Source organism: Methylobacterium sp. BTF04 (genome assembly GCF_010692745.1).
Classification (GTDB): domain Bacteria; phylum Pseudomonadota; class Alphaproteobacteria; order Rhizobiales; family Beijerinckiaceae; genus Methylobacterium.
This window is the reverse complement of the sequence record NZ_JAAHTB010000002.1, coordinates 57,173-112,821: the sequence shown is the minus strand read 5'-3', so window position 1 is coordinate 112,821 and position 55,649 is coordinate 57,173. Positions and strand designations below refer to the sequence as shown.

The following is a 55,649-nucleotide window of genomic DNA, read 5'->3' as shown; positions in this document are numbered from 1 at the left end:
TGCGGGGCTCGTGGCTCACCGCCGGATGGGTGTATCCGCTGCTCGACCACGGCTCCGTCGGATCTTCACCGCGGTTGCCGTGGACCGCGAACAGGGCTTCGGCCTCTGCGTAATACGGCTCGAACACGTCGTATCCCACCGGCCAGGCGGGCGAGACGCCGTCGATATGGCGGACCTCGCCGAAATCGCGCTCGCGCAGGCGAAACAGGGCCGCACCGTAGACCTTGGAATTCCCGCCGACATAGTAATGCAGCGCCGGGCTGAAGGCCCGCCCGTCGCCGCCGTACCAGGTCTCCTTGGCCTGATACGCTCCATCGACGAACACCGTCTTGGCGCTCCAATTGGCCTGGCTGCGGGGCAGATAGTCTCCACGCTCGAGCAGGAGGATGCGCTTGCCGGTCTTGGCGAGACGCGCCGTCAAGGAGCCCCCGCCCGGTCCGCTCCCGATTACGATGACGTCGTAATGATCCTGAGACATGGTGTTGCCTGCGATGGAATGGTGCGCGTGATCGCTCGGCCAACGTAACCCGTCCGGCGCCGTTCCGCGTTGCAGTGCACACGGACTCGCGAGGGGCGGCAACCCGTGCGATGGCGAGGCGTTGGCCAGCACGGCATCGCGTTAGACGGATCACCGCATATGAACTGGCTCGATCTCGTCGCTCTGCCTCTGCTCGCCAAGATCGCCCTCGTCGGCATGTTTCCCCTGAGCGCCTACGATAAGGTCGCTCACTGGGACGAGGCGATGGAGCAGGCCGCCTCCGGGCCCCTGCCCTTCCCGGCGCTGCTGGTGGTGCTCGGGATCGGGATCGAGGCGGTGACGCCGATAATGATTATCACCGGGTACTGCGATCGCCTCGGGGCGTTCCTGCTCGCCGGCTTCTGCGCCGTCACGGCCCTGTTGTTCCACCGGTTCTGGGCATTCGCCGATTTCTGGTCGAAGAACGGCGAAGGCCGCGGCCATTTCTGGGATTTTTTCAAAAATTTCGGTCTCGTCGGCGGTTTGCTGCTGGTTGTGATCGGCGGTTCCTACGCGCCGGCCTCCGAGATCGTGCGGCACCCGCTGTCGAGCGGCCCGCAATCCGCCGACATCCAGCGTTGAGGACACGAAACAGATGACCGAACCCAAGCCGAGCATCCCATACTGGCACGTCTACACCGACCCGGATGGCGTAAGCCGCCAGGACGCCTTTACCTTGTCGAACTTCACGTTCGAAGGCGTCGATCCGCAGACGGCACCGCAATGGAACGACAAGCAGGATCCCACGAAAGCCGGCGTCACCTTCACCGTCCTGCCGGTCGGCTGGGTCGGTGAGTGGCACGAGAACCCGAAGCCGCAATGGATCACCGTGCTAACCGGCCGCTGGTTCGTCGAAACCATGGATGGGCACCGGGTCGAGATGGGGCCGGGCGAGCTGATGTTCGGCGAGGACCAGAACACGAAGGAGCGGGACGGCCGCAAGGGCCATCTGTCCGGTACGGTGGGCGACGTGCCGTGCACGATGGTGGTGGTCGGGCTCGACGTCGAACCCACCGTGAACCAGCCGGGCCGGTTCGCGTAGAGGCCGCCGATGGACGGGTTCGCGATACACGACCGGCGCTTCGCCGCCCTCGTCCTGCCCAACGCGCCGCTGGAGTTTCTGGCGCAGGGCTTCCGCTGGACCGAGGGCCCGGTCTGGTTCGGTGACCGCGACGAACTGCTGTTCAGCGACCTGCCCAACGATCGCGTCATGCGCTGGAGCGAGCGGGGCGGCGTCAGTGTCTACCGGGAGCCCGCCAATTTCGAGAACGGCCATGCCCGCGATCGCGAGGGGCGGCTGCTCTCGTGTTCGCATCGCGGCCGCTGCATCACCCGCACCGAACTCGACGGCAGCATCGTGGTCCTTGCCGACCACTACGACGGTCGGCGTCTGAACTCGCCCAACGACATCGTCTGCAAATCCGACGGCACGATCTGGTTCACCGACCCGCCCTATGGGATTCAGACCGATTATGAGGGCGGCAAGCAGGTCTCCGAATTACCGGCGCGGGTCTACCGGCTCGATCCGGCCACCGGAGGCCTCACGGTGGTCGCCGACGATTTCGATGGACCCAACGGCCTGTGTTTCTCCCCCGACGAACGCAGGCTCTACATCGCGGAGAGCGGTCTTCAGTTCGCAGCCGATCCAGTGAAGCATTTGCGGGTGTTCGACTGTGACGAAGCCGGCCATCTCACGCGGCCCCAAATCTTCCATACGGTCGATAACGGCTTCTCCGATGGCTTTCGCTGTGACGAGGACGGCAACGTCTGGTCGAGTGCCGGCGACGGCGTCCACTGCATCGATCCGTCAGGGATTCTGCTCGGCAAGATCTTTACCCCATCCACCGTCTCGAACCTGGCATTCGGGGGACGCAACCGCTCGCGGCTGTTCCTGTGCGCGTCGCAAAGCCTGCTGGCGATCTACGTGAACACGCGCGGAGCCCGTTTGCTGTGACCGAACAGAGCCGAGGCCATGTGACCGCCCTCCTGGCGATCAGCCGGACGGTGGCGGACCTCGCCCGCACCGAAGCGTTCTATCGCGACGGCCTCGGTTTTGTGCGCAGCACGGGACCTGAGCCGATCCCGGTGGCGTTGCTCGACGCCCTCGGGCTGGCCGGGGCTACGGGCCAACGCTTGCGGATGCGCCTCGGCCGTCAGAGCATCGCCTTCCTGGCCTTCGATCAGCCCGGCCTACCCTATCCGGCGGCATCGGTTGCCACCGATCCGTGGTTCCAGCACGCGGCCATCGTGGTGCGAGACATGGAGGCCGCCTATCGCCACCTCGTCGCCGTCGCGCCGACACCGATCACGCGGGGCGGACCACAGGTATTGCCGCCATCTTCCGGCAGTGTCGCGGCCTACAAGTTTCGTGATCCCGACGGTCATCCCCTCGAACTCATCGCATTTCCGCAGGGGCCATCGGCCGACAGATGGGCCGATGCGCCGGGCTTGTTCCTCGGCATCGATCATTCGGCGATCACCGTGACGGATCGCGATGCCGCGATCGCCTTCTTCCGCGATGGGCTCGGGCTGTCGGTGGCGACGCGGGGACTCAACCACGGGCCCGAACAAGCGGCGCTCGATGGACTAAACAGCCCACTCGTGGACGTCATCGGCCTCGAACCCGCCGGGACGGCGACGCCGCATGTGGAATTGCTGCAGTATCGCGCGCCGCTGCGCCGAACCGGATCGGCCCCCCGATTCTGTGCACGCGACCGGGCAACTACGCGCTTCGTCTTCGCGGTCGATGGTCTGGCCGATCTCGTAGCTCACCTACGCCGCGCGTATCCTACGACGCTTGTCACGGTCTCGCGCGACGGGGACGTCGCCGGCCTGGACGGACCGGACGGGCACGGGCTGATTCTCGTGGAAGCGCCCGCGCCGGATCGCTGACCCCGTCTCGGGTCCCGGCCTTGACGCTCGGAGCGTCCTGCGTCCAATGCCGGAACTCCTCCTTCCCCCGCTCGATCAGACCAAAGCAGTTCAACCCGGCGCCTCCGGATGAGGGGGAGATCGGGGCCGCGCCGATCCATGCGAGCGGCAGACTCAATCAGAACCCGGACGCCAGCCGATGCCGCCGCTCCTCGCCCTGCCCTTCCCCGCCATCGACCCGGTGGCGATCGCCATCGGCCCGATCACCATCAAGTGGTACGCGCTGGCCTATATCGTCGGCCTCGTCGGCGGCTGGTTCTATGCGCGCCGTCTGGTGGCCACCGACCGGTACTGGGGTGTGGTGCGCCGTCCGACCCTGGACGACATCGACGATCTCATCGTCTGGGTAGCGCTCGGCGTCGTGCTGGGCGGTCGCATCGGCTACGTGCTGTTCTATAACTTGCCGCTCTATCTCAGCGATCCCATCGAGATTTTCGCCATCCGTAACGGCGGCATGTCGTTCCACGGTGGCTTCCTCGGGGCGGTGCTGGCGATGGTGCTGTTTGCCCGGTCGCGCAAGCTCAGCCCCTACACCCTGCTCGATCTCGCCGCCGTGGTGGTGCCCATCGGGCTTTTCTTCGGGCGCATCGCCAATTTCGTGAATGGCGAGCTGTGGGGTCGGATCGCGCCGGACTTCGCCTACGCTATCGTGTTTCCCACCGGCGGCCCCCTACCCCGGCATCCGAGCCAGCTCTACGAGGCCGCGACCGAAGGCGCGTTGCTGTTCGTCGTGATGGCAATCGCGGTGCGCCGGTTCGGCTTCCGCTGGCCCGGGCTTCTCGGTGGAATCTTCGTGCTCGGCTATGCGCTCGCCCGCACCTTCTGCGAGTTCTTCCGCGAGCCCGACCGCCAACTCGGCTATCTGTTCGGCACGGAGGGCGGGCCGCTCGGCGGCCTCACCATGGGCATGCTGCTCTGCGTGCCGATGGCGTTGGTGGGCATCGGCTACATCATCGCCGCCGCCCGCGGCGCGACCCGGCCGCGGATCACACCCGAGACCCCCATCCGCGCGGACGCCGCGTGACCACGCCGCTCTTTGCTGAAATCCGCGACGAGATCCTCGGCCAGGGGCCGATGCCCCTGTCGCGCTACATGGGCCTCTGCCTCGGGCACCCGACGCATGGCTATTACCGCACCCGCGATCCGCTGGGAGCGAGAGGCGACTTCATCACCGCGCCCGAGATCAGCCAGATGTTCGGCGAACTCGTCGGAATCTGGATCGCCGCGACCTGGGCCGCCATGGGCGCGCCCGCCGACCTCGCCCTCGTCGAACTCGGACCGGGGCGCGGCACCCTCATGGCCGATGCGCTGCGGGCGCTCGCGCGCGCGGCCCCCGCGCTTTCGCCCGATCTGCACCTCGTCGAAACCAGTCCTCCGTTGCGTGCCGCGCAAGCGAAGCGCCTCACGGACGCCGCTCCGACCTGGCACGAGTCCATCGACACGCTGCCGGAACGCCCGAGCATCGTCGTCGCCAACGAGTTCTTCGATGCCTTGCCGGTGCGCCAGTTCCAGCGCACCGAGCGAGGTTGGTTCGAACGCCTCGTCGGCCTGAGCGCGGATGGCACCCGGCTCACCTTCGGTCTCTCCGCCGAGCCGGATCCCGGCATCGTCGCGTCGGCGCCGGCCGGCGTTTTGATGACCCTGCCGGGCCCGGCCCTCGACATCACCCGTGCCCTCGCCAGGCGCTGCGTGACGCATCGCGGCGCCGTGCTCGCCATCGATTACGGGCATGTGCGGCCGGGGTTCGGGGATTCGCTCCAGGCCCTCGCCGCGCATCGTTTCGTCGATCCGCTCGCGGCCCCCGGGGAGGCCGACCTCACCACCCATGTGGATTTTTTCGCGATGGGCCGTGCCGCCGCGTCGCAAGGCGCCCTGGTGCATGGCCCGGCAGACCAGCGCGATTTCCTGTTCGCCCTCGGCCTGCGCGAGCGCGCCGAACGCCTGTCGTCCCAGGCCACCCCGGCCCAGGTGGATGCGATTGCGGTAGCCGTTCAGCGGCTAACCGATCCGGCGCAGCGCGGCATGGGCAGCCTGTTCAAGGCGATGGCGATCAGCGATCCGGCATCGACGCGGCTCGCGGGTCTGCCGCCGCCATCATCAGCCTGATCGCGCGCAAGCTGCGGCCCGCGCCGTTGGTCGAAAAACTTGACTCCGCTCCGCCTGCGGCCTAACCGACCTTGATTAATTCAGACGATCTTTCGTCGACACGAACGCCGACCGGTCCCATGAGGCCGGAGGCTAACGCCCGACAGCGCGATGCGCCCTCGGGCGAGCTTCGCGTTGGAGAGAGGGCGTCGCCCGCAGAAGTTCGCTCGAAAGTCGCATGCCTCACGCCACACCAGACCAGTCGAAGACGCCGCTCCGTATCGAAGATGCGGTGAACGACGTCTGTCCGTGGTCGGGCAAGCCGATCGCGGCGGATTCGCTGACGCTCTACAACGGTGCCGTCGTCGGGTTCTGCAATCCGGAATGCAGGGACAAGTTCGCCCGCGCGCTGCGCAGCTTCGAGGATGCGCTCCAGGCGCGTCGGGCCGAAAGCGCGGGCATCAACCAGTGACGACGATCCTGGTCCAGGGAGCCTGACGCATGTTCGAAGGCCTGTCCGATCGCCTGTCCGGTATCCTCTCCGGACTGACGCGCCGCGGCGCGTTGACCGAAGCCGACGTCACCGCCGCCCTGCGCGAGGTGCGTCGCGCCCTGCTGGAGGCCGACGTCGCCCTGGAGGTCGTGCGCGACTTCACCGAGAAGGTCCGCGAGAAGGCGGTGGGCGCCGTCGTCCTGAAGTCGGTCACCCCCGGCCAGATGGTCGTCAAGATCGTCAACGACGAACTCACGGCGATGCTCGGCTCCGATGTCGGGCTCATCGATCTCAACGCACCGGCCCCCGTCGCTATCCTGATGGTCGGCCTCCAGGGCTCGGGAAAGACCACCACCACCGCCAAGATCGCCCGGCGTCTGGCCGCCCGCGACAAGCGCAAGGTGCTGCTCGCCTCCCTCGATACCCGCCGCCCGGCAGCGATGGAGCAGCTCGCAATCCTCGCCAAGCAGGTCGAGGTCGAGTGCCTGCCGATCGTGGCCGGCCAGTCCGCGGTGCAGATCGCCCGGCGCGCCATGGACGCTGCGCGTCTCGGCGGCTTCGATGTGGTGATGCTCGACACTGCGGGCCGCATCACCCTCGACGAAGCGCTGATGCAGGAGGTGGCCGAGGTCAAGGCCGCCACCAACCCGCATGAGGTGCTGCTGGTCGCCGACGCCCTCACCGGCCAGGACGCGGTGATCACCGCCCGCGCCTTCGACCAGCGCCTCGGCGTCACCGGCATCGTGCTGACCCGCATGGACGGCGATGCGCGCGGCGGCGCTGCCCTGTCGATGCGCGCCGTCACCGGCAAGCCGATCAAGCTCGTCGGCACCGGCGAGAAGGTCGATGCGCTCGAGGAGTTCCATCCCTCCCGCGTCGCCAACCGCATTCTCGGCATGGGCGACATCGTCTCCCTGGTGGAGAAGGCGGCCGAGACCATCGACCACGAGCAGGCGCTCCGCACCGCGGAGAAGATGCGCAAGGGCAAGTTCGACCTCGACGACCTGTCGATGCAGCTCGCCCAGATGGAGAAGATGGGCGGCATCGGCGGCCTCATGGGCATGCTGCCGGGCATGGGCGCGATCAAGAAGCAGGTCGAGGGCGCCAACCTCGACGAAAACATGTTCAAGCGCCAGCGCGCGATCATCTCGTCGATGACGGCACAGGAGCGCAAGAATCCCGACATCCTCAAGAACTCCCGCAAGAAGCGTATCGCGGCGGGTTCGGGGACGAAGGTCGAGGAGCTCAACAAGCTCCTCAAGATGCACCGGACCATGGCCGACATGATGAAGGCGATGGGCTCGGGCAAACGCGGCATTGGCCAAGCGCTCGGCTCGATGTTCGGTCTCGGCGGCGGTGGTGGAATGGGCGGAATGCCCGGCCTTCCCCCCGGCATGCCCGAGCCGACGCCGGAGATGATCGCCGATATGCAGAAGCAGATGGGCGGCAAGCTGCCTCCGATGCCTCCGGGCTTCGGCGGCGGCAAGATACCGGGCCTTCCGGGGCTCGGCGGTCCGAAGGGTCCGGGCGGTCTGCCGGGGCTCGGCGGTTTCCCGTTCGGGAAGAAGAAGTAAGGCGAGTGGCGAAGAGGGCGTAGCGAATAGTCGGATCACATCCGAAGACCTCTATTCGCTACTCACTGCTCGCCGATCGCATCGAACAACCAAATCATCAGGAGCACACCATGTCCCTCAAGATCCGTCTCACCCGTGGTGGCGCCAAGAAGCGCCCGTATTACCGCATCGTCGTCGCCGATGCCCGCGCCCCCCGCGATGGCCGCTTCATCGAGAAGGTCGGCGTGTACGACCCGATGAAGGCCAAGGACGATCCGGCCCGTATCGTGCTCGAGTCCGAGAAGATCCAGGCCTGGCTCGCCAAGGGCGCCCAGCCCACCGACCGCGTCCTGCGCTTCCTCGATGCCGCCGGCCTCGCCAAGCGCCCCGTGCGCAACAACCCGCAGAAGGCCGAGCCGGGCGAGAAGGCCAAGGAGCGCGCCGCCAAGCGTGCCGAGAAGGCCGCTGCCCCGGCCGAAGACGCCGCGGCCTAAGGCGCGACCGCGATGGCGCGCCGTCCCGGTGGCACGACACCCCACGGTGACGGCGGGCGCCGCGCGCGTCCCGGTCGCATCGGCGAGAGTACCGCGACCTCGGCCCACCGGCCGAAGCCGGAGGCCGATGCGACCTTGCCCGCCACCGACCCGAGTCTCGTCCAGATGGGCGAGTTCGGGCGGGCGCACGGGCTCAACGGCGAAGTCCGCCTGAAATCCTATACCGGCGATCCGCAGGCCATCGGGTCCTACGGACCGCTGATCGGCGCCGACGGGCGCCGCATCGAGTTCACCGACCTTCGCCGGGCCGGCGGGGCTTCCGCCGACGTGCTGGTGGTGCGCGTCAAGGGCGTCGCCGACCGGACCGGCGCCGAGGCGCTGAACCGCCTCGCGCTCTACGTTCCGCGCGACCGGCTCGGTGCCGTGGCGGACGAGGACGAGTTCTTCACCGCCGATCTCGTCGGCCTCGACGTGGTCGACCTCGAGGGGAAAGTGCTCGGCACCGTCGCCGACGTTCCGAATTACGGCGGTGGCGATCTTTTGGAGATCAAGCCGGCGCTGGGCGGACCGACTGCGCTCCTGCCCTTCACCAAGGCATTCGTGCCGACCCTCGACGTTGCCGGCGGCAGGGTCATCGTCGACCCGCCGGACGACCTGTTCGCTCCGGCCGGTCCGCGCCCGCCCGACGAACCAGCTTAGACCTCTGTCTCTCGCGCAGACGCGCTACCGCCCACCCGGAGCGGTCCGGGTCGTCTCGTCCTTGCAGGGGTGCACCTGTGCGGGGTCGGGCCGGACCGCCACCGTTGGCGCTTCGAAGATCGCCAGATAGCCGACACCGCCCTTCAAGACCGAGAAGCCGGTCTCGCGGTAGCCCGCCGCCGACAATTCACAGCGCAGCAGCGATGGCGGCGTGCCATGGCGCGAGGGGATGTCGTCGGCATCGACGATCCCGACCCGTCCGCCCGGCTTCATCGCCGCGGCGAGATTGTGGAGCAGGCCGAAGGGCTGCGCGATCTCGTGATACATGTGGACCAGCACCGCCGCATCGACGCTGTTGGGCGGCAGGCGCGGATCGTGCGGTTCGCCGCGCACCACCGTGACGTTGGCAAGCCCCGCCTTGGCGATCCGGGTGCTCAGGGTCGCGAGGTAGCGCGGCGTGACGTCTTCGGCCGTCACATGCCCGCGCGGTCCGACCCGTTCGGCGAGGCGTGTGGTGTAGTATCCGCTCCCCGCACCGATATCGGCCACGGTCTCACCGGCTTCGATCCGCATGAGGCGGGCGACCTGGCCGACTTCGTCGACCTTGTCGCGCTCGGACTCCGACGCCCAGAGCGGCGCGATGATCTCGGCTACCGGCCGATCCGGCGTCGGGAACGCCGATGCCGGCGCGCCCGGCGGACCGAAAGGCTCCGCAGCGAGAGCCGGAGCGGCGAGCAGGACGAGGGTGGCGGCAAGAAGGGTCCGGTTCATGAGTCGACAACCGGCCTCGGACCGAACGGTGCCGGCGAATAATCCGTTTCGTCCGTTTCGTCCGTTGACCCGTCCGCCCGGCCCGCGCCATCAAGCGGGATGACCACCGCGCCCTGGCACGCCACCATCCTGACGCTGTACCCGGAGATGTTCCCGGGGCCGCTCGGCATCTCCCTGTCGGGCGATGCGCTCGGGCGCGGCACCTGGGCGCTGGAGGCCCGCGATATCCGCGCGCACGGCCTCGGCCGCCATCGCGCGGTGGACGACACCCCAGCCGGCGGTGGCGCCGGTATGGTCCTGCGCTGCGATGTGCTCGCCGCCGCCATCGATGCGGCGGCCCCCCCCGAGGATCCGCGTCCGCGCCTGCTGATGAGCCCGCGCGGAAGACCGCTGACGCAAAGCCGCGTGCGGGCGCTCGCCGAGGGGCCGGGCGTGGTGATCGTCTGCGGCCGGTTCGAGGGGGTCGACGAGCGCGTCATCGCCGGGCGCGGCCTGGAGGAGGTCTCCATCGGCGACTACGTGCTGTCCGGCGGCGAGATCGCCGCTCTGGTGGTGCTCGATGCCTGCGTGCGGCTGCTGCCAGGGGTGATGGGCAAGGTCGCCTCGGGTGTCGAGGAGAGCTTCGAGGGCGGCCGGCTCGAATACCCGCATTACACGCGGCCCCGCGACTGGGAGGGCGTTCCGATTCCCGACGTGCTCACCGGCGGCAATCACGGCGCCATCGCGCGCTGGCGTCAGGCCCAAGCCGAGCGCATCACCGCGGAACGTCGCCCGGACCTGATGCGAACGAAGCAAGACTGATCGGGGGCTGTGTTTGCAAATCGACGGTCACGATCGTCTTTGCCGAACAAGTGTCTTGCGTCCGCGCCGACTTGGGTTCATTCCCCGCGGCGGGCCACTCCTCCCCAACGAGGAGCTTTCATCTGTAAGGATGACCACCATGAGCCGACCCAACACGCGCCCCCGCGTGCCGAATTTCTCGTCCGGTCCCTGCACAAAGCGCCCCGGCTGGAGCCTCCAGGCCCTCGAAGGCGCGGCCCTCGGACGTTCCCACCGCTCCGCGGTCGGCAAGGCCAAGCTGAAGCAGGCCATCGACCTCACCCGTGAGGTCCTGCGCGTTCCCGCCGATTACCGCATCGGCATCGTCCCCGCCTCCGATACCGGCGCCGTCGAGATGGCGATGTGGTCGATGCTCGGCTCCCGGACGGTGGACGTGGTGGCCTGGGAGGCGTTCGGCCTCGAATGGGTCACCGACGCGCTGGCCGAACTGAAGATTTCGCCGCGCGTCCATGTGGGCGATTACGGCATCCTGCCGGACCTCTCGGCCGTCGACACCAAGCACAACGACGTCATCTTCACCTGGAACGGCACCGCCGCCGGCGTGCGCGTGCCGAATGGCGACTGGATCGCGGCCGACCGCGAGGGCGTCACCATCTGCGACGCCACCTCGGCCGCCTTCGCCATGCCGCTGGCCTGGGACAAGCTCGATGTCGTGACCTTCTCCTGGCAGAAGGTGATGGGCGGCGAAGCCGCGCACGGCATGATCGTGCTTTCGCCCCGCGCCGTTGCGCGTATCGAGGGCAATAAGCCGGCCTGGCCCGTGCCGAAGGTCTTCCGCATGGCCAAGGACGGCAAGCTGATCGAGGGCATCTTCAAGGGCGACACCATCAATACGCCCTCGATGCTCGCGGTGGAAGATTACCTCGACACCCTGAACTGGGCCAAGAGCATCGGCGGCCTCGATGCGCTGTATGCGCGCGCCGACGCCAACGCCAAGGTGATCCACGATTGGGTGGCGCGGACTTCGTGGATCGGCCACCTCGCCGTCGATGCCGCGACCTACACCAACACCGGTGTCTGTCTCGTCATCGCGGATCCGGACGTGCTCGCCCGCGGCAACGCCGCCGTCGAGGCCGTGGCCAAGGGCATCGCCGATACGCTCGATCGCGAGGGCATCGCCTACGATATCGGTGCCTATCGCGACGCCCCGGCGGGCTTGCGGATCTGGTGCGGCGGTACGGTGGAGCGCTCCGACCTCGAGGCGTTGACCCCGTGGCTCGACTGGGCCTTCGCCGCCGAAAAGGCCAAGCTCGCCCAGGCGGCCTGAGCGCGACGCTCCTTTTCCTCTCCGAGGCCCTCTCCCGTCTGCGGGAGAAGGGGGGCCCGCATGGCGGGTCGGGAGAGGGGAGCGCTCACCGAAAACGGCGTCCCCTCGCCCGGTCGCTCCGCGACCACCCTCCCCTGCGAAGGGGGAGGGACGAGACGTTGCGTCTGCTCCAGAATTCCTTTTCCTCATAAGCCGGAGGCCGACATGGCCGCTCCCAAGGTGCTTATTTCCGACGCCCTCTCCGACGCTGCCGTGCAGATCTTTCGGGATCGCGGGATTGACGTCGATTTCATTCCCGACCTCGGCAAGAACAAAGAAGCCTTCGCGGCGATCATCGAGCATTACGATGGCCTCGCCATCCGCTCGGCCACGAAAGTGACCGCCAAGGTGCTGGCGCAGACCACGCGCCTGAAATGCATCGGCCGCGCCGGAATCGGGGTCGACAATGTCGATGTGCCGGCCGCCACGGCGCGCGGCGTCATCGTCATGAACACACCGTTCGGCAACTCGATCACCACCGCCGAACATGCCATCGCGCTGATGTTCGCCCTCGCCCGTCAGCTCCCTCAGGCCGACGTCTCGACGCAGGCGGGCAAGTGGGAGAAGAACCGCTTCATGGGCGTCGAGCTGACGGGCAAGACTCTCGGCATCATCGGTTGCGGCAACATCGGCGCGATCGTGGCCGACCGGGCCATCGGCCTCAAGCTCAAGGTGGTGGCCTACGACCCCTACCTGACCCCCGAACGGGCCGTGGAACTCGGCGTCGAGAAGGTCGAGCTCGACGCGCTGCTGGCGCGGGCCGACATCATCACGTTGCACGTGCCGATGACCGACAAGACCCGCAACATCCTCTCGGCCGAGGCCCTCGCCAGCACCAAGCGCGGCGTGCGCATCATCAACTGCGCCCGCGGCGGCCTCGTCGACGAAGTGGCACTGCGCGCCGCCCTCGATTCTGGGCATGTGGCCGGTGCGGCCTTCGATGTGTTCGTCACCGAGCCCGCCATCGAGAACCCGCTATTCGGGCACCCGAACGTGATCTGCACGCCGCATCTCGGCGCCTCCACCAACGAGGCGCAGGAGAACGTGGCGTTGCAGGTCGCCGAGCAGATGTCCGATTACCTGCTCCAGGGGGCGATCACCAACGCAATCAACTTCCCCTCGATCTCGGCCGACGAGGCGCCGCGCCTGAAGCCGTTCGTCGCGCTGGCCGAAAAGCTCGGCTCGTTCCTCGGCCAGCTCACCGAGGCGCCGATCAAGGCCATCCGCATCACCTACGAGGGCGCGGTAGCCGGCATGAACACCCGCGCGCTCACCTCGGCGGCTCTCACCGGCGTGCTGCGGCCGATCCTGCAGGACATCAACATGGTCTCGGCGCCCGCGGTGGCGCGCGAGCGCGGCATCGTCGTCGAGGAGGTCAAGCGCGAGGGCGGCGCCAGCGACTTCGAATCGGTGATCCGCATCACCGTCGATGCCGAGGACATGCCGCGGGACGCCGCCGGGACGGTCTTCCACGACGGTAAGCCGCGGGTTATCGAAATCCGCTCGATCGCCATCGACGCGGCGTTCGCGCCGCACATGCTCTACGTGCGCAACCACGACAAGCCCGGTTTCATCGGCCGTCTCGGCAGCGTGCTCGGTGATGCCGGCGTGAACGTCGCGACGTTCAATCTCGGCCGCGAGGAGGAAGGTGGCAGTGCGATCTGCTTCTGTGCCGTCGATGCGCCGGTCTCCGCCGCGGTCCTCGCCCAGATCGACGCGATCCCGCAGGTGCGGCGGGTGCGGGCGGTGAACTTCTGACGGGGCTTGCAACAGGGGCGGCGCTCGGTGATCCTGAGCGCTGCTCCATCAGGACGATCACGATGATCCGCCACGCCGTCATCCGCTGCGCCTGGGACGCCGACGCGAACGTCTGGTTCGTTCAGGACACCGACATTGCGGGTCTGGTCACCGAGGCGCCGACGCTGGAAGCCCTGCGCGCCAAGCTGCCCGGCATGGTGCGCGATCTCGTCGATGACGAGATCGAGATCGAACTCGATCTGATCGCTTATGCGCATGACCGTGTGCGGGTCGAGGCGGCTTAGTCGCGCGCGTCGGTAAAAACTAATATTTCGCTAACAAGAGAACTTTAGGTCCCTGCGACTAGGGTGTTCGACGCCACACCCGAGGCCGGGATTTTTGCATTTGACCGATTATACGCCTCCGCTGAAAAAACTTCTGAGGGCGCAAGGTTATGCGTTCTGGCGGAACGGGCGCGGCGATCATGAGATTTGGCGGCACGAATCCACTGGCCGTAAGGTGGTCGTCGATAACGCCATCAAGTCGCGTCACACCGCTAATGGCGTCCTGAAGCAGGCTGGCCTCGGCAAGGCGTTCTGACGTAAAGGCAGCGGCATCCGCTTTGCCCGCAATGCCCACCGGACGGACTGCATGAAGATCGACGGCCAGCCCTACCGGGCCATCTTCCCCGCGGAAGACGGGATCTCGGTCAAGGTGATCGACCAGACCCGCCTTCCCTTCGCCTTCGAGCTGAAGACCCTCGCGACGATGACCGAAGTCGGGCAGGCGATCCGCACCATGGTGGTGCGCGGCGCACCCCTGATCGGCGTCGCCGCAGCCTACGGATTGGCGTTGGGCCTCGCCGAGGATTCGTCCGATGGCGGCATCGACCGGGCGGTAGAGTTCCTGGCGGATACGCGACCCACCGCGATCAACCTGCGCTGGGCCCTCGACAGAGTCGCGGCCAAGCTCCGCGCGGTCCCGGAGACCGAGCGGGCGGCGTTCGCCTTCGCCGAGGCCGGCCGGATCGCCGACGAGGATGTCGAGAGCTGCCACGCCATCGGCGTCCACGGCGCCCGGATCCTCGCCGATCTGCATCGCCAAAAAGGTCGGCCGATCAATGTGCTGACCCATTGCAACGCCGGCTGGCTCGCCACCGTCGATTGGGGCACCGCCCTCGCGCCGATCTATGTCGCGCACGATGCTGGCGTACCGGTCCATGTGTTCGTGGACGAGACCCGGCCGCGCAACCAGGGCGCCGCGCTCACCGCTTTCGAGCTCAACGCCCACGGCGTGCCGCACACGGTCATCGCCGACAATGCCGGCGGCCACCTGATGCAGCGCGGGCAGATCGACCTCTGCATCGTCGGCTCGGATCGCACCACCGCGAGCGGCGACGTCTGCAACAAGATCGGCACCTACCTGAAGGCGCTGGCCGCCGACGACAACCGGATTCCGTTCTACGTCGCCCTGCCGTTCTCGACCATCGACTGGACGCTCGACGACGGCGTGAAGGAGATTCCCATCGAGGAGCGCGACGGCCGTGAGGTCTCGCATCTCACCGGCCGCCTCGCCGATGGCGGCTTCGCGACGATCGAGGTGGTCTCTCCGGGAAGCCCCGTGGCCAATCCGGCCTTCGACGTGACGCCGGCCCGTCTGGTGACCGGGATCATCACCGAGCGCGGTGTCGCGAGGGCGAGTGCGGAGGGGTTGCTGGCGCTCTACCCCGAGCGGCGGGCGGCAGCCTGACCAGACTCAGGCCGTCGGCTCCCACTCGATGAACACCGAGCCGGTGAATTCGAAGACGGTGACGCCGTGCTGGTTGATCCCGGTGTTGTGGTGGTTCGCCAAGCCCCAGCCGGGGCGCGAAGCGGTGCGGCGCGCCTCCGTCAGGGAACAGGCGTAGCGGATCGTGTCGCCCGCATAGACCGGGACGAGCCAGCGCATATCGCGAAAGCCCGGCGACGGGCCGAGCTTCGGTGTCGGGCCGGACAGTCCGGTGAAGGCGAGGTCGCGCTCGCGGGTGATGTGCAGGCGTTTCATCCAGACGGCCGCCGTGTGCCAGCCGGACGCGCAGAGTGCCCCGAACTGGGTACGGCGCGCGGCCTCGGCATCGAGGTGGAACACCTGCGGGTCATACGCCTTGGCGAAGGCGATGATCGCTTCGGGGGTGAAGACGTGTGAGCCGAGATCGCGGCGTGCCCCGAGCGGCGCATCCTTCAGGAACTCGATCCGCTCCGCGTCGGTGCCCTCGATCACCGGATCGGGCTTGGCGAGGGTCAAAACCCGCGGCGGCAGCGGCACGATTCCGCGCCGGGCGAGCATCACGGTGAACGCCTGCGTCATCACCGTTTCGTCGCGGCCATTGCGCATTTTCAGGTCGAAGCGAACGAAGCCGCGGTCGGGCTTGGTGTTCGAGGCGCGGCAACTGTCCACCTTCACTGTGATGCGCAGGGTGTCGCCCGGGAATACCGGACGGGCCCAGCGCAGGTGCAGGATGCCGGGGGAGCCCATGGAGGTGGCGCCGCGGAAGACGTGCTTCTGCACCATCCGCATGCCGAACCCGGCGCTCTGCCAGCCCGAGCCGATGAGCCGACCGACGAAGCTGGCTTCGGCAGCGGCTTCGTCGAGATGGAACGGCTGCGGGTCGAACTCGGCCGCGAACGCAACAATCTCGTCGCGGGTCACGGTGATCGGGCCGCCTTCGATGACGGCGCCGGGCGTGAAATCCTCGAAGGCGATACCGGTCATGCAGGTCCTTTCGCATTTTGCGAGCAAGCCAGGGCGACCCGACTGGAAGCGCCGCAAATCAGGCGCCGCGATGCCAGGTTTCTGGTCGATGACCTTGGTGGGCACGGGCGAGGCAGTCTCCCTCTCGTTTCGGAAGAGGGAGCCTGTCGCGATCCGGAAGACCGACGCGGTCTTCCGGATCCTGTCTCAGTTGGCGAAGCGGAAATGCAGCACGTCGCCGTCCTGCACCACGTACTCCTTGCCCTCGAGGCGGAACTTGCCGGCTTCCTTGGCGCCGCTCTCACCCTTCAGGGTGGTGTAGTCGGCAAACGCGATGGTCTCGGCGCGGATGAAGCCCTTCTCGAAATCCGAGTGGATCACCCCGGCCGCGGCCGGCGCGCGGGTGCCCTTCTCGATAGTCCAGGCACGGGCCTCCTTCGGCCCGACGGTGAAGTAGGTGATCAGGCCGAGAAGCTCGTAGCCGGCACGGATCACGCGGTTGAGGCCGGGCTCGGCCAGCCCGACGGCTTCGAGGAAGTCGCCCTGATCGGCCTGCGGCATCACCGCGATCTCGCTCTCGATCTTGGCCGAGACCACCACGGCCTTGGCGCCCTCGGCCTTGGCCTGCGCCATCACCGTGTCGGAATAGGCATTGCCCTTGTCGGCATCGGCCTCGTCGACGTTGCAGACGTAGAGCACCGGCTTGGCGGTCATCAGGCCGAGGGTCTGGAACAGCGCCTCTTCCTCGGGCTTACGCTGGACCAGCCGGGCCGGCTTGCCCTCGCGCAGGAGCGGCAGCGCCCGCATCACCAGGTCGAGGGCCTCCTTGGCTTCCTTGTCGGCGCCCTTGGCCTTCTTCTCCAGGGCGATGACGCGCTTCTCGAGGCTGTCGAGATCTGCCAGCATCAGCTCGGTCTCGATGGTCTCGATGTCGGCGGCCGGGTCGACCTTGCCCTCAACGTGGGTGACGTCGCCATCCGTGAAGCAGCGCACCACGTGGGCGATGGCATCGACCTCGCGGATGTTGGCGAGGAACTGGTTGCCGAGGCCCTCGCCCTTCGAGGCGCCGCGCACCAGACCGGCGATGTCGACGAAGGTCAGGCGCGTCGGGATGATCTCCTTGGAGGCCGCGATGCGGGCCAGATCATCGAGGCGCGCGTCGGGCACCGCCACCTCGCCGACATTCGGCTCGATGGTGCAGAACGGATAGTTGGCGGCCTGGGCCGCCGCCGTCTGCGTCAGCGCGTTGAAGAGGGTCGACTTGCCGACGTTCGGCAGGCCGACGATGCCGCATTTGAAGCCCATGATATCCCTCAAGAATTCGCGAAGATCGTATCGGGCGAAGCCCGAAATGGATTGACGATCGTGGTGCCTTCGACCTCGCGACCGTGTCGATCATCCTCGGATAGGAGGAAGCGGTATCCGGTCCGGATCGCGGTCGCCAGTATGACGCAATCCCACCAGGGAAAGCGCGTCCGCGCGCGCACCGCCCAGGCATCGCCGAGGAGATCGAGATCGGTGGTGCCCTCCGACCATTTCTCCGACGCCAGCGTGGTGCGCCGGGCTTCCTCCGGGTCGACCGGCAGCCGGCCCCGCACACAATCAAGGCGTGAAGCTCGCCCAGAATCTGCGGACTCACCACGATCAGGCCGTAATACGCCAACACAGCGAGCCACCGTCTGCTTCTCTGGAAACCGGTCGTCACGGGCGTCGATGAAGACGTCCGTATCCACGAACACTCGGCCTCGAACCGATCCGATGTCACTCGTCATCGTCGGCTTGATCGCGTATCGGCGCTCGGCGATCCGCGTCGAGAAGATGAAGCGGCGGTCCCGCGAGGAAACTGTCGAGCGCCGTTCTCTGAAAGAGCGGACGACCGACGCGCCGCTCGACCATTTCGGCGATGAAGGTGGACAGGCTCTTGCCATCGCGCGGCGCGGCGACGTGCGCGCGGTGCAGGATCGCCGCGTCCATCGTCACCGTCACGTACTTCACCGCAACCTCCGCGCCCGCTTCGGACATCGCTATCGTGTCCTCGTGTTTTCGTGTCAATCGCGGGCGTTGACCTGCTTGACGTCGTCCCAGCCGCGCCCGGCCATGGCGAGGTGTACCTTGTTCTGGAAGCTCGCATCCTCGCCGGCGGCCAGGAGTGCGGCGTGGTCGGCGATGGCTCGGTCGAGGTCGTCGACCCAGGCTTCCTCACCCTTGCCGAAATCGTTCAGCACATAGGCATGGACCAGCGCCTTGTCGCCCGGATGACCGATGCCGAGGCGGACCCGGCGATAGTCGTTGCCGCATTGCGCCGTGATCGAGCGCAAACCGTTATGGCCGGCATTGCCGCCACCGCTCTTCACCCGGAGCTTGGCCGGCGCGAGGTCGAGTTCGTCATGGAGCACGATCACGTCGCCGAGCGCGATCTTGTAGAAGCGCTGCGCTTCCGACACCGAGCGCCCCGAATCGTTCATGAAGGTCTGCGGCTTGAGCAGGATGGCGCGTTCGGACCCGAGCGCCACTTCGGCGATCTCGCCCTGGAATTTCTTCCGCCAGGGGCCGGCGCGGTGGACGCGCGCGATCGCGTCGACGGCCAGGAAACCGATGTTGTGGCGATTCCTGGCGTAGCGGGAACCGGGATTGCCGAGGCCGACGATCAGGCGCATCGCGCGGGTCTTCCTGTCCTTATTCTGGATTCCGGGCCGGCTGTCCCGAGAACCGGACTCCACCCTCTGGACCGATGCCCAAAACGGCGATGCCCCAGCCTGACGGCCGGGGCATCCTCTGGACCATGAAACCGGGGAGAACCCTGGTTTCAGTCCTCCTTCTTCTCGTCCTCGGCGGCCTCTTCTTCGGCGGCCTCTTCGGCCTTCTCCTCGGCGGCCTCGGCGGACTGAGCCTCGGCGATCGCGGCCTCTTCGGCCTCGACCTCGGCGCCGAGCACGGTCGGCGGCACGACGTTGGCGACCGTGGCATCCGGCTCGCCGGTGAAGGTCGCGCCGGAGGGCAGCTTCACGTCGGCGATGTGGATCGCGTCACCGATCTCGCGGCCGGTGAGGTCGATCTCGACCGCCTCGGGGATCGCGTCGGGGGCGACTTCCAGGGCCAGGGTGTGAAGCACGATGTTGAGCGTGCCGCCCTTCTGCTTGATGCCGGGCGCCGCGTCTTCGTTCAGGAAGTGCACCGGCACTTCGACGGTGATCGACTGGCCGGCGACGACGCGCAGGAAGTCGACATGCATCGGCACGCCGGTGACCGGGTCGAGCTGGAAGTCGCGCGGGATCGCACGGGTCTTCTTGCCGCCGGCATTGATCTCGAACAGCGTCGTCTTGAAGCCGCCGGCATAGATCAGGGTACGGGTGCGGATGAGGTCGATGGCAATGGCCTGCGGGGCCTGGCCGCCACCGTAGATGACGGCGGGAACGTGGCCCTGGCGACGAACGGCCCGGGCGGCCCCCTTGCCGACCCGGTCGCGTGCCACGGCCTCAAGCGTCTTGACTGCGCTCATGGCGTGATCCTTTAAGTGATTGAACAACCCGAGGAACGCGAAAGGCCGCCCGAAACGGACGGCCGTGCCCCGATCCCCGATTGCGCCCGTGCCTCCAAGGGTGTCTGGCGGGCGCGAGGACGGCGTATAGCGCCAAGTCCCCTGTCGTGCAACGTGTGTCCGGCCCTGTAATGGAACCGGACCGAACGACGACATCCTCTAATTTGTGCCGATCGGCCTACCGATGTTTCAACCATAGCCGGTGAATCCGAAGTGGGTTCGGTCTTCGCGGCACAGGTTCCTTCACCAGGACGGCCGTAGCACTCGGGCGGTGTGGCGCGGGTGGAACGGATGACGCGACCGATCGTATGGGCGTTGGGCGTGACGGGTGTCGCGGCTTTGTGGGGCGTGAGCATCGTTTCGAAGATCGATCGCGTCGCTCCGGCGGTCGAGACGGTTCAGACGCGACCGGATCCGGCGCGAGCCGGCGCTGCTCCCGCCAACGAAGTCTTACGCAATGCCCTGACGCTGTTCGCCGATGGCGGGGGCCACTTTGCCGCCGATGCGACGATCGACGGCGCGCACCTGCGCATGCTGCTGGATACCGGCGCCACGGTCTGCACCTTCACCTATGAAGACGCGCAACGCGCCGGTCTGCGATTCAGCGAGCGGGATTTCAGCCATCCGATCCAGACGGCAAACGGGACGATCCTCGCGGCGACCGTCCGCATCGGGACGATTCGGGTCGGGACGATCACGGTCCAGGCCGTGGACGCGGTGGTGATGCCGCGAGGCCGCCTCGCGACCAGCCTCCTCGGCATGTCGTTCTTGCGGCGCCTGTCGGAGTTCAGCATGGCGAATGGCCGGCTGACCTTGCGCGGGTGATACCCTTTGCCGTCCGGCGGACCGTCGGCTAAGCCGCATCGACGCCACACCGTGACGACGAGGGCCCGCGATGTTTCCGAAGCCGCAAGCCGCACTGACCCCGAACACCTTCGAATTCGAGCAGCTGCCGCTGGTGAAGCCCACGGGCTTTCGCGAATACGATGCCCGCTGGCTGTTCCCCGACGAGATCAACCTGATGGGCGTCCAGGCGCTCGGGCTCGGCATCGGCACGCTGGTGCACGAGATGGGCATCCGACCCGACATCGTCACCGGCCACGATTTCCGCGCCTATTCCGCGTCGATCAAGCTCGCGCTCATCGCCGGCATGCAGGCGGCCGGCCTCCGGGTGAAGGATGTCGGCCTCGCCCTGTCGCCGATGGCCTATTTCGGGCAGTTCGCCCTCGATTGTCCCTGCGTCGCGATGGTCACCGCCTCGCACAACGACAATGGCTGGACCGGCGTGAAGATGGGCGCCAACCGGCCGATGACCTTCGGGCCAGAGGAGATGGGCCGGCTCAAGGAGATCGTGCTCGGCGGTACCTACCAGTACCGCGACGGCGGCGCCTACGAGTTCGTCGAAGGCTTCTCGCAGGTCTACCTCAACGACCTGAAGACCCGCGCAAAGCCGATCTCGCGAAAACTCAAGGTCGTCGCCGCCTGCGGCAACGGCACTGCCGGCGCCTTCGCACCGAAGCTGCTCGAAGCGCTCGGGGTCGAAGTGGTGCCCCTCGATGTCTCGCCCGACTATACCTTCCCGCGCTACAACCCGAACCCCGAGGACATGGAGATGCTCCATGCCATCGCCGCCAAGGTGAAGGAGACGGGGGCCGATATCGGCCTCGGCTTCGATGGCGATGGTGACCGGTGCGGCGTCGTCGACAACGAGGGCGAAGAGATCTTCGCCGACAAGATCGGCGTCATGCTGGCGCGCGATCTGTCGAAGCTTCACCCCGGCGCGACCTTCGTGGTCGACGTCAAGTCGACCGGGCTCTACCATACCGATCCGGAGCTACAGGCGCAGAGCGTCCGGACGGATTACTGGAAAACCGGCCACTCCTACATCAAGCGCCGGGTCAACGAACTCGGCGCGCTCGCCGGATTCGAGAAGTCCGGGCACTTCTTCTTCAACGAGCCGATCGGGCGCGGCTACGACGACGGCCTGCTGACGGCCATCGCGGTGATCGAGATGCTCGATCGCAACCCGGGCGTGTCGATGGCCGACCTCTACCGGGCCCTCCCCAAGACCTGGGGCTCGCCGACCATGTCGCCCCATTGCGCCGATGAGGTGAAGTACGGGGTCGTCGATACCGTCACCGCCCGCCTGAAGGCGATGCATGCGGCCGGCGAGACGATCGGCGGGTCGAAAATCATCGACATCGTCACCGTGAACGGCATCCGCGTGACCACCGAGGATGGAACCTGGGGGCTGGTGCGTGCCTCCTCGAACAAGCCCGAACTCGTGGTGGTGATCGAAAGCCCGGTATCCGAGGCCCGCCTGCACGAGATGTTCAAGGCGGTGGACGGCGTCCTGCGCGAGAACACGAGCGTCGGAGCCTACAACCAGACGATCTGACCGCGCCGCCCTCGAGACCGGAACGGAAACGAACAAGGCCGGGTCCATGCTCCGGCCTTGTTCGTATCGACCTTCGCCGCGCGATTATTGGGAGGCGGTCTCTACTTGGAACTGCCGGTCGCCAACATGCGGCGGGCATCGGCCTGGCTGCTGACCTCGCCAAAATACTTGTTGGAATCGCCGAGCTGGACCGAAGGCTGGCAATTCGGCGTACAGGAATAGGATTCGCGCTCGAGCCCACGCTGCACGGTGATAACGGAGGCCTGGGGCGCCTGCACGCTGATCGTCGACTCGGCGAGCATCGTGCCCGCGGCGTCGAGGGCGATCAGGTTGGTCGCGCCGAAGCTCTTGCCCGTTAGGATCAGGACGCCGTTCTTCTGCAGCGAGACGTCGGCGATGATCGGATTGCCGACGATCACGGTCTGGGTCCGATCCGGCAGGCGGATCACCTTGGCGTTGTCCACCGTCACCGCGACCACCACCGGCGTCACCTCCGCCGCCCGTCCATGGGTCATGCCGGCTAGGAGCGCCAGCAGAACGGCCGCTGCGCCCCGGATCAGGATGTGTGGGGAACTCGGTCGATCGCGCATCGGACAAACACTCGCACCGGACTGAACACCATCGCTCGTCGAGGCGGTGGCGCTGCAACCGCCGGTGTGCTCTCGCGCTCAGGTTTGAGGTTCATTAGCCATGTGGGTGGTAAACGAAGCCCTAAGCACTGCTCCAGGGCTTGCCGGTGCGCGCGACTTGCCGGGTAAAAAGTCCAATGAAAAGCGTCCGCCCGCGACCTGACGAGCGGGGCGACCCCGGCGGGAAAATTTTAATTTAGTAATAAAGGATCTGATTTAGGCAGGTTCGGTCGATCAAATGCGCGTTAAGTCATAAACTTTTTACCATGCCTACATTGGCGACCGTAGCTCCGTTTTTCGCCAGCCCGTTTAACCCAATCGCAACGGCCGAGCCGTATGTTGAAGACGTCGCCGGTCGGAGCCGATCCACCTTCGACCGCAGTGTTTCAATGGCCAAGTAAACGGGGCTTTCCATCATGACAAAGATCTTCAAGCGCTTCGCAGCCGACGAGTCCGGCGCCACCGCCATCGAGTACGGCCTGATCGCCTCGCTCATCGCCGTCGCCATCATCACGGTCCTCGGCACCGTCGGCACGAACCTCAAGGCCACTCTCGGCGCCGTCGCCACGAGCCTCAAGACCTCCTAAGTCCGCACCGCTCAAACGCGTCTCCGGTGCGCGATTTGGTAGGCGGACGACGATCGGTGGCGTATCGACCGATCGTCCAATCCGGCTTCTGCGCTGCGTGAAAGCGTGCTCGATCCTCTTGTGTTGGGGTCGAGCACGCTTCGCGTTGCGGATACTACGCGATCGGACGATCGGTTGACCGGTCCTATCGACGCCCGAAACCCAACATGACGACGGATGCCCGCCGCTCTCCCGATGATCGGAGCGCCCGGTGTTGAATTCAGCTTTTCCACGGCGATCGATTTGGACGATCGTTTTGCAGGACGACGGTCGACAGGGAGCGTCATGGCCAGCCTCAGCCTCTTCGTCGTGTTTCCGTTCCTGATGGCCTATGCGGCCGCCAGGGACCTCCTCACGATGCTGATCCCGAATGCGATCTCGCTCGTGTTGATCGCGGCGTTTGGCCTGTTCGCGGTGACCACCGGCATGGGATGGTCCGACCTCGCCGGTCATTTCGGCGCGGCGGCGGCGACCCTGGCCGTGACCTTCACGCTTTTCGCCCTCGGATTCATCGGCGGCGGCGACGCCAAGCTCGCGGCGGCGACCGCCCTGTGGGTCGGCTTCGACCGTCTCGCCGATTACCTCCTCCTGGCGTCGATCGCGGGCGGCGCCCTGACGCTGGGCATCCTGCTCGCCCGCGCCTATCCGCTGCCGGCGCTGCTGGCGCGCCTGCCCTTCGCGCTGCACCTCCACGATCAGAAGACGGGCGTACCCTACGGCATCGCGCTCGCCGTCTCGGCGCTGCTGGTGATGCCCGATACCGCCATGTGGATGCGAGCCCTTGCGGCCTGAGGCAGGTCGCAGGGCGGCCCCGGTTCAGGACAGACCGCGTTGGCCGACGGAGAGAGATCGTTAACCGTAACTTGAGGAATTCAGGTCTAGCGTCCGGGCACACGGCGCTCCGCCGGCCTCAGGTTCACCTCGGCGATGAAACCAGCACGACTTGCCGTTCTCGCGATTGCGCTCGTCGCCGGTGGTGGCGCCGCGCTCCTGATGAGCGGCGAGGACAAGCCGCCCGCGCCTCCCACCGCGATCGCGGTGCCACCGCCGACCATCCCGGTCACCGACGTCCTCGTCGCGGCGGCCGAGCTGCCGATGGGGCAGAACCTCCAAGTCGCGGACATGCGCTGGCAGCCCTGGCCCGATCAGGCGATCGCGGCCGGCTACATCACCCGCACGACCTCCCCCAAAGGCATGGAAGAGATGGCCGGGTCGGTGACCCGCTCCGGCTTTCTCGCCGGCGAGCCGATCCGCCCGCAGAAGCTCGCGCGCTCCGATGGTGGCTTCATGGCCGCGATCCTGCCGGCCGGCATGCGCGCCGTCGCCATCACCACCGATACGCGGGGCTCGAGCTCGGCCGGCGGCTTCATCCTCCCCAACGACCATGTCGACGTGATCCGGACCTATCGCGACGAGGAAGCGTCGCGCGGCGGCGGTGGCGATACGCAGGTGTCGGAGACCCTGATCCAGGACGTGCGCGTGCTGGCCATCGGCCAGATCGTCCAGGAAAAGAACGGCACCAACGTCGTCACCGGTGAGACCGCGACCCTCGCCCTCACGCCGGTCCAGGCCGAACTGGTCACCCTCGGCCAGAAGGTCGGGCAGCTCTCCCTGTCGCTCCGCAGCCTCGTCGACAGCGGCCGACCCGTCGATCCCGCCCTCGACGAACGGCCGGAGACGGCCCTGACCGTGGTCCGTTTCGGCGTCTCGCTACAGCAGTCGCGCCGCTGAGCCCCGTGCCAGACCCGATCACAGAGGATTCGTCGATGACTTTGAAACCACGGATCGCAGCGGGCCGGCAATCGGCACCGACCACGCTGGCGGGCTTGGTGCTCGCGGCCTGGGCGTCTCTGGCCCCCGCCGTCGCACAGCCGCAGATGACCGCAGCCCCCGTCCTGTCGGTGGGCGCGAACGAGACCGCGACCTCCCGCAAGATCGACCTCACCATGGGCCGCTCGGTGGTCATCGACCTGCCGCGCGATGCCAAGGAGGTCTTCGTCGCCAATCCGAAGGTCGCCAATGCGGTGGTGCGCTCGACCCGGAAGGTCTTTCTCATCGGCATCGAGAACGGGGCGACCTCGATCTTCATCATGGACGGCGAAGGCCGCCAGATCACGGCGCTCGACGTCACCGTGGCGCAGAACCTCAATCTCGGCGAACTCCAGCAGATCCTGCGGCAAAGCATTCCCGGCGGCCGTTTCGACGTCCGTCCTGCCGGCGGCTCGATCATCCTGTCGGGTTCGGTGAACTCGGCCTCCGAGGCGGCCCAGGCGCTCGACATCACCAATGGCTTCGTCGGCCAGTCGTCCGGCGCCGGCGGCGGCTCCGTCTCGAAGGGCGCCGTCATCAACAACCTGACGATCCGCAACAAGGATCAGGTGATGCTGCGCGTCACCGTGGTCGAGGTGGCGCGCACGGTGCTCAAGCAGTTCGGCGTCAATCTGAACGGAAGCTGGTCCGGCCTCAACCTCTCGAACACCACGCCGCTGGCGCTCAACGGAGGTCAGTTCCCGAACGGCAATATCCTCTCCGGAACCATCAATGGCACGGGCGGCGCAAGCCTGACCGCAACCTTGAAGGCGTTCGAGCAGGCCGGCGTCTCGCGCGTCCTCGCCGAACCGACCCTCACGGCGATTTCGGGCGAAGCCGCCAAGTTCACCGCCGGCGGCCAGCTTCCGGTGCCGTCCAACCTGTCCTGTACCCAGGGCGTCGGTGTCCAGACCTGCACACCGAGCATTGCCTTCAAGCCCTACGGTGTCAGCCTCAGCTTCACACCGGTGGTCCTGGCGGAGAACCGAATCTCAATCCGCGTGGCGACCGACGTCACCGAGATCGACCAGCAGAACTCTCTGAACCTCGCATTCGGTACTGGCAGCAACGCGGTCAACTCGGCGATTCCCGCCTTCACCGTCCGCAGCTCCGAGACCACCATCGAACTCGCTTCCGGCGCCACGATGATGACGGCGGGCCTGATCCAGCAGCGCAACAAGACGGCGATCTCCGGCCTGCCCGGCCTCATCAACCTGCCGATCATCGGCGCCCTGTTCCGCTCGCGCGACTACCAGCGCCAGGAAACGGAGCTGATGATCATGGTGACGCCGTTCATCGCCAAGCCGATGGAAGCCCGGCAGGCGGTGCGGCCCGATGACGGCTTCGTCGATTCCCAAGACGCGCAGGCCATCCTGCTCGGCCGGGTCAACCGCCTCTATGGCGCCGCCGGAGCGGCTCCCCTCGGGAACGCCTATCGCGGTCGCGTCGGCTTCATCACCGACTGACCGGCGGGCGCCGCAAGGCACTGCACCGAACCGATCTCCACCCCAGACCTGCGACGCGGCCACGGCACCCTAGGACCTGAAGCGATGCCTCCCTCGTTCCTCCGCACTCCGATGGCGCTCGTCGCGCTCACTGCCCTGGCCGCCGGCCTCGGGGCCTGCCACGCCGACCGGGCGGCCACCACCGGCTCGCTCTACCCGACCGATTATCGCGCCCGACACCCGATCGTCCTGGCCGACGACGCGCGCAGCCTCGACATCTTCGCCACCGGGACCGGACATCTCGATCCGCGCCAGGCTGCCGATATCGACGCCTTCCTCCTCGAATATCGCCGCTATGGCCGCGGTACCCTGCTGATCGACATGCCCCGCGGCGTATCGCCGGCCCTCGGGGCGGCGGTGGAGCGCACCGGCGCGGCGATCCGCCATCTCGGTGCCGATGCGGGCATCGGCGCGCGGCAATGGGCGGTCACGAGCTATGCGGTCGCCAATCCGGCCCTGGCCGCGCCCCTGCGCCTCAGCTTCCAGCGCATGGAGGCGAAGGTGGCGAGCCAATGCGGGGTCTGGCCGCAGGACCTCGGCGTCGGCGATGCCGGCTTCAGCGGACGCAACGAGACCCACTGGAATCTCGGTTGCGCCATGCAATCCAACGTGGCGGCGCAGGTCGCCGATCCCATCGATCTGGTGCGCGGCCGTCCCGAGGGACGCATCGATACGGTCCGGCGGGTCCGGGACATCAATTCCGTCAGGGAAGGCAAGGATCCGTCAATCGAATGGCGTCAGGATGGGAAGAACTCGGTCAAGTCGCAGGTGTCGAACTGACCAGCCCGCACCACCGCCTCGGCGACCCTGCGACGTGATTCACCCGCTCCCTCCTCGGCGGCAACCCGAACCGGAAAACCACTCATGCCGGACCTGAACGAGTCGCCCGAGCGCACCATCGCACCGGTGCCGCGGATCACGATCCAGGCGTTCTGCGAGACGTCGGATACCGCGGCGTTGATCGAGGCCGCCGGCTCGGATCGGCGCATGGGGAAGGCGCACATCAAGGTTCAGATGGGCGGCGGACCGGCGGCGGTGGAAGCCTACCGCCATGCGCCGACCCCCAACGTCATCATCATCGAGACCCAGGGCGCGAAATCACGCCCGCTCGAATGCCTCGATACCCTCGCGGAAGTCTGCGACGAGGGCACCAAGGTCGTGGTCATCGGCCACGTCAACGACGTGAGCCTCTATCGCCAGTTCATCCAACGCGGCGTCAGCGAATACCTGATGGCGCCGGTGGACCCGATCGCGCTGATTCAGGCGGTCTCCGACCTGTTCTGCGCACCCGGTGCGAAGCCGGTGGGCCGGACCATCGCGGTCGTCGGCGCGAAGGGCGGCGTCGGCGCCTCGACGGTCGCCCACAACCTCGCCTGGACGATCGCGCGCGAGCAGGACACCGCGACGGTGATCGCAGACCTCGACATCGCCTTCGGCACCGCGAGCCTCAACTTCAACCAGGACCCGCCCCAGGGCATCGCCGAGGCGGTGTTCGCGCCCGAGCGGCTCGACGCGAACCTGCTCGACCGGTTGCTGTCCAAATGCAGCGACAACCTCACCCTGCTCGCCGCGCCGGCGACCCTGGACCGGACGACGGATCTCACCGAGGCCGCCTTCGACAACCTCATCGATCTCCTGCGGGCCGCCGTGCCGTGCATCGTCCTCGACGTGCCGCACCAGTGGACCGCGTGGTCGCGCCATCTCCTGATCGCGGCGGACGAGATCGTCGTAGTCGCGAGCCCCGAACTCTCATCCCTGCGCAACACCAAGAACCTCCTGACCCTGCTGCAGCAGAACCGGCCGAACGATCACAAGGCGCGCGTCATCCTCAATGGCGTCGGCATCCCGAAGCGTCCCGAGATCGGCGCGGCGGAGTTCGCCAAGGCGCTCGATGCCACCCTCGCGGCGAGCATCCCGTTCGATCCGGCCCTGTTCGGCACCGCGGCCAACAATGGTCAGATGCTGGCCGAGATCCAATCCGGCGCCAAGGCGGCGGAGGTGTTCTCGATGCTGGCGGCCAACCTCATCGGCCGGACCGAGGTCCGGAAGGGGCGCCAAAGCCTGTTCGAACCGCTGCTGTCGAAGCTCACCCGGCGCAAGGCGTCCTGATGCGCGCATCGATTCCCTTCGCCCCTCTGTCCGGGAGACCGTGTCATGTTCGGTAGACGCGCCGGCACTGCGGCGGCGCAGATCTCCCCGCCGGTTCCGAGTACGCCCAAGGCGGCCCCGTCGCCGGTGCACGACGACCAGAGTTCGCGCCCCAAGGTCGAGCTGTCGAAGCGGCCCGAGCCCGTCGGTATTGTCAAGGAGGCACCGAAGTCGGAGGACTATTTCCGCACCAAGAGCATGATCTTCGGTGCGCTGATCGAGGCCATCGATCTTTCGCAGCTCTCACGCCTCGAAGCGGACGCGGCGCGCGAGGAAATCCGCGACATCGTCTCGGAGATCATCGGCCTCAAGAACATCGTCCTCTCCATCGCCGAGCAGGAGGAACTGCTCGACGACATCTGCAACGACGTGCTCGGCTATGGTCCGCTCGAGCCGTTGCTGGCGCGCGACGACATCGCCGACATCATGGTCAACGGGGCTAACCGCGCCTTCATCGAAGTCGGCGGCAAGATCCAGCTCACCAATGTGCGGTTCCGCGACAACCAGCAGCTGATGAACATCTGCCAGCGGATCGTGAGCCAGGTCGGCCGGCGCGTCGACGAATCGTCGCCGATCTGTGACGCCCGCCTACCGGACGGCTCGCGCGTCAACATCATCGCACCGCCACTGGCCATCGACGGCCCGGTGCTGACCATCCGTAAGTTCAAGAAGGACAAGCTCACCCTCGACCAGCTCGTCACCTTCGGGGCGATCTCGCCGGAGGGGGCGCGCATTCTCCAGATCATCGGACGGGTGCGCTGCAACGTCGTGATCTCGGGCGGCACCGGCTCGGGCAAGACCACCCTGCTCAACTGTCTGACGCGCTATATCGACGAAGACGAACGCATCATCACCTGCGAGGACGCCGCCGAGCTCCAGCTCCAGCAGGCCCACGTGGTGCGCCTCGAAACGCGCCCGCCCAACATGGAAGGGTCGGGCCAGATCACGATGCGCGACCTGGTGAAGAACTGCCTGCGCATGCGGCCCGAGCGCATCATCGTCGGCGAGGTGCGCGGCCCGGAGGCGTTCGATCTCCTCCAGGCCATGAACACCGGCCATGACGGCTCGATGGGGACGCTGCACGCCAACTCGCCGCGCGAGGCGCTCGCCCGTATCGAATCGATGATCACCATGGGTGGCTTCAGCCTGCCCTCGCGCACCCTGCGCGAGATGATCGTCGGGTCGATCGACGTGATCGTGCAGGCGACGCGCCTGCGCGACGGCTCGCGCCGCATCACCCACATCACCGAAGTGATGGGCTTGGAAGGCGACGTGATCATCACGCAGGATCTGTTCCTGTACGACGTGCTCGGCGAGGATGCGAACGGCAAGCTCATCGGCCGCCACCGCTCCACCGGCATCGGCCGCCCGCGCTTCTGGGAGCGCGCGCGCTACTACGGCGAGGAGAAGGCCCTGGCCGAGGCCCTCGACGCCGCTGCCGATCTCAGCGGGGGCGCATGATGGCCCGGCCCACGCCTCATCGGACCGGGCGCCGGCCATGAGCGGCCTCAACATTCCGCTCGCGGCCGGTCTCGCGGCGCTCGCCGCCGGTGGTGTCGCCTACGTCTTCGTTCTGCCTTACCTCTCCGGTGAGCGACGCTCCGTCGAGCGGCGCAAGGCGATGAGCGTGGTGACCTCCAGCGTCAGCCGCGCCACGATCGTCAGCCGGCGCGATCAGGTGGCGAAAAGCCTCAAGGAGGTCGAGGCCAAGAAGCAGGGCACGAAGGTCACGCTCGAGCTCAAGCTCCAGCGCGCCGGTCTCGCATGGACGCAGCGGACGTTCTATGTCGTCTCGGTCGTCTCGGCACTGTTCCTCGCGATGCTGATCTTCATCGTGAGCGGCAACGTGATCGCCGGACTGGGCGCGATCTTCGTCGGCGGGTTCGGCCTGCCGCAATGGTTTCTCAGCTTCCGGCGCAAGCGGCGCATCGCCGCCTTCATCAAGGAACTGCCCACCGCCATCGACATCATCACGCGTGGCGTCCGTGCCGGCATTCCCGTGGGCGACTGCTTCCGCATCATCTCGCGCGAGGCCGAGGAGCCGATCCGATCCGAGTTCCGGACCGTGGTCGAGGCTCAGACTCTCGGCCTCTCCCTCGGCGATGCCCTGGTGAAGATGTACGAGCGCGTCCCGGTCTCCGACGTGAACTTCTTCGCCATCGTCATCGGCGTTCAGGCCAAGTCCGGCGGCAACCTGTCGGAGGCTCTGTCGAACCTGTCGCGCGTGCTGCGCGAGCGCAAGAAGATGGCGGGCAAGATCCAGGCGATGAGCATGGAGGCCAAGGCCTCGGGAGGCATCATCGCCGCGCTGCCGTTCATCGTCGCGACCCTGACCTACGTCTCCAGTCCCGACTACATCTCGCTGCTGTGGCTCACCGATATCGGCAAGATGGCTTTGGTGGCCTCCGCAATCTGGATGTCGCTCGGCATCTTCACCATGAAGAAGATGATCAGCTTCGACGTCTGATCGTCGCCAAACCCGATGGCGATCCCGGGATCGCTCTTACGGCCGGATTCCGCAGAGAAGCACCCATGTTGGACGCCCTCGCCGCCAAGGTCACCGACCCCCGCTTTCTCGCCATGGTGCTCACCGGCATTGCCGCGGCGGCCACCGCGTTCACGCTGCTGCAGCCGATGTTCGAGCCCGACCGGCTCGGCAAGCGGATGAAGCTCGTGGGCGAGGAGCGCGAGGAGATCCGCCGGCGCGAGCGCGAACGCCTGTCGAGCAAGGCCACCCTGCGCGTGGCCCCGAAGGTCTACATGAAGCGCGTCGTCGAGCGGTTCAACCTGACGCGCTGGCTCGGCACCGAGACGGCGAAGAAACAGCTCCAGATGGCGGGCTACCGCTCCACCGGTGCCGAGACCGGCTTCCTGTTCTTCCGCATGGTCACGCCGATCGTTCTCGCGGTGGTGGCGATCTTCTACGTCTTCATATTGCAGGTGCTCGACCAGCCCTTCGCCATACGCCTGATGATCGTGATCGCCGTCCTGCTGCTCGGCATCAAGGCACCGGAACTCTACCTGCTGAACGTGGCCAAGAAGCGCCAGACCGACATCCGCAAGGGGTGGCCCGACGCCCTCGACCTGACGCTGATCTGCGTCGAGTCCGGCATGTCGGTGGAACATGCGTTCAAGCGGGTCAGCATCGAGATCGTCACCCAGTCGGTGGTCCTCGCCGAAGAACTCGCGGTGATGACGGCGGAACTCTCCTACCTGCCGGATCGCCGCCTCGCCTATGAGAACCTCGCCAACCGGGTCGGGCTCGATCCGGTCAAGGCCGTCACCACGGCCCTGATCCAGGCCGAGCGCTACGGCACCCCCATCGGTCAGGCCTTGCGCGTGCTCTCGCAGGAGAGCCGCGACAGCCGGATGAACGAAGCCGAGAAGAAAGCCGCCGCTCTGCCGCCGAAACTGACGGTGCCGATGATCCTGTTCTTCCTGCCGGTCCTGTTCGTGGTGATCCTGACACCGGCGATGATCCAGATCTTCCGCTGAGGGACATCTTCGGCTGAACGGATCATCGTCCAGACTGCCCGGTCGCCGCGACCGGACCCGCTGGTGCGGATTTTGCGTTCCTCCTCGTACGGCGTGTTTCTTCCGGTCGGGAGGTCTCGGCGCGTGTCGTCGGTCCTCACCGATGGCGGCACTGCCGCGCTCGAAAACCGGCCAGCGAACGGGACGATGGCACCGGTGGTGCGCAATCGGCCAGCGATTCCGCGAAAGCTTGTCGAAACGCCGGAAACAAAGGATCGGTCGAATGCGTTGCGTCGTTATAGAGATCGGGCAAAACGATCGAAGCGTAAGTCGTGACACTATAGGCTGACAGAAATTGGATCTAATATTTTCTGATGTCCGGTGAGATCAGCGCTCGACCTTAAAAAACTAAAATTCTTCGGGTGGACCGAAGTGATATGAGACCGTGAATAGGCATCTGCCGGGCAGTGTGTTCGGTTGTTTTTCCAAGGTGGATCGCTCAATGAAAATTCGGACCGGCTACGCGATCTCCTACGACACCTACGGCCCGACGCCGATGATGTTCCTGCTCAGCGTGCACCCGTCCCGGCACTCCGATATCGTGACCCCCGAGGTGATGACGTTCGATCCGCCGGTGGAGGCCAAGCAGCACCTCGACCCGTTCGGCAACATCTGCACCCGCATCCTCGCGCCGGGCGGCCGCATCACGGTCTCGACGGATTTCGTGATTTCCGATTCCGGCGAACTCGACGTGGTGGTCCCGGATGCGCGCCAACATCCGGTGCAGGACCTGCCCGACGAGGTGATGCCGTTCCTGCTCGGGAGCCGTTACTGCGATACCGATCGCCTGTCCGACATCGCGTGGTCGCTGTTCGGTTCGACGCCGGAAGGCTGGGCCCGTGTGCAGGCGGTGTGCGACTTCGTCCACACCCACATCAAGTTCAACTATCAGGAAGCCGACGCGACCCGCACGGCCTTCGACGCCTATAGCCAGCAGCGCGGCGTCTGCCGTGACTATGCCCACCTGGCAGTCGCGTTCTGTCGTTGCCTCAACATCCCGGCCCGCTATTGCACCGGCTATCTCGGCGATATCGGCGTGCCCGTGGTGCCGCCGCCGGATTTCTCGGCTTGGTTCGAGGTCTATCTCGATGACAGATGGTACACGTTCGATGCGCGTAACAATCGGCGCCGGATCGGCCGGATCGTGATCGCGCGCGGTCGCGACGCCACCGACGTGGCGATCTCCACGAGCTTCAGCACCGCGCTTTTGGCGAAGTTCGACGTGCACACCGACGAAGTGGTCGAGCCGGGCGCAGCAAAGACACCGGTCCCGGAACAAGCCGCAGCAAAGCCGCCCGCAACGCCATCGGTAGCCGCAAAGCCGCCAGCACCGGAATCGGCAGCGGTAAAGGCCACCGTGCCTGAGCCGGCCGCCGCAAAGCCCGCTGTGGCGGAACCGGGAGCAACCAAGGCGGTCGCTCCGGCCGCGCGCGTGGCCTGACGGCGGGTCGCCCACACCAGCGATGACCACTTTGACTTACGCCGTCGGCGACATCCACGGATGCGCCGACGCCCTCGTCCGCCTGCTTGCCGAGATCGAGCGGCATGCGCAGGGCCGCTCGCGCACGCTGATCTTTTTGGGAGATTACGTCGATCGCGGGCCCGACAGTGTCGCTGTCCTCCGCATCCTGCGCGAGCGTCAGGCGGCGGAGCCGGAGGCCGTGATCTGCCTCATGGGAAACCATGAAGCGATGATGCTGGAGGCGTATCGCGACGCCCTCGGCGCATCGACCTGGATCGACAATGGCGGCGATGCGACCCTGGCCGCCTTCGGGGTGGACGATCCCGAGAACCTGCCGCACGACGTACTCGCCTGGCTCTCAGGTCTGCCGACCGTCCATGCCGATGCGCGGCACTATTACGTCCATGCTGGGTTTCGCCCGGGTCGTCGCGGCATCGATCCGGACGAAGCCACGCGGCTTTGGATTCGCGCGCCGTTCACCACCGAGGATTACGATTTCGGTCGCCACGTCGTCCACGGCCACACGCCGCAGAAGACCGGCAAGCCCGAATGTCGGCCGTTCCGGACCAATCTCGACACCGGCTGCGTGTTCGGACGGGTGCTCACCGCGGGGGTGTTCGAGGACGGACAGGATGCGGCCAGCGCGTTCTTGTCCGTTCCGATGACCGCTTAGCGGGCCACTCAGCCGCGATCGGCGGCCCTGGCGCGGGCGTCCGAGGCCTTGATCGCCCTCACGCTGGTGGGCTGCGCGACGAAGCGTTTGAGGGAGGCCGCGTTGGCGGCGGATTCCTCGGGCGTCAGATCCTGGCGCGAAACAGCCTCCGCATCCGCGAACTTGCCCTGCAGGCCGAGCACGAGGGCGAGATTCTGGCGCACGCGGGCATCGGCACCCGGCTGGCCGGCGGCGAGGCGCAGCGAGCTTTCCGCCTGGGGCAGCTGCCGCGCCAGCATGAAGGACAGGCCGAGATTCGACAGGATCACCGGGTCGTTCGGCTGGATCTTCAGGGCCGCCTCATAATAGCCCTGCGCCCTGGCGTGATCGCCGAGCTGGTCGGCGACCGCGCCTTGCGCCGACAGCACCCGCCAATCGGGACGTGCCGGGGTGTGGGCGTTCTGCAGGACTTCGGCGGCCTCGTTGAAACGCCCGACCTCGGCGAGACTTTTGCCATAGGCGGCCAGGACTGCCGTGTTCTTCGGATTGCGCAGGGCCACCTGTTGCAGGACGGCGACCGCCTGGGTCTTTTGGTTGGTTGCACGCAGGGCCTGCGCGTAGCGCACGGCCAGCGCGATGTCGTTGGAATCGGCCGCGTATTTCTCGCCGAGGCTCTCGACCTCGCGCCGCGTGATCACACCCTGGCTTTGGGGTCGGCCGAAGGAGGGAAGCGACATGCCTCCGATCGATCCTGTGGTCTCGGGCCCGCCGCGCGACTGGCAGCCGGTCGCGAGCACGGCCACCAGCATCACCCCGACGATGCGCGAGGACAGCCGGATCTCGGCAAAACGGGACTTCTCGAAGTTCGCCGTGACCATCACCCGCTCCGCACCGACGATTCCGGTCGACGCTTCACGCCACCAGTGCGGTGGTGATAGATGGTTAACCCTAATTCGCGGTTAACCTTCGTGCCGCGTCGGACCCGTCGGAGCATTCCCCTGAGCGACCTGCTGACCCGTGGCACCGCCGCGACCCCCATCCTGTGCGTCACTCCGGCTAACTGGGCCGACATCGCGGGCAATCTTCCATCGGTCCAGGCGGCCTATGCCCACGCGGTGGACTTCCAGCCGAAGGCTGGCCGGGTGGCGCTCCTCCCCGCCGCGGACGGCACGCTCGGTGCGGTCCTGTTCGGGCTCGGCGATCCGGCGGCGAAGACCGCGGACCGTTTCATCGCCGGTAAGCTGCCGGCCGCCCTCCCCCCGGGTGCCTATCGGTTCGAACCGGCCGAGGGCGTCGATGCGGCGGAGGCGGCCCTGGCCTGGCTGCTCGGCGGCTACCGCTTCACCCGCTACCGGGACCCGGACGCGGAGCGCCCCGGCCTCGTCGCCCCCGACGGCATCGATGCCGAGGCGATGACGCGGATCGCGCGCGCCGTCGCTCTCGGCCGCGACCTCGTCAACACGCCTGCGAACGATCTCGGCCCGGCCGAGATCGAGGCCGCCGTGCGCGCCCTGGCCGAGCGCCACGGTGCGACGGTCACGGTTACGACGGGGGACGCCCTCGCCCGCGAGTTTCCCCTCGTCCACGCGGTCGGTGTCGCCTCGCCGCGGGCATCGCGCCTCATCGACCTTCGGTGGGGTGCGTCGGATGCGCCGCGTGTCACCCTCGTCGGCAAGGGGGTCTCCTTCGACACGGGCGGCCTCGACATCAAGCCGCCGAGCGGCATGCTCCTGATGAAGAAGGACATGGGTGGCGCCGCCGCCGCCATCGCCGCCGCCGACATGGTGATGGGCTCGGGGCTGAAGATCAGCTTCCGGCTGATCATTCCGGCGGTGGAGAATGCCATCGCGGGTGATGCCTTCCGGCCGGGCGACGTGATCCGCAGTCGCGCCGGGCTCACCGTGGAGATCGGCAATACCGATGCGGAGGGCCGGCTGATTCTCGCCGACGCCTTGGCGCTCGCCGATGCCGAGGCACCCGATCTGCTGATCGACTTCGCCACCCTCACCGGGGCCGCCCGCGTGGCGTTGGGGCCGGACCTCCCGGCCTTCTTCACCGAGGACGATGACCTGGCGCTCGCGGTGTCGAAGGCGGCCCTGGCGGTGGCCGATCCGGTCTGGCGCCTGCCACTGCACACGCCCTATGCCGGCCTGCTCGATTCGAAGGTGGCGGACCTCAACAACGTCTCGAACGGGCCGTTCGCCGGGGCCATCGTAGCGGCGCTGTTCCTGCGCCGCTTTGCACCTGCGACGCGGGCGCATGTCCACTTCGATCTCTATGGCTGGAACCCGACGACGAAGCCGGGCCGGCCCGAGGGTGGCGAGGTGCAGACCGCGCGCCTCGTCCATGCCCTGCTGCAGGCGCGCTACCCCGCCGCCTGAGAGTCAGGCGGCCAGCGAAGCCTTCTGCTGGTCGTAGGCGATCCGCACGGCCGGGGCGCCGTAGGCGCGTTCCAGACGGCGGACGGTGAAGTGGGCGCGTGCGGTCGCCTGGAAATGGTCCATGAAGGCCGCATTGACCGCCGCGCCCCCGAATGCGCCGAGGATCGGCACCGCCTGCGCCGCGACCTTCTGCGAGACCACGATACCGAATCGCGCTGCGATCTGCGCCGAGAAGCGGATCAGCGCCGGCGCGGCCTCGTCGAGGAGCGCCCGGTTGCCGGCATAGCGCGCGGCCTCGGCCATGGTCTTGGCCAGCGCGGCCCGCACCGCGAAGTATCCGCTCTCGGTCAGCGCACTGTCGCCGCCGCGACCGCCGAGGGCGAACACCTGGACGCAGGCGAGCGCATTCGCCGGATCCGAGAGGTCCTCGCCCTCCTCCCGCGCGATCTGGGCGATGGAGCGCAGCATCAGCGTCGTCGAGACCGGAAGTTCGACGGCCAGCGTCGCCAGGCCGAAGGCACCCCCGACCGCGCCCGAGAGGGCGGCGAGCGCCTTGTGGCTGAAATCGCTCGACGGCAGGAACCGGGCGAAGCGGTTGGTCGCCTTGGACAACGTCGATTCGGGTGCCGACGCACCCACCGGCCCGCCCTCCAGAATCGCGTCCAACGCGGCTGCGTCCAGCTTGGGCGTCCTGGCTTCGGGAAGCGTCGCGAGGGCGACGCGAAGAGACGTCCGCATCGCACTCTCGGTGGCCCGCGACACGGCATCGGTCACTGGCGCCGGCAAAGCACGGCCGATCATGTCGAGGGGGGCGCCGGCCGCAGCCGACAGGCGCGCGGCGAGACCCGGATTCTCGAGGACGGAGACGGCACGCCGCAGAGCAGCCAGATCGGCATCGCTCAGTTCGGGAAACGCTTCCCGCTCCATCTCGGTCGAAGCGGTGTCGTCCATGCGGGTGATGTTGCTCACGATACGGTCCCCAATTTCGGGCCTGGTGCCCGCTTGTCAGAGCAAGCCCGAGGCCACCGGCTTGGTTCCGCGATCACACCTTGGCCGCGATGGGCGGCTCGGCGTGAAGCGGCACATCCGCGGTCTCGACCACGCCTTCGCGCAGGATGATCAGGACCAGGCACAGGAGCGCCACCGGGATGCCGATGCAGGCGGAGGCCGCGAAAAACACCGGATATCCCATCGCGTCGACCATGTAGCCCGAGAACCCGCCGACGAACTTGCCCGGCAGGGCATAGAGCGAGGACAGGAGCGCATATTGCGTCGCCACGAACCCCGGGGCGGCAAGACTCGACATGTAGGCGATGAGCGCCGTGCCGGCGAAGCTGCCGGCGAAATTGTCGATGGAGATGCTGAGCACGAACAGGTTCGTATCGTGCCCGGCGAGCGCCAACCAGGAGAACATCAGGTTGGAGGCCGCCGCCGCGATGCCGCCGATCATCAGGGAGGCCTGGAGACCGAGACGCATCACCGCGTACCCGCCCGCCAGCGCTCCGAGAACGCCCACCACCACACCATAGACCTTGGTGACGTTGGCGATCTCGGTGAGCGTGAAGCCCTGCTCGATGTAGAAAGGCTGGGCCATCACGCCGGAGATGATGTCCGGCAGCCGGTAGAGCATGATGAGGGCGAGGATCGGCAACAGCCGCAGGCCCTTGCGGCGCAGCAGATCCGAGAACGGCTCGACCACCGCGATCTTCAGGGTGGTCGACAGGCTGCGCGGCCCGGTCTGGACCGGTTCAGGGTCCTGCCGTGGGGCCAGGAACGCCGCGATCATGCCGACGAGCATCAGCACGGCCATGCTGCCATAGGCGAGTTCCCAGCCGGCCCCCTGCGCGATGTAGAGCGCTCCGGCCCCGGCCACCGCGCGCGCGATGGCGTACCCGAACTGATAGGCACCGAGCATCACGCCCTGGCGCTCCGTCGGCGCCGCATCGATGCGCCAGGAATCGACCACGATGTCCTGCGTCGCGGAGGCGAAGGCGGTGATGAGGGCGCAGATCACGATGAAGCTCAGCGACGCCGCCGGGTTACCCTGGCTCATGCCGACGAGCCCCACCGCGACGCCGACCTGTGCCAGGACCATCCAGGCGCGCCGCCGCCCGAGGAACCGCGCTAGGACCGGCAGATCGACCCGGTCGATCACCGGGGCCCACAGGAACTTCACCGAATAGGCGAAGGAGACGTAGGACAGGAGACCGATGCTGGTGCGTTGGATGCCGGCGGTAGCGAGCCAGGCCGAGAGGGTGGAAAACACAAGAAGGATCGGCAGGCCGCACGCGAACCCCAAGGCCAGCATCAGGAGGATGCGCGGGTCTTCGAGGATGTCTCGCATCGCCAGGCCGGAACGTGCGCGGCTGAACGCCATGGCGTGGAACTCCTGGAGACCGGCGGCGCTTGGTACCGGCAATGCGTGACAGGCCGCGATCGGCCGTGTTTTGCCAGCGCCGCGGCGGCCGGACCGTCGGTGGGCGCTGAGCCTGTGGCAGCCTTGAAGAGAATGGCTGATGAACTCTTAACAGGCTCGGCAGGAATTTACTGTTGGTCGGGCAGGTCCGACCTGGGGCCGTGATCCATTTTCGTTGACGCGCACCGAAAGTGGGACGCAAGCTCACAGACAGACTGAGCGCGTAGCGCGACGAACCACGATGTCCTTTTCTCACACCGCCCACCCGTGGGACCGCATGAATCGTCTTGGTCGAATGACGCGATGATCGATAGGCCGACGCCTGCGTATTCTCCGCAAGGATCGCCCGAACGCCCCGAGGCGCCCATCGGAGAGGGCGCATTCGCTGCGGCCTTCACCGCGAGCCCGACCCCGATGGTGCTGACCGACCCGCATCAGCCCGACAATCCGATGGTCTGGGCCAACGACGCGTTCCTGACCCTCACCGGCTATGCCCGCGACGAAATCATCGGTCGCAATTGTCGGATGTTCCAGGGACCGGAGACCGATCAGTCGGAGGTGGCTCGGTTGCGCGCCGCCATCGACGCAAACCGTACGATCGAGCTCGAACTCGTCAATTACCGCAAGGACGGGTCGACCTTCTGGAACGGCATGACCATCGCGCCGGTACGCGATGCCGCCGGGCAGGTCTCGCATTTCTTCGCGGCGCAGGCCGACATGACCGGCAAGCACAGTCTCGAAGTCGCCATGAAACACGCCAATCTCGATCTCGAGCGGCGGGTCGAGGAACATACGGCGGACCTCCGGGCCGCCCTGGAGCAGAAGACGGCGCTGCTCCATGAGGTCGATCATCGGGTCAAGAACAACCTCCAGGTGATCTCCTCGCTGATGCTGCTCAAGGCGCGGCGGACCCCGCAGGGCGACGCGCGCGACGCGCTGCACGGCATGGCCGAGCGGATCGGTGCCCTGTCGACGGTGCATCGCATGCTCTACTCCGCCGGCGACGTCACCCGTTTCAACCTTCAGGAATTCGCCGACGACTTCGTGTCGGACCTGGTTGCGGGCATCGACAACGCCTCCACGGAGGTCCACGCGGAGATCGATTCCATCGCCGTGTCCGCCGCGATGGCGGCTCCTCTGGCGTTGATGATGCACGAACTCGCCACCAATGCCGTGCGCCACGCCTTCCCCGACAAGCGCGCGGGCCGCGTCACCATCACGGCTCAGCATTGCGCGGAGGGTCTACGCATGCTGATCGAGGATGACGGGATCGGGCTGTCGTCGGGTGTCCCGAATCCGGGTGGGTTCGGACGCTCCCTCGTGGAGATGGTGGTGCGCCAGCTCCGCGGCGTCATCGTGTGGAGCGAGAGCCTGCCGGGAACCCGAGTCGAGATCACGGTTCCGCTCGATGCGATCTCGCTGCAGAGCTCGGTCGGCGAGATCGGGACCGGCCCGGAACCGTATCGGCCGACGCAATGATGCCAGAGCCCGCCTTGCGCATTCTCGTGGTCGAAGACGAGGTCCTGATCGCCCTCGAGCTCGAATGCCTGCTCGACGATCTCGGCTACGTCACCGTGGGGGTGGCCGGCAGTTCGCAGGAGGCGATCGCCATGGGCCGCGCGATGACACCGGACGTGGCCCTCGTCGACATTCACCTGATCGACGGACCGACCGGGGTCGCGGTGGCGCGCGCCTTGAGCGCCGATCCGCGCACCACCGTGGTTTTCATGACAGCCAACGCCAAGCGGATCCCCGATGATTTCGCCGGTGCCCTGGGGGTGATCGCCAAGCCCTATTCCGAACGCGTGGTGGCGGGCGCGCTGCGTTACGTCGCGGAATGCCGGGCCGGCCACAACCCGACCTTGGAGGGGCTGGACGGCTTCAGCCTCGCAGCGGATGGCAAAGCGGACGATCGGTCCGATCCGCGCCACTGAGCGAGCTTTCGCGCCGTACGTGAAACGATCTCACGGCCGCGCGCTCTGCACCGCCTTCAGCTTGTAGAGCGCCTCCAGCGCTTCGCGCGGAGTGAGCGCATCCGGATCGATGTCGTCGAGCGCCAGGCGCAACGCATCGTCGGGTGGCTCGGCCGGGGCCTCCGGCAGCGGTGGCGGCGCGAGGGCGGCGAACAATGGGAGATCGTCGATGCGCGGGCGGACCGGGCGGTCGCGCTCCGCCTTTTCCAGGTTCTTCAGGATCGACCCGGCCCGCGCGATGACGCCGGCCGGCAATCCGGCGAGCCGGGCGACCTGAAGCCCGTAGGACCGCTCGGCGACCCCCGGGACGACTTCGTGCAGGAACACGACTTCGCCCTTGTGCTCGGCGACCTTCAGCGTGGCATTGTCGAGATGCGCCAGGCGCTGGCCCAACGCCGTGAGCTCGTGGAAATGCGTCGCGAACAGCGCCCGGCAGCCGTTCTGCTCGTGCAGATGCTCGAGGCACGCCCAGGCGATGGAGAGACCGTCGAAGGTCGCGGTGCCGCGCCCGATCTCGTCGAGGATCACCAGGGAGCGACGGGTCGCCTGATTCAGGATCGCTGCCGTCTCCACCATTTCGACCATGAAGGTCGATTGTCCGCGCGCGAGGTCGTCGGCCGCGCCCACCCGGGAGAACAGCCGGTCGACGAGACCGAGCCGGACATGGGCCGCCGGCACGAACGCACCGATCTGCGCCAGCACGGCGATGAGGGCATTCTGGCGGAGATACGTCGACTTGCCGCCCATGTTCGGGCCGGTGATGAGGCGGATGCGTCCCCTGCCCTCGCCGCTCAGGTCACAATCGTTGGCGATGAAGGGCTCGCCCGATTGGCGCAGGGCCGCCTCCACCACCGGGTGACGCCCGCCTTCGACGACGAAACCGTAGCCGTCATCCACCACCGGCCGGCGCCAGTCGCGCTCCACCGCCAGATCGGCGTGAGACGACGCGACATCGAGGCCCGCCAGCGCCTCGGCGACGTTGGCGATGCCGGCGGCCTGGGCCAGGATGCGGCTGGACAGCGCGTCGAACAGAGCGCTTTCCAGCGCCAGGGCCCGGTCGGACGCACCGGCGATCCGGCCTTCCAGTTCGCCCAGTTCGACGCTGGTGAACCGCATCGCATCGACCATGGTCTGGCGATGGATGAAGGTCTCGCGCATGACCCCCTTGAGGCAGCCCTCGCCGACGGATTGCGGCACCTCGATGTAATAGCCGAGCATGTTGTTGTGCTTGATCCGCAGGGTGCGGCAGCCGGTCTCCTCGGCATAGCGGGACTGCAACGCCGCGATGACCTTTCGCGAGTCCTGGCCGAGCAGGCGGGCCTCGTCGATCTGCGGGTCGTGGCCCGCGCGCACGAAGCCCCCGTCCGTCCGCTTCAGCGGCAGGTCGTCGGCCAGGGCTGCGTGGAGCGATGAGACCAGTTCGGCATCGACGGCGAGGAGCCGCTCCGCGAGGGACGCCAGATCGTCCGGCAAGCCGACGAGCCCGTCGAGCCGGGCGGCCAACCCCTGTGCGGCGTCGAGCCCATCGCGCAGGGCGGCGAGGTCGCGCGGTCCGCCGCGCCCGAGCCCGAGGCGCGACAAAGCGCGGGCGAGATCGGGCGCACGGGCCAGAATCTCCCGGCATAGGGTCCGCAACGGCCCGTCCTCGACGAGATAGGCGACGGCCGCGTGCCGGCGGTGGATGGCGGCCAGATCCGTGAGCGGACCGGCGAGCTGTTCGGCCAGCAGCCGGGCTCCGCTCGCCGACACCGTGCGGTCGATGGCATCGAGCAGGCTGCCCCGGCGTTCGCCCGACAGGGTCCGGGTGAGTTCGAGGTTGGCGCGGGTCGAGGCGTCGATGGCGAGGGTCGCGCCGGTGGCCTCGCGGGTCGGCGGCGACAGGGTCGGGCGGGCGCCGATCTGGGTCCGCTCGACGTAGAGCAGCGCGGCGCCCGCCGCGGCGATCTCGGCCCGGCCGAACTGGCCGAAGCCGTCGAGTGTGGACACGCCGAACTGCGCCTTGATCCGGCGCTCGGCCGAGGCCGGTTCGAGTTCGCCCTGCGGCAGGGGCGTCACCGGGGCCGGAATCTCGCGCCAGAGCCGGGCCAGGGCCGGGTCGGCATGGATCACTTCCGACAGGACGATCTCGCGCGGCTCGTGCCGGGCGATGGCCGCGCCGAGTTCGGTACCTGGGACTTCACTCAAGGAGAACCGGCCGGTGGAGATGTCGAGCACCGCCAATCCGTAGACGAAGCTGGCATCCGCCACCTTCCGGCGGCCGATGGCGAGCAGAACGTTGGCGCGGGCCGGGTCGAGTAGCCGGTCCTCGGTGATGGTGCCGGGGGTGACGAGGCGGACGACCTCGCGCCGGACCACGGATCTGGGACCGCGCTTCTTGGCCTCGGCGGGGTCCTCGGTCTGGGCGCAGACGGCCACCCGGTGCCCGAGGGCGATGAGGCGACTGAGATAATCGTCCGAGCGTTCCACCGGCACGCCACACATGGGAATGTCGGCCCCGGCATGCTTGCCGCGCTTGGTCAACACGATGCCGAGCGCCCGCGAGGCGATCTCCGCGTCTTCGAAGAACAGTTCGTAGAAGTCCCCCATTCGGTAGAACAGGAGGCAATCGGTATTGGCCGCTTTGATCTCGATATACTGCGCCATCATCGGCGTGGCGCCGGCGGTATCGAGGATGGCGGCACTCGTCGTGTAATCCGACGGGGCGGCGCCGGTCTTGGGGACCGATCGGGCGGGGCGCTGTGACATGCGCCGGACCCTATCAGAGCCGGCGCTCCGGCCTTAGGCGCCACCGACGCATCGCCTGGGGAGAAGCGTGGACAAGCCCGTCCGAGACGAAAAAGGCCGGCGTGCCAAGCACGCCGGCCCCTGAAAGGCGAATCGGTCGCCGATCAGACTTGAAAAGTCCTAGTAGCGCGGGCCGCCCGAGGTGTTGCCCTTCTGCTGCATGTAGCCGGGCTGCGACGGGTTGCGGCTGTTCGGATCGCTCTTCATGCGCGACATCGGCATGCGGCGGTGATGGCGCATGCCGTGGTGATGACGCATGCCGCGGTGATGACGGTAGGCCACCTGATCGACGCCCTGGTCGCCGGCGACGATCGGTGCGGTCGCGGCCATCAGCGGGGCGGCGGACGCGGCCGTCAGACCAAAGGCGCCGAGAAGGGTACTGGTGGCGAGGGCGAGTGCAATCTTGGTCATTCAGGTCATCTCTCGTCACGCGCCGATCGCGCGTTCAGCCGATAAGTCTCCGAATGGCAATCCGTTCCCACGAATTGGTAGGGAAACTACTCACAATGGGCTGAAACGGTTCAGGAATTTTCCACTTGCTCAAACGTGGCGCCGATGAATGCACTGGGGTCGGGTTGCGGTCTTGCCCCGTTCGCGCCACGAGCCTGTCACGATGGCGTCCCTGACCTCTCCTCCTGCCTCCACCGCACTGCCGATCGAAGCGGCCCTGCCGGCCCTGCGCGCGGCCCTGGAGGCCAATCGCTCCGCCGTTCTGGTGGCGCCGCCGGGGGCCGGCAAGACCACCCGCGTGCCGTTGGCACTGCTCGATGCCGACTGGCTCGGACAGTCCAAGATCATCCTGCTCGAACCACGCCGCCTCGCCGCGCGCGGAGCCGCAGAGCGCATGGCCGCGACCCTGGGCGAGCGTGTCGGCGACACCGTGGGCCTGCGGGTGCGCCTCGGCTCCAAGATATCGGCCCGGACGCGCATCGAGGTCGTCACCGAAGGCGTGTTCACGCGGATGATCCTCGACGATCCGGAACTCACCCGGGTCGGCGCGGTGATCTTCGACGAATTCCACGAACGCTCGCTCGATGCCGATCTCGGGCTGGCCCTGGCCCTCGATGCGCAGGGCGCCTTGCGCGAGGATCTGCGGATCCTGGTGATGTCGGCGACCCTCGACGGGGCCCGCGTCGCGCGCCTGCTCTCGGACGCGCCGGTGGTCGAATCTGCGGGTCGCGCCTATCCGGTGGAGACTCGCCACCTCGACCGCGACCCGAACACACGCATCGAGGAGGCGATGTCCGACGCGATCCTGCGCGCGCTGCGCGCCGATCCGGGCTCGGTTCTCGCCTTCCTGCCCGGACAGGGCGAGATTCGCCGGGTGGCGACGCTGCTCGCCGAACGGGTCGATGCGCAGACCGAGATCGCGCCGCTCTACGGGGCGCTGACACCCGCCGAGCAGGACCGCGCCGTGGCGCCGGCGCCACCCGGCCTGCGCAAGGTGGTGCTCGCCACCAGCATCGCCGAGACGTCGCTGACGATCCAGGGCGTCCGGATCGTCGTCGATTCCGGGCTGGCCCGGGTGCCGCTCTACGAGCCCGGCCTCGGTCTGACCCGCCTCGTCACCGCACGGGCGTCGCGGGCCTCCGTCGACCAGCGCCGCGGCCGCGCCGGCCGGACCGAACCCGGCATCTGCTATCGCCTGTGGGCCGAGGCGGCGACGAGCGCGCTGGAGCCGTTCACCCGCCCCGAGATCCTGGCAGCCGATCTCGCCGGGCTCGTACTCGATTGCGCCGCCTGGGGCGTATCCGACCCGGCCAGCCTCGCCTTCCTCGACGCGCCGCCGGCGCCGGCGCTGCAGGAAGCGCGCACCATGCTCGCCGATCTGTCAGCCCTCGATGCCGATGGGCGCCTGACGCCCACCGGAACAGCCCTGCGCGCCCTGCCGCTGCCGCCGCGCCTCGCCCGCATGGTGGTGAGTGCCGCCGGGCAGGATCGTGCCCGCGCCGCCGCGAATCTGGCGGCGGTGCTGGTGGAACGCGGCCTCGGTGGCGACGGCGTCGATCTCTCCGAGCGGGTCGAGCGCTTCGCGCGCGATCGCGGCACCCGCGCCGGCGATATGCGCCGGCTCGCCGATGGTTGGGCGCGGCAGGCCGAGAGTTTCGCCAGGACATCGACCGAGGCCCCCACAGCGGCCGCGTCCGGAGAGATCGGCGCGCTCCTCGCCCTGGCCTATCCGGACCGTGTGGCGCGCGCGCGCGGACGCGACGGGGAGTTCGTCATGGCCAATGGCCGGGCCGGGCGCCTCGATCCGGCTGCGGCCTTGGCCCGCGAACCGTACATCGTCGTCGCCGACATCGTCGGGACGGCCGCCAATGCCCGCATCCTCGCAGCCGCCGCCATCGACATCGAGACCATCGAGGGCCTGTTCGCCGACCGCATCGCGCAGCGCACCGAGGTCGCGTTCGACCGCGCGTCGCGCTCGCTGCGCGCCCGCGCCACCCGCCGCCTCGGTGGCCTGACCCTGGGCGAGCGCATCCTGCCGGTTCCCACCGACGCCGCCTCGGCCGAAATCCTGGCGCGTGGGATCGCCGAGACCGGGCTCGACACCCTGCCCTGGACTCCGGCCCTGTCGCAATGGCGGGCCCGGCTCGCCTTTCTCAGGTCGGCGGAAGGCGAGCCTTGGCCGGATCTCTCCGACGACGCGCTGCGCGCCAGCGTCACCGCGTGGCTGGCGCCCGAGATCGTCGGCCGCACCAGCGTGGCGGCCATCGCGGCCGACGATCTCGGGCGCGCCTTGCAGTCGCTTCTTCCCTGGACCCTGCGCGCCCGGCTCGACACCGAAGCCCCGACCCATGTCGAGGTGCCGACGGGGTCGCGCATTCCGGTCGATTACGATGCCGAGGGCGGCCCGGTTCTGGCCGTGCGGGTGCAGGAACTGTTCGGCCTGGAGCGCCATCCCGCCATCGGCGGCGGCCGGGTGCCCCTCGTCCTGCACCTGCTGTCGCCGGCCTCGCGCCCGATCCAGATCACTCGCGACCTGCCCGGGTTCTGGCGGGGTTCGTGGAGCGCCGTGCGTGCCGAGATGCGCGGGCGCTATCCGCGCCATCCCTGGCCGGAAGACCCGGTGGCCGAGCCGCCGACCCGCCGCGTCAAGCCGAGGGGCACCTGATGCGGGGTGCCGCCCTGTCCCGGATCCGACGGGCGTTCGATCCGCGCGGGCGCCTGTCGGCCCATGCCTATCGTCTGCACTTCGTGCGGAGTGTGCTGGCCTTCGCCGGCCTGGTCTGCCTCGCGATTTGGCTGGCCGCCCTCGATTTCAGGCTTTTTGGGATTCTCGCCTTCGCCGGCAACCTGATCGTGCTCGCCGTCCTCGGAGCACGCACCGCCCGACGCCTCCACGACCGCAACCGCTCGGCAGCCTGGCTCGGCGTCTACGCCCTGGTCTACGCCGCCAGTTTCGCGCCGATCGAGACGGCGGCCGACCGCCACCCGGTCGTGGTGATCGTCGGAGTGCTGGTGATCCTCGGCTTCTTGTCGTGGTTCTTCGTCGAGACGTTTCTGCGGCAGGGAACCCCGGGTCTCAACCGCTTCGGGGCGGAGCCTGACTCCTGATACGGATTTCGGTCGAAGACCTCGGTGGGCATGGGCGCAACAGGCGCCCTCTCACGTTTGGGATGTTCAGACTGGGGACAAGGGTAACACCTGACCCCAGTCATCTCCTTTCAGGAGAGGAACCCCCGCGCTTGAAAGAGATCGAAGCGATCGAGCGGAGACGGGTGACTCGCCTTCAATGCGGGCGGGCGCGGTCGACGACGGCGCGGGCGGCCGCGAAGGCCTCGTCCGCATCGAGCTCCGTGGTGTCGAGCAGGACCGCGTCGGCGGCGGCCTTGAGTGGCGCCGTGGAGCGCTGGGCGTCCCGCGCATCGCGGGCGACGATGTCGTCGAGGATCGCGTTCAGGGTGGTGGGCTCGCCGCGGCGGACGAATTCCAGGTGGCGACGGCGCGCGCGCTCTTCCGGGGCGGCGGTGATGAACAGCTTCACCTGCGCCTTCGGGCAGACCACCGTGCCGATATCGCGCCCGTCGAGCACGGCGCCGCTGGCGCCCCCGGCGAAACGCTGCTGCCACGACAACAAAGCCGATCGGACCGCCGGCACCGCGGAGATGCGCGAGGCGGCATCGCCCATCGCCCGCTCACGGAGGCGCGGATCGGCGAGACGGTCGACGATCAGCGCGGCGGCGGCGCGCGCGGCGGCCTGATGGTCGTCGAGGCTGTAGCCCGCATCGATCACCGTGAGGGCCACCGCCCGGTAGAGCAGCCCGGTATCAAGGTGGGGCAGGCCGTAATGGGCAGCCAGCCGTTTGGCCAGCGTGCCCTTGCCCGAGGCGGCTGGCCCGTCGATCGCGATGACCATCGGCATGGCGCTATCCTTCGATCCGGCCACCGAGCGCCTGCATCGTTGGCAGGAAGCTCGGGAAACTCGTCGCAATCATCGCGCCGTCGTCGACGGTCACCGGTTCGCGGGTCGCCAATCCCATCACCAGAAACGCCATGGCGATGCGATGGTCGAGATGCGTCGCCACCGTGCCGCCGCCGCGCGCGGGCGATCCATCGCCATGGACGACGAGGTCGTCGCCCACCACCACATGCGCGACGCCGTTGGCGGCGAGGCCATCGGCGACCGCGGCGAGGCGGTCGGATTCCTTCACCCGTAATTCGTGCAGGCCGTTCATGCGGGTGGTGCCGGTGGCGAAGGCGGCGGCCACCGCCAGCACCGGGTATTCGTCGATCATCGACGGGGCCCGCTCGGGCGGCACGTCGACCCCCTTCAACCGGCTCGCCCGCACGCGCAGATCGGCGACGGTCTCGCCGCCCTCGTCGCGCTCGCGCAGGCGCTCGATATCGGCGCCCATCTCGATCAGGGTGGTGATGAGCCCGATGCGCAGGGGGTTCATCATCACGCCTTCGATGGTCACGTCCGAGCCCGGCACGAGGAGCGCCGCCACCAGCGGGAACGCCGCCGAGGACGGATCGGCCGGCACGATGACGTCGGTGCCGCGCAAGGTCGGCTGTCCGGTGAGCGCGATGGAGCGGCCATGGCCGCCCTCCCCGTGCGCAGTCACCGACACCTCGGCCCCGAACAGGCGCAGCATCCGCTCGGTGTGATCGCGGGTCGCCGCCGCCTCGATCACGGTGGTGACGCCGGGCGCGTTGAGCGCGGCGAGCAGCACCGCCGACTTGATCTGCGCCGACGCCACCGGCGTCTCGTAGGTGATCGGAATCGCCTCGCGCGGACCGCGCAGGGTGAGCGGCACCCGTCCGCCCTCCTCCTCGCTCACCACCTCGGTGCCCATGCGGACCAGCGGATCGAGGATCCGGCGCATAGGGCGCTTGCGCAGCGAGGCATCGCCGTCGAAGGTCGCGGTGACGGGCTGGCCGCCGACCACGCCCATCATCAGGCGCGACCCGGTGCCGGCATTGCCGAAATCGAGCACCTCGGCCGGATCGGTGAGGCCGCCGATGCCGACACCCTGGATCCGCCAGCGTCCATCGCCGAGGCGCTCCACCGTCGCGCCGAGCGCGCGGGCCGCGGCGGCGGTGCGCAACACGTCGTCACCCTCCAGCAGCCCCTCGACCCGGGTCTCGCCGATGCTGAGGAGCCCGAGGATCATCGCCCGGTGCGAGATCGACTTGTCGCCCGGCGGACGTAGGGACCCCTGCAGGGGGAGGCCCGCCGAGGCGGTCAGCGGTTGCGGCGCGGAATCATGGGACACGGTCGTCGACTTTTCGGCTTTGCCCATCGAACACTGTGCCGGGGCACGCATGGGCGATGGTTCGCATGTGACGGTTCTGCGCGCCGGTTATCACGCACGCGGGCCGCAGTCATCCGACGCCGCCGCGAGAGCCGGACGTGCCCACCACCGAAGATGTCGGCGGTCGGAGGGACTGACGATCGAACAGCCAAGATTTGACAGGAACCTCTCGCCCGACTAACGGGGCGCCTCTCCCCAGAATAGCACTTAGAGGTTCGCCCGTGGCCAGACCGGAACTCGGCTTGAAGCGTCAATGCATGAGCTGCGGCGCGAAGTTCTACGATCTCGACAAGGATCCGGCGACCTGTCCCAAATGCGGGACGATCTATCAGGTTTCCGCCGTGACCAGCCGGGTCGCCGCGCCCGCCCTCGCCGCCCGTGCCGCCGCCGTGCCGGCCGACGACGATGAGGATACGGACGCCGAGAAGGGCGGTCCGGAGATCGTCTCCCTCGATGAGGTCGAGGCCGCCGAGGACGAAGCCGATACCACCACCGACGGCGACGAGACCGAGACCGCCGATACCGACGACACCTTCCTCGAGGAGGAGGATTCGGGCGACGACGACGTCGCCGACCTGATCGACGGCGATATCGAGAACGACGAAGAGAGCTGAGATCGTCGCGCTTTCGGCCGGATCACTCCGCCTCGACGAAAAGCCGGCGGCGGTTTTCCCCGGGTCGGAACGTCGGCAAAAAAGTTTGCCGACACGGCACAATAGGGGTTGAGGCCGGGCGGAAGCCCAAGTACATCACCGCCATCGACGGCGGGCAGCAAGCCCGCCCGTCGACCTCGACCATCACGGACGTATCCAGACGTCGTGTTGGGTTATAGTGGGGCCTTAGCTCAGCTGGGAGAGCGCTTCCATGGCATGGAAGAGGTCATCGGTTCGATCCCGTTAGGCTCCACCAACCTTCTTTTCAGGCCAATCTTATTCGCTTGATCGCCGGCGGCTCGCCAGCGTCGCGATGGCCTTTGCGACCCCTCCCGATACTGTGCTGCAGTGAAGTCGTGGGCCTGTCCCGTGTCGTTTCTCGGCACCGGAGACCTGGCCTTGCCGGCGCGACCGACGCTCGGCGCCCCTGAAGAATCCTGCGCGCCGACGCGATTTGGGCTTGAGGGCGAACCGAAGCGGCCGTATATCACCGCCATCGCCAGCGGGCACGACGTGCCGCCGGCTCTGAAGACCATCGCGGTCGTCCAGTCCGTCGCGGTGTGTAAAGTGGGGCCTTAGCTCAGCTGGGAGAGCGCTTCCATGGCATGGAAGAGGTCATCGGTTCGATCCCGTTAGGCTCCACCATTTTTCCTTCGCTCCTCGGCGATCTCGCGACATTCCAAAGCGGTTGCAGGCGCCTCGCATCCAACGGTGCGATCTGCGACAGGTTGTGTCTCGGCTCCGCGAAGCCGACACGGTCCCACCGGTGCTCGACGCAATGATCCCTCCCGCCGGCTCGCCTCGCCCCCGCGTCTCGACGGGCGGACCGGATTCCGAAGCGTCGCCTGCGGGTCTGATCGAGACGCTCTCGCGGCGCTTGCTGTCCGGCCACAGCGCCACCGCCATCCTCGAGGCCTGGTGCGTCGAGCGCGGTCTGTCGGGGCCGGCGATCGTCGCCGAGCGGGTCGACGGCGCGGACCGCGCACTCGACGAAGACCGGCAGCGGCTGTTCCAGCTCGCCCCCGGCGAAACCCTGCGCTACCGCCGCGTCCGCCTCTCCTGCGGCCCGCATACGCTGTCCGAGGCCGACAATTGGTATGTCCCGGCCCGGCTGACGCGCGAGATGAACCGCCTCCTCGACGCGACGCAGCTTCCCTTCGGACGCGTGGTCCATCCGCTGGCGCCGACGCGCCGTAATCTCGATCTGCGCCTGTTGTGGTCGGAGGGAACGCTCGGACCAGACGACGCCCTGTTCGCCATCGAGGCTTTGCTCAGCACGCCCGACGGCATTCCGTTCTGCGAGGTCCACGAGACCTATCTGGGCGCCGTTCTCGACGGTCGCTGACGCCGTGAGGCTTGCAGTGCGCCGTGGCCCCGCGCTATGGCGCCGGTCCCGAATGACCGGCGAAAGGCAGAGTCCGATGGCAGTGAGCAAGCAGGCGGTCCGGCGCTATGGCGCGGCATTGCTGGTCGGGCTCGCCCTCTCGAGCCCGACCCTCGCCCAGAAAGCCGGTGATCCGAGCGGCCTGTGGCTCACCGAGACCGGCGATTCCAAGGTCCGGATCGCCCGCTGCGGCGCCGGCTATTGCGGCACGCTGGTGAGCGTCTCGGGACCCGGCCTCGACGACAAGAATCCCGACGCGGCCCTGCGGACCCGCAGCCTCGTCGGCGTCCAGATCATGAACGCCGGCAAGCCGACCTCGGATGGATACGAGGGCTCGCTCTACAATCCGAAGGACGGCAAGACCTATTCGGGCGGCCTCGTGCTCAAGGGCGCCAACACCGTCGAGGTCTCCGGCTGCGTCATGAGCGTGTTCTGCAAGCGGCAGACCTGGAAACGCATCAGCTGACGACACGGGTGGAACGGGGCCCCTCTCCCGTTTGGGAGAAGCGGTCCAAGCTTGCAAGTGACCGAAGCGATCGAGCGCAGACAGTCTCCTGCCGTTTCGGTTGAGTTGCTTCGGTCGCCTACAAGCTCGGGTCCCCTCTCCTGGAAGGAGAGGGACAGGGTGAGGTGCGTGACATTCACGGAGAGCCCACGCCCCTACCCTCTCCCGAACGCGAGAGGGTGCCTGTTGCGCTTCGGGTCACCGAGGTCATCAACCGGAAACCGTTCAGCCCGCCAGCGCCGCCCGGATCGCGTCGAGGGCCGCCTCGGCGCCTGCGCCCTCGGGGCCGCCGGCCTGGGCCATGTCGCGGCGTCCGCCGCCGCCCTTGCCGCCGAGATGGCCGGCACCGGCCCGCACCAGCGCCACCGCATCGTAGCGCTCGGTGAGATCGGCGGTGACGCCGACCACGAGGCCGGCTTTGCCGTCGGGCGCCACGCCGACCAGCGCGACGATCCCCGAGCCGATTCGGGCCTTGCCCTCGTCGGCCAGACTCTTGAGGTCGCGCATTTCGACCCCCTCGACCACCCGGGCCATGATCTTGATGTCGCCGATCTCGGCAATGCCGTCATCGCCGGCGCCGGATGCGCCCATCGCCAGTTTCTTGCGCGCCTCGGTGAGTTCGCGCTCCAGGCGGCGGCGGTCCTCGATCAGGGCGGCGAGCCGGTCGGGGGCATCGGTGGCCGACGCCTTGAGCAGACCGGCCATCTGACCGAGCGTCCGGCTCTCCTCGGCGCGGAAGCGCCGTGCCGCGCCGGCGGTCAGCGCCTCGATCCGGCGTACGCCGGCACCGACGGCCGATTCGCCCACCACCGACACCTGGCCGATCTCACCGGTGCGCGCCGCATGGGTGCCGCCGCAGAGCTCCACCGAGAACGCCTTGAGGCGGCCCTGCGCGCCGGCGACCGGCAGACCCATCGAGACGACGCGGACCTCGTCGCCGTATTTCTCGCCGAACAGCGCGCGTGCGCCCGAGGCGACGGCCTCGTCCTGCGCCATCAGCTTCGTGACCACGGGGGTGTTCTGGAGCAGGACCGCGTTGGCGATGTCCTCGACGGCGCGGATCTCGGCCTCATCCATCGGCTTGGGGTGGCTGAAGTCGAAGCGCAGGCGGTCGGCCGAGACCAGCGATCCCTTCTGGGCGACGTGGTCGCCGAGCACCTGACGCAGGGCCTCGTGCAGGAGATGGGTCGCGGAATGGTTGGCGCGGATCGCCGCCCGGCGCGCCGGATCGACCCCGAGCTCCACCGCCTGTCCCATGGCGAGCCGCCCCTCGTCCACGGTGACGTGGTGAACGAAGAGGTCGCCGAGCTTCTTCTCGGTGGCGGTGACGCGGGCCTTCAGGCCGGCGGCGGTGAGCGTCCCGGTATCGCCGACCTGACCACCCGATTCGGCGTAGAACGGAGTCTGGTTGAGTAGCATCAGGCCGGTCTGACCGGTGGAGAGCGTGTCGGTCTCGGCCCCGTCGCGCAGGAGCGCGGTGACGATGCCCTCGGCCTGCTCGGTCTCGTAGCCGAGGAATTCGGAGGCGCCGACGCGCTCCTTGAGCCCGAACCACACGGTCTCGGTGGCGGCCTCGCCCGAACCCGTCCAGGCGGCGCGCGCCGCCTTGCGCTGGCGCTCCATCGCGGCGCTGAACGCGTCGGTGTCGACGCCGATACCGCGCGCCTTCAGCGCATCCTGCGTCAGGTCGAGGGGAAAGCCGTAGGTGTCGTAGAGGGTGAAGGCCGTCTCGCCCGACAGGTTCTGGCCCTGGGCGAGGTCGCGGCTCTCGGAATCGAGGATTGCGAGGCCGCGCTCGAGGGTGCGGCGGAACCGGGTCTCTTCGAGGCGCAGGGTCTCGCCGATGAGGCTCTCGGCGCGGACGAGCTCAGGATAGGCCTGCCCCATCTCGCGCAGCAAAGCCGGCACGAGGCGGTACATCATCGGTTCGCGCGAGCCGAGCAGCTCGGCATGGCGCATGGCCCGGCGCATGATCCGGCGCAGGACGTAGCCGCGGCCCTCGCTCCCCGGCAGGACGCCATCGGCGACCAGGAAGGCGGCGGCGCGCAGGTGATCGGCGATGACGCGGTACGAGGCGACGGTGCCGGGTTCCGGCCCACGTCCCACCGCGTGGGAGACCGCATCGATGAGCGCGCGAAACAGATCCGTCTCGAACGTCGTCGTCACGCCCTGGAGAATCGAGGCCATGCGCTCGAGGCCCATGCCGGTATCGATGGACGGGCGCGGCAGGTCGAGGCGGTTGCCCGGCTCGATCTGCTCGTATTGCATGAACACGAGGTTCCAGAATTCGAGGAAGCGGTCGCCATCCTCGTCCGGCGAACCGGGCGGTCCGCCGCGCACCGACGGGCCCTGGTCGATGAAGATCTCCGAGCACGGGCCGCACGGACCGGTATCGCCCATCTGCCAGAAATTGTCGGAGGTGCCGATGCGGATGATCTTGTCGTCGGAGAACCCGGCGATCTTCTTCCACAGCGTGGCGGCTTCCTCGTCGTCGGCATAGACCGTGACCAGGAGCTTGTCCTTGGGCAGGCCGAATTCCTTGGTGATCAGGGTCCAGGCCAGCTCGATCGCCTGCGGCTTGAAATAATCGCCGAACGAGAAGTTGCCGAGCATCTCGAAGAAGGTGTGGTGTCGGGCGGTGTAGCCGACATTGTCGAGGTCGTTGTGCTTGCCGCCGGCGCGGACGCATTTCTGCGCCGTGGTGGCCCGGGTGTAGGGCCGCTTTTCGACGCCGGTGAAGACGTTCTTGAACTGCACCATGCCGGCATTGGTGAACATCAGCGTCGGGTCGTTGCGCGGCACCAGCGACGAGGACGGCACCACTTCGTGGTCCGCCTTGGCGAAGTAGTCGAGGAAGGTCGACCGGATTTCGTTGACGCCGCTCATCGCAAATGACTCTGTCATAGGGCTCGAGCCGGCCACCAAGCCCGGCCGGCGCGCGCACATGCCCGCGGTCCCTCACCCTTCCAGGGGTTCGAGCCACGCTGGCGCTCTCATACGGAGCGTTCCGGCGCAAGTCACGGGCGGTTTCGCTTTTCGCCAGCGCCGGGCTAGGAACTGCGTAGCTCACACCCGTGACAGGAACGTTTCGTATGCCGGTTGAAATTCGCCTTCTCGCCTGGTCCTGCTTCCTGGGCCTCGTCCACATCATCGCCGCCTCCGCCAGTGGCCTGAAGCAGCGGGGCGGACTCGACTGGGCCTCCAGCAATCGCGAGGGCACCACGCCGACGGTGACCGGCGCCGCGGCCCGGCTCGAGAAGGCCTCGAAGAACTTCTTCGAAACGTTCCCGATCTTCGCCGCCCTGGTGCTGGCCTGCGTGGTGAGCGATCGCCACAA

Annotated in this window: 54 protein-coding genes, 2 tRNA genes and 1 pseudogene (2 of these 57 running past the window's edge); 40 read left to right on the top strand and 17 right to left on the bottom strand. The window is 67.7% G+C overall.

Going from position 1 to position 55,649, the window contains the following annotated elements; genetic code table 11:
* Positions 1–478, bottom strand: the 5' end (the start) of a protein-coding gene (locus tag G3T14_RS02010; RefSeq protein WP_163639506.1) for a GMC family oxidoreductase. Its footprint begins 1,091 nt before the window's first position; the window shows 478 of its 1,569 coding nt (coding positions 1–478); it begins with the start codon at positions 476–478; its stop codon lies off the left edge, out of view.
* A 159-nt stretch (positions 479–637) separates the two neighbouring features.
* On the opposite strand from G3T14_RS02010, the gene G3T14_RS02005 reads away from it, so the two are divergent.
* From G3T14_RS02005 to rimM, 10 genes are all read left to right on the top strand, one after another.
* Positions 638–1,099 (top strand): DoxX family protein, encoded by a 462-nt coding sequence (locus G3T14_RS02005; protein ID WP_163639504.1) that lies wholly within the window; start codon positions 638–640, stop codon positions 1,097–1,099.
* Positions 1,100–1,112: 13 nt separating this feature from the next.
* The gene (locus G3T14_RS02000; protein ID WP_163639502.1) at positions 1,113–1,559 is read left to right on the top strand and encodes a cupin domain-containing protein; all 447 of its coding nucleotides are present in this window, start codon (positions 1,113–1,115) and stop codon (positions 1,557–1,559) included.
* A gap of 9 nt (positions 1,560–1,568) precedes the next feature.
* The gene (locus G3T14_RS01995) at positions 1,569–2,471 is read left to right on the top strand and encodes an SMP-30/gluconolactonase/LRE family protein (RefSeq protein WP_163639500.1); all 903 of its coding nucleotides are present in this window, start codon (positions 1,569–1,571) and stop codon (positions 2,469–2,471) included.
* Positions 2,468–3,409, top strand: coding sequence for a VOC family protein (locus G3T14_RS01990; RefSeq protein WP_163639498.1), 942 nt, complete (start codon positions 2,468–2,470; stop codon positions 3,407–3,409). The genes G3T14_RS01995 and G3T14_RS01990 overlap by 4 nt, the downstream gene beginning before the upstream one ends.
* Positions 3,410–3,587: 178 nt before the next feature.
* A complete protein-coding gene (lgt, locus tag G3T14_RS01985) occupies positions 3,588–4,472 on the top strand; it encodes a prolipoprotein diacylglyceryl transferase (RefSeq protein ID WP_163639496.1) in 885 nt (294 codons plus the stop codon).
* Between the two features lie 50 nt (positions 4,473–4,522).
* The gene (locus G3T14_RS01980; RefSeq protein ID WP_163639745.1) at positions 4,523–5,554 is read left to right on the top strand and encodes an SAM-dependent methyltransferase; all 1,032 of its coding nucleotides are present in this window, start codon (positions 4,523–4,525) and stop codon (positions 5,552–5,554) included.
* A gap of 217 nt (positions 5,555–5,771) precedes the next feature.
* Complete coding sequence (locus G3T14_RS01975) at positions 5,772–6,005, top strand: glutathione S-transferase (RefSeq protein ID WP_163639494.1); 234 nt, start codon at positions 5,772–5,774, stop codon at positions 6,003–6,005.
* A gap of 29 nt (positions 6,006–6,034) precedes the next feature.
* Complete coding sequence (gene ffh, locus G3T14_RS01970) at positions 6,035–7,600, top strand: signal recognition particle protein (RefSeq protein WP_163639492.1); 1,566 nt, start codon at positions 6,035–6,037, stop codon at positions 7,598–7,600.
* Positions 7,601–7,710: 110 nt separating this feature from the next.
* The gene (gene rpsP, locus G3T14_RS01965; RefSeq protein WP_163639490.1) at positions 7,711–8,073 is read left to right on the top strand and encodes a 30S ribosomal protein S16; all 363 of its coding nucleotides are present in this window, start codon (positions 7,711–7,713) and stop codon (positions 8,071–8,073) included.
* A 165-nt stretch (positions 8,074–8,238) separates the two neighbouring features.
* Complete coding sequence (gene rimM, locus G3T14_RS01960; protein ID WP_246732872.1) at positions 8,239–8,772, top strand: ribosome maturation factor RimM; 534 nt, start codon at positions 8,239–8,241, stop codon at positions 8,770–8,772.
* 24 nt (positions 8,773–8,796) lie between these two features.
* On the opposite strand, the gene G3T14_RS01955 is transcribed toward rimM, so the two are convergent.
* The gene (locus tag G3T14_RS01955) at positions 8,797–9,543 is read right to left on the bottom strand and encodes a class I SAM-dependent methyltransferase (RefSeq protein WP_163639486.1); all 747 of its coding nucleotides are present in this window, start codon (positions 9,541–9,543) and stop codon (positions 8,797–8,799) included.
* Positions 9,544–9,642: 99 nt separating this feature from the next.
* Between G3T14_RS01955 and trmD the strand changes: the two genes are divergently transcribed.
* The 6 genes from trmD to mtnA all read left to right on the top strand — a co-directional run bounded on the left by trmD (position 9,643) and on the right by mtnA (position 15,175).
* Positions 9,643–10,344, top strand: a complete 702-nt coding sequence (gene trmD / locus G3T14_RS01950; RefSeq protein ID WP_163639484.1) for a tRNA (guanosine(37)-N1)-methyltransferase TrmD — start codon at positions 9,643–9,645, stop codon at positions 10,342–10,344.
* A gap of 139 nt (positions 10,345–10,483) precedes the next feature.
* Positions 10,484–11,650 (top strand): phosphoserine transaminase, encoded by a 1,167-nt coding sequence (locus tag G3T14_RS01945; RefSeq protein WP_163639482.1) that lies wholly within the window; start codon positions 10,484–10,486, stop codon positions 11,648–11,650.
* Positions 11,651–11,854: 204 nt separating this feature from the next.
* Positions 11,855–13,447, top strand: a complete 1,593-nt coding sequence (gene serA / locus G3T14_RS01940) for a phosphoglycerate dehydrogenase (RefSeq protein ID WP_163639480.1) — start codon at positions 11,855–11,857, stop codon at positions 13,445–13,447.
* A 62-nt stretch (positions 13,448–13,509) separates the two neighbouring features.
* A complete protein-coding gene (locus G3T14_RS01935; RefSeq protein ID WP_163639478.1) occupies positions 13,510–13,731 on the top strand; it encodes a DUF1902 domain-containing protein in 222 nt (73 codons plus the stop codon).
* Positions 13,732–13,831: 100 nt separating this feature from the next.
* A complete protein-coding gene (locus G3T14_RS01930; protein ID WP_163639476.1) occupies positions 13,832–14,026 on the top strand; it encodes a type II toxin-antitoxin system HicA family toxin in 195 nt (64 codons plus the stop codon).
* 51 nt (positions 14,027–14,077) lie between these two features.
* Positions 14,078–15,175: an S-methyl-5-thioribose-1-phosphate isomerase gene (gene mtnA, locus G3T14_RS01925; protein WP_163639474.1), complete on the top strand. Its 1,098-nt coding sequence runs from the start codon at positions 14,078–14,080 to the stop codon at positions 15,173–15,175.
* Between the two features lie 6 nt (positions 15,176–15,181).
* On the opposite strand, the gene G3T14_RS01920 is transcribed toward mtnA, so the two are convergent.
* From G3T14_RS01920 to G3T14_RS01895, 6 genes are all read right to left on the bottom strand, one after another.
* Positions 15,182–16,177, bottom strand: a complete 996-nt coding sequence (locus G3T14_RS01920; RefSeq protein WP_163639472.1) for a MaoC family dehydratase — start codon at positions 16,175–16,177, stop codon at positions 15,182–15,184.
* 186 nt (positions 16,178–16,363) lie between these two features.
* Entirely contained in the window at positions 16,364–17,461 is a 1,098-nt protein-coding gene (gene ychF / locus G3T14_RS01915) for a redox-regulated ATPase YchF (protein WP_163639470.1), read from the bottom strand.
* Positions 17,462–17,469: 8 nt separating this feature from the next.
* Positions 17,470–17,889, bottom strand: coding sequence for a PIN domain-containing protein (locus G3T14_RS01910; RefSeq protein ID WP_163639468.1), 420 nt, complete (start codon positions 17,887–17,889; stop codon positions 17,470–17,472).
* Between the two features lie 28 nt (positions 17,890–17,917).
* Positions 17,918–18,178 (bottom strand): hypothetical protein, encoded by a 261-nt coding sequence (locus G3T14_RS01905; protein ID WP_246732857.1) that lies wholly within the window; start codon positions 18,176–18,178, stop codon positions 17,918–17,920.
* Positions 18,179–18,204: 26 nt separating this feature from the next.
* Positions 18,205–18,813, bottom strand: coding sequence for an aminoacyl-tRNA hydrolase (gene pth / locus G3T14_RS01900; RefSeq protein ID WP_163639464.1), 609 nt, complete (start codon positions 18,811–18,813; stop codon positions 18,205–18,207).
* Between the two features lie 149 nt (positions 18,814–18,962).
* Positions 18,963–19,655 (bottom strand): 50S ribosomal protein L25/general stress protein Ctc, encoded by a 693-nt coding sequence (locus G3T14_RS01895; RefSeq protein WP_163639462.1) that lies wholly within the window; start codon positions 19,653–19,655, stop codon positions 18,963–18,965.
* Positions 19,656–19,985: 330 nt separating this feature from the next.
* On the opposite strand from G3T14_RS01895, the gene G3T14_RS01890 reads away from it, so the two are divergent.
* Together G3T14_RS01890 and G3T14_RS01885 are read left to right on the top strand one after the other, a co-directional pair.
* Positions 19,986–20,519, top strand: a complete 534-nt coding sequence (locus G3T14_RS01890; RefSeq protein WP_163639460.1) for a TIGR02281 family clan AA aspartic protease — start codon at positions 19,986–19,988, stop codon at positions 20,517–20,519.
* Between the two features lie 70 nt (positions 20,520–20,589).
* Entirely contained in the window at positions 20,590–22,092 is a 1,503-nt protein-coding gene (locus G3T14_RS01885) for a phosphomannomutase/phosphoglucomutase (protein ID WP_163639458.1), read from the top strand.
* A gap of 101 nt (positions 22,093–22,193) precedes the next feature.
* On the opposite strand, the gene G3T14_RS01880 is transcribed toward G3T14_RS01885, so the two are convergent.
* Entirely contained in the window at positions 22,194–22,607 is a 414-nt protein-coding gene (locus G3T14_RS01880; RefSeq protein WP_246732871.1) for a pilus assembly protein N-terminal domain-containing protein, read from the bottom strand.
* A 530-nt stretch (positions 22,608–23,137) separates the two neighbouring features.
* Here G3T14_RS01880 and G3T14_RS01875 point away from each other — a divergent pair.
* The 11 genes and pseudogenes from G3T14_RS01875 (at position 23,138) to G3T14_RS01825 (ending at position 34,478) form a co-directional block, all read left to right on the top strand.
* Entirely contained in the window at positions 23,138–23,308 is a 171-nt protein-coding gene (locus G3T14_RS01875) for a Flp family type IVb pilin (RefSeq protein WP_163639454.1), read from the top strand.
* Between the two features lie 324 nt (positions 23,309–23,632).
* A complete protein-coding gene (locus G3T14_RS01870; protein WP_163639452.1) occupies positions 23,633–24,139 on the top strand; it encodes a prepilin peptidase in 507 nt (168 codons plus the stop codon).
* A gap of 135 nt (positions 24,140–24,274) precedes the next feature.
* The gene (gene cpaB, locus G3T14_RS01865) at positions 24,275–25,078 is read left to right on the top strand and encodes a Flp pilus assembly protein CpaB (RefSeq protein ID WP_163639450.1); all 804 of its coding nucleotides are present in this window, start codon (positions 24,275–24,277) and stop codon (positions 25,076–25,078) included.
* A 35-nt stretch (positions 25,079–25,113) separates the two neighbouring features.
* On the top strand, positions 25,114–26,622 hold the full coding sequence (locus tag G3T14_RS01860) for a type II and III secretion system protein family protein (RefSeq protein WP_163639449.1): 1,509 nt from the start codon (positions 25,114–25,116) through the stop codon (positions 26,620–26,622).
* An 84-nt stretch (positions 26,623–26,706) separates the two neighbouring features.
* Positions 26,707–27,441 carry a CpaD family pilus assembly protein gene (locus G3T14_RS01855; RefSeq protein WP_163639447.1) on the top strand — a complete coding sequence of 245 codons (735 nt, stop codon included), beginning with the start codon at positions 26,707–26,709 and terminating at the stop codon, positions 27,439–27,441.
* An 84-nt stretch (positions 27,442–27,525) separates the two neighbouring features.
* Complete coding sequence (locus G3T14_RS01850; RefSeq protein ID WP_163639445.1) at positions 27,526–28,770, top strand: AAA family ATPase; 1,245 nt, start codon at positions 27,526–27,528, stop codon at positions 28,768–28,770.
* A 45-nt stretch (positions 28,771–28,815) separates the two neighbouring features.
* The gene (locus tag G3T14_RS01845; protein ID WP_163639443.1) at positions 28,816–30,270 is read left to right on the top strand and encodes a CpaF family protein; all 1,455 of its coding nucleotides are present in this window, start codon (positions 28,816–28,818) and stop codon (positions 30,268–30,270) included.
* A 37-nt stretch (positions 30,271–30,307) separates the two neighbouring features.
* A complete protein-coding gene (locus G3T14_RS01840) occupies positions 30,308–31,276 on the top strand; it encodes a type II secretion system F family protein (RefSeq protein ID WP_163639441.1) in 969 nt (322 codons plus the stop codon).
* A gap of 65 nt (positions 31,277–31,341) precedes the next feature.
* Positions 31,342–32,304 carry a type II secretion system F family protein gene (locus G3T14_RS01835; RefSeq protein WP_163639439.1) on the top strand — a complete coding sequence of 321 codons (963 nt, stop codon included), beginning with the start codon at positions 31,342–31,344 and terminating at the stop codon, positions 32,302–32,304.
* A gap of 481 nt (positions 32,305–32,785) precedes the next feature.
* A pseudogene (locus G3T14_RS01830) lies at positions 32,786–33,589 on the top strand (transglutaminase family protein); the annotation flags it as partial.
* 217 nt (positions 33,590–33,806) lie between these two features.
* Positions 33,807–34,478, top strand: a complete 672-nt coding sequence (locus tag G3T14_RS01825) for a metallophosphoesterase family protein (protein ID WP_163639438.1) — start codon at positions 33,807–33,809, stop codon at positions 34,476–34,478.
* 8 nt (positions 34,479–34,486) lie between these two features.
* Here the strand turns inward: G3T14_RS01825 and G3T14_RS01820 are convergent, their stop codons facing one another.
* The gene (locus tag G3T14_RS01820; protein WP_163639437.1) at positions 34,487–35,335 is read right to left on the bottom strand and encodes a tetratricopeptide repeat protein; all 849 of its coding nucleotides are present in this window, start codon (positions 35,333–35,335) and stop codon (positions 34,487–34,489) included.
* A gap of 90 nt (positions 35,336–35,425) precedes the next feature.
* Here G3T14_RS01820 and G3T14_RS01815 point away from each other — a divergent pair, with 90 nt between their 5' ends.
* Entirely contained in the window at positions 35,426–36,838 is a 1,413-nt protein-coding gene (locus tag G3T14_RS01815) for a leucyl aminopeptidase family protein (protein ID WP_348645193.1), read from the top strand.
* A gap of 3 nt (positions 36,839–36,841) precedes the next feature.
* On the opposite strand, the gene G3T14_RS01810 is transcribed toward G3T14_RS01815, so the two are convergent.
* Positions 36,842–37,789, bottom strand: a complete 948-nt coding sequence (locus G3T14_RS01810; protein WP_163639743.1) for an EcsC family protein — start codon at positions 37,787–37,789, stop codon at positions 36,842–36,844.
* A gap of 91 nt (positions 37,790–37,880) precedes the next feature.
* Entirely contained in the window at positions 37,881–39,215 is a 1,335-nt protein-coding gene (locus G3T14_RS01805) for an MFS transporter (protein ID WP_163639435.1), read from the bottom strand.
* Between the two features lie 342 nt (positions 39,216–39,557).
* Here G3T14_RS01805 and G3T14_RS01800 point away from each other — a divergent pair, with 342 nt between their 5' ends.
* Both G3T14_RS01800 and G3T14_RS01795 read left to right on the top strand, forming a co-directional pair.
* Positions 39,558–40,733, top strand: coding sequence for a PAS domain-containing protein (locus G3T14_RS01800; protein ID WP_163639434.1), 1,176 nt, complete (start codon positions 39,558–39,560; stop codon positions 40,731–40,733).
* Entirely contained in the window at positions 40,730–41,188 is a 459-nt protein-coding gene (locus tag G3T14_RS01795; protein ID WP_163639433.1) for a response regulator, read from the top strand. The genes G3T14_RS01800 and G3T14_RS01795 overlap by 4 nt, the downstream gene beginning before the upstream one ends.
* 30 nt (positions 41,189–41,218) lie before the next feature.
* On the opposite strand, the gene mutS is transcribed toward G3T14_RS01795, so the two are convergent.
* Complete coding sequence (gene mutS, locus G3T14_RS01790; RefSeq protein WP_163639432.1) at positions 41,219–43,972, bottom strand: DNA mismatch repair protein MutS; 2,754 nt, start codon at positions 43,970–43,972, stop codon at positions 41,219–41,221.
* A 159-nt stretch (positions 43,973–44,131) separates the two neighbouring features.
* On the bottom strand, positions 44,132–44,422 hold the full coding sequence (locus G3T14_RS01785; RefSeq protein WP_163639430.1) for a hypothetical protein: 291 nt from the start codon (positions 44,420–44,422) through the stop codon (positions 44,132–44,134).
* A 202-nt stretch (positions 44,423–44,624) separates the two neighbouring features.
* Here G3T14_RS01785 and hrpB point away from each other — a divergent pair, with 202 nt between their 5' ends.
* Both hrpB and G3T14_RS01775 read left to right on the top strand, forming a co-directional pair.
* Positions 44,625–47,126: an ATP-dependent helicase HrpB gene (hrpB, locus tag G3T14_RS01780; RefSeq protein WP_204262571.1), complete on the top strand. Its 2,502-nt coding sequence runs from the start codon at positions 44,625–44,627 to the stop codon at positions 47,124–47,126.
* The gene (locus G3T14_RS01775) at positions 47,126–47,569 is read left to right on the top strand and encodes a DUF805 domain-containing protein (protein ID WP_163639428.1); all 444 of its coding nucleotides are present in this window, start codon (positions 47,126–47,128) and stop codon (positions 47,567–47,569) included. Before hrpB ends, G3T14_RS01775 begins: the two co-directional genes overlap by 1 nt.
* A 175-nt stretch (positions 47,570–47,744) precedes the next feature.
* Here the strand turns inward: G3T14_RS01775 and cmk are convergent, their stop codons facing one another.
* Both cmk and aroA read right to left on the bottom strand, forming a co-directional pair.
* The gene (cmk, locus tag G3T14_RS01770) at positions 47,745–48,377 is read right to left on the bottom strand and encodes a (d)CMP kinase (RefSeq protein ID WP_163639426.1); all 633 of its coding nucleotides are present in this window, start codon (positions 48,375–48,377) and stop codon (positions 47,745–47,747) included.
* A 4-nt stretch (positions 48,378–48,381) separates the two neighbouring features.
* Positions 48,382–49,731: a 3-phosphoshikimate 1-carboxyvinyltransferase gene (gene aroA, locus G3T14_RS01765; protein WP_163639424.1), complete on the bottom strand. Its 1,350-nt coding sequence runs from the start codon at positions 49,729–49,731 to the stop codon at positions 48,382–48,384.
* Between the two features lie 260 nt (positions 49,732–49,991).
* Between aroA and G3T14_RS01760 the strand changes: the two genes are divergently transcribed.
* The 5 genes from G3T14_RS01760 (at position 49,992) to G3T14_RS01740 (ending at position 52,273) form a co-directional block, all read left to right on the top strand.
* The gene (locus tag G3T14_RS01760; protein WP_163639423.1) at positions 49,992–50,384 is read left to right on the top strand and encodes a TIGR02300 family protein; all 393 of its coding nucleotides are present in this window, start codon (positions 49,992–49,994) and stop codon (positions 50,382–50,384) included.
* Positions 50,385–50,603: 219 nt separating this feature from the next.
* A tRNA-Ala gene (locus G3T14_RS01755) sits at positions 50,604–50,679 on the top strand.
* 313 nt (positions 50,680–50,992) lie between these two features.
* Positions 50,993–51,068 (top strand) — tRNA-Ala (locus tag G3T14_RS01750).
* A gap of 133 nt (positions 51,069–51,201) precedes the next feature.
* Positions 51,202–51,768 carry a hypothetical protein gene (locus G3T14_RS01745; RefSeq protein ID WP_163639421.1) on the top strand — a complete coding sequence of 189 codons (567 nt, stop codon included), beginning with the start codon at positions 51,202–51,204 and terminating at the stop codon, positions 51,766–51,768.
* Between the two features lie 76 nt (positions 51,769–51,844).
* Positions 51,845–52,273, top strand: coding sequence for a DUF2147 domain-containing protein (locus G3T14_RS01740; protein ID WP_163639419.1), 429 nt, complete (start codon positions 51,845–51,847; stop codon positions 52,271–52,273).
* A gap of 264 nt (positions 52,274–52,537) precedes the next feature.
* Here G3T14_RS01740 and alaS read toward each other — a convergent pair whose 3' ends face one another.
* Positions 52,538–55,198: an alanine--tRNA ligase gene (gene alaS / locus G3T14_RS01735; RefSeq protein ID WP_163639417.1), complete on the bottom strand. Its 2,661-nt coding sequence runs from the start codon at positions 55,196–55,198 to the stop codon at positions 52,538–52,540.
* Between the two features lie 206 nt (positions 55,199–55,404).
* Between alaS and G3T14_RS01730 the strand changes: the two genes are divergently transcribed.
* A protein-coding gene (locus G3T14_RS01730; RefSeq protein WP_163639415.1) for an MAPEG family protein crosses the window boundary here: on the top strand, positions 55,405–55,649 show its 5' portion. Its footprint extends 172 nt past the window's final position; 245 of the gene's 417 nt are visible here — the first part of the coding sequence; the start codon lies at positions 55,405–55,407; its stop codon lies beyond the right edge, outside the window.

Excerpts from the sequence above, each read along its gene's own strand:
- cmk (WP_163639426.1), bottom strand. The coding sequence starts at position 48,377 with ATGCCGATGGTCATCGCGATCGACGGGCCAGCCGCCTCGGGCAAGGGC.
- G3T14_RS01860 (WP_163639449.1), top strand. The coding sequence starts at position 25,114 with ATGACTTTGAAACCACGGATCGCAGCGGGCCGGCAATCGGCACCGACC.
- G3T14_RS01835 (WP_163639439.1), top strand. The coding sequence starts at position 31,342 with ATGTTGGACGCCCTCGCCGCCAAGGTCACCGACCCCCGCTTTCTCGCC.
- G3T14_RS01820 (WP_163639437.1), bottom strand. The coding sequence starts at position 35,335 with ATGGTCACGGCGAACTTCGAGAAGTCCCGTTTTGCCGAGATCCGGCTG.
- G3T14_RS01850 (WP_163639445.1), top strand. The coding sequence starts at position 27,526 with ATGCCGGACCTGAACGAGTCGCCCGAGCGCACCATCGCACCGGTGCCG.
- G3T14_RS01885 (WP_163639458.1), top strand. The coding sequence starts at position 20,590 with ATGTTTCCGAAGCCGCAAGCCGCACTGACCCCGAACACCTTCGAATTC.
- G3T14_RS01920 (WP_163639472.1), bottom strand. The coding sequence starts at position 16,177 with ATGACCGGTATCGCCTTCGAGGATTTCACGCCCGGCGCCGTCATCGAA.
- G3T14_RS01845 (WP_163639443.1), top strand. The coding sequence starts at position 28,816 with ATGTTCGGTAGACGCGCCGGCACTGCGGCGGCGCAGATCTCCCCGCCG.
- rpsP (WP_163639490.1), top strand. The coding sequence starts at position 7,711 with ATGTCCCTCAAGATCCGTCTCACCCGTGGTGGCGCCAAGAAGCGCCCG.
- G3T14_RS01995 (WP_163639500.1), top strand. The coding sequence starts at position 1,569 with ATGGACGGGTTCGCGATACACGACCGGCGCTTCGCCGCCCTCGTCCTG.
- G3T14_RS01975 (WP_163639494.1), top strand. The coding sequence starts at position 5,772 with ATGCCTCACGCCACACCAGACCAGTCGAAGACGCCGCTCCGTATCGAA.
- G3T14_RS01875 (WP_163639454.1), top strand. The coding sequence starts at position 23,138 with ATGACAAAGATCTTCAAGCGCTTCGCAGCCGACGAGTCCGGCGCCACC.
- G3T14_RS01805 (WP_163639435.1), bottom strand. The coding sequence starts at position 39,215 with ATGGCGTTCAGCCGCGCACGTTCCGGCCTGGCGATGCGAGACATCCTC.
- lgt (WP_163639496.1), top strand. The coding sequence starts at position 3,588 with ATGCCGCCGCTCCTCGCCCTGCCCTTCCCCGCCATCGACCCGGTGGCG.
- pth (WP_163639464.1), bottom strand. The coding sequence starts at position 18,813 with ATGCGCCTGATCGTCGGCCTCGGCAATCCCGGTTCCCGCTACGCCAGG.
- G3T14_RS01740 (WP_163639419.1), top strand. The coding sequence starts at position 51,845 with ATGGCAGTGAGCAAGCAGGCGGTCCGGCGCTATGGCGCGGCATTGCTG.
- G3T14_RS01745 (WP_163639421.1), top strand. The coding sequence starts at position 51,202 with ATGATCCCTCCCGCCGGCTCGCCTCGCCCCCGCGTCTCGACGGGCGGA.
- G3T14_RS01895 (WP_163639462.1), bottom strand. The coding sequence starts at position 19,655 with ATGAGCGCAGTCAAGACGCTTGAGGCCGTGGCACGCGACCGGGTCGGC.
- G3T14_RS01785 (WP_163639430.1), bottom strand. The coding sequence starts at position 44,422 with ATGACCAAGATTGCACTCGCCCTCGCCACCAGTACCCTTCTCGGCGCC.
- ffh (WP_163639492.1), top strand. The coding sequence starts at position 6,035 with ATGTTCGAAGGCCTGTCCGATCGCCTGTCCGGTATCCTCTCCGGACTG.
- G3T14_RS01800 (WP_163639434.1), top strand. The coding sequence starts at position 39,558 with ATGATCGATAGGCCGACGCCTGCGTATTCTCCGCAAGGATCGCCCGAA.
- mutS (WP_163639432.1), bottom strand. The coding sequence starts at position 43,972 with ATGTCACAGCGCCCCGCCCGATCGGTCCCCAAGACCGGCGCCGCCCCG.
- G3T14_RS01955 (WP_163639486.1), bottom strand. The coding sequence starts at position 9,543 with ATGAACCGGACCCTTCTTGCCGCCACCCTCGTCCTGCTCGCCGCTCCG.
- G3T14_RS01945 (WP_163639482.1), top strand. The coding sequence starts at position 10,484 with ATGAGCCGACCCAACACGCGCCCCCGCGTGCCGAATTTCTCGTCCGGT.
- rimM (WP_246732872.1), top strand. The coding sequence starts at position 8,239 with ATGGGCGAGTTCGGGCGGGCGCACGGGCTCAACGGCGAAGTCCGCCTG.
- cpaB (WP_163639450.1), top strand. The coding sequence starts at position 24,275 with ATGAAACCAGCACGACTTGCCGTTCTCGCGATTGCGCTCGTCGCCGGT.
- mtnA (WP_163639474.1), top strand. The coding sequence starts at position 14,078 with ATGAAGATCGACGGCCAGCCCTACCGGGCCATCTTCCCCGCGGAAGAC.
- hrpB (WP_204262571.1), top strand. The coding sequence starts at position 44,625 with ATGGCGTCCCTGACCTCTCCTCCTGCCTCCACCGCACTGCCGATCGAA.
- G3T14_RS01810 (WP_163639743.1), bottom strand. The coding sequence starts at position 37,789 with ATGGACGACACCGCTTCGACCGAGATGGAGCGGGAAGCGTTTCCCGAA.
- G3T14_RS01855 (WP_163639447.1), top strand. The coding sequence starts at position 26,707 with ATGCCTCCCTCGTTCCTCCGCACTCCGATGGCGCTCGTCGCGCTCACT.
- trmD (WP_163639484.1), top strand. The coding sequence starts at position 9,643 with ATGACCACCGCGCCCTGGCACGCCACCATCCTGACGCTGTACCCGGAG.
- serA (WP_163639480.1), top strand. The coding sequence starts at position 11,855 with ATGGCCGCTCCCAAGGTGCTTATTTCCGACGCCCTCTCCGACGCTGCC.
- G3T14_RS01825 (WP_163639438.1), top strand. The coding sequence starts at position 33,807 with ATGACCACTTTGACTTACGCCGTCGGCGACATCCACGGATGCGCCGAC.
- G3T14_RS01980 (WP_163639745.1), top strand. The coding sequence starts at position 4,523 with ATGCCCCTGTCGCGCTACATGGGCCTCTGCCTCGGGCACCCGACGCAT.
- G3T14_RS01870 (WP_163639452.1), top strand. The coding sequence starts at position 23,633 with ATGGCCAGCCTCAGCCTCTTCGTCGTGTTTCCGTTCCTGATGGCCTAT.
- G3T14_RS01795 (WP_163639433.1), top strand. The coding sequence starts at position 40,730 with ATGATGCCAGAGCCCGCCTTGCGCATTCTCGTGGTCGAAGACGAGGTC.
- G3T14_RS01840 (WP_163639441.1), top strand. The coding sequence starts at position 30,308 with ATGAGCGGCCTCAACATTCCGCTCGCGGCCGGTCTCGCGGCGCTCGCC.
- alaS (WP_163639417.1), bottom strand. The coding sequence starts at position 55,198 with ATGAGCGGCGTCAACGAAATCCGGTCGACCTTCCTCGACTACTTCGCC.
- G3T14_RS01890 (WP_163639460.1), top strand. The coding sequence starts at position 19,986 with ATGACGCGACCGATCGTATGGGCGTTGGGCGTGACGGGTGTCGCGGCT.
- ychF (WP_163639470.1), bottom strand. The coding sequence starts at position 17,461 with ATGGGCTTCAAATGCGGCATCGTCGGCCTGCCGAACGTCGGCAAGTCG.
- G3T14_RS01935 (WP_163639478.1), top strand. The coding sequence starts at position 13,510 with ATGATCCGCCACGCCGTCATCCGCTGCGCCTGGGACGCCGACGCGAAC.
- G3T14_RS01880 (WP_246732871.1), bottom strand. The coding sequence starts at position 22,607 with ATGACCCATGGACGGGCGGCGGAGGTGACGCCGGTGGTGGTCGCGGTG.
- G3T14_RS01775 (WP_163639428.1), top strand. The coding sequence starts at position 47,126 with ATGCGGGGTGCCGCCCTGTCCCGGATCCGACGGGCGTTCGATCCGCGC.
- G3T14_RS02000 (WP_163639502.1), top strand. The coding sequence starts at position 1,113 with ATGACCGAACCCAAGCCGAGCATCCCATACTGGCACGTCTACACCGAC.
- G3T14_RS01905 (WP_246732857.1), bottom strand. The coding sequence starts at position 18,178 with ATGTCCGAAGCGGGCGCGGAGGTTGCGGTGAAGTACGTGACGGTGACG.
- G3T14_RS02005 (WP_163639504.1), top strand. The coding sequence starts at position 638 with ATGAACTGGCTCGATCTCGTCGCTCTGCCTCTGCTCGCCAAGATCGCC.